The sequence below is a fragment of the Lentibacillus sp. genome (assembly GCF_035301675.1).
Taxonomy (GTDB): Bacteria; Bacillota; Bacilli; order Bacillales; family Amphibacillaceae; genus Lentibacillus.
The window spans coordinates 1-57671 of sequence record NZ_DATGTT010000034.1; the positions used below are offsets into that span (position 1 = coordinate 1).

The window sequence follows — 57671 nt, forward strand, 5'->3', positions numbered from 1 at the left end:
TCTTTATGATAAAATAAATGCGTTAAAATGCCAACCAGGCTGGATACATATTTTGCGGAACCCCTGAGAATAACTAGGAGAATGTTTATGTATTTGAAACGTTTGGAAAGTGTGGGCTTCAAGTCTTTTGCCGAACGGATAAGTGTTGAGTTTGTTCCGGGTGTGACTTCAGTAGTGGGTCCGAACGGCAGCGGAAAAAGCAATATTACCGATGCGATCAGGTGGGTGCTGGGCGAACAGTCAGCACGTTCTTTGCGCGGCTTAAAGATGGAGGACATCATTTTTCAGGGCAGTGATACAAGGCGGGCTCTCAATGTTGCCGAAGTAACGCTCGTACTGGAGAACAGTGACAAGGAACTTCCGATTGATTATGAGGAAGTGAGTGTCACCAGACGTGTTTATCGCTCGGGTGAAAGTGAGTTTTATATTAATAAACAGTCCTGCCGATTAAAAGACATCGTTGACTTATTTATGGACTCGGGACTTGGACGTGAAGCATTCTCGATTATTAGTCAGGGAAAGGTTGAAGAAATACTCAGTTCCAAAGCGGACGAGCGCCGGACCATCTTTGAGGAAGCTGCAGGCGTATTAAAGTATAAGCAGCGCAAGAAAAAATCCGAGTATAAATTAGCTGAAACCCAAGAAAATTTAAATCGTGTGGAAGATATTATCCATGAAATCGAACAGCAAATTGAGCCGCTTGAAGCGCAGGCTGAAACGGCACAGACTTATCTGGATAAAAAAGAAGAATTGAAACAGCACGAGATTTCCCTGCTGATTACGGAAATTGAGCAACTGCATGGCGAGTGGCAGGCATTGCTTGATGAGCTGGAAAAAGAAAAAGCGGATGAATTAAACCAGAAAACAGCCATCCAATCAAAAGAAGCCAGGCTTGAAGAAGAACGGCAGAAACTTCAGGAGCTTGATGACGAAATTGAGCAGCTGCAGACGAATCTGCTTTCAACAACCGAACAGCTTGAGAAATTTGAAGGTAAAAAACAGGTGTTTAATGAACGGACAAAGCATTTTTTCGAAAATAAAGAGAAACTGGAAGCACAGAAAAAAGAAACGACTGAACGCATTGAAATGCTCGAATACGAACTCGGTCAGGAAAATGAAAGGCTCGCTTCACAGCAAAAGAGCCGTGATGAAACGAAAGACCAGGTAATCCAGCTGGAAACCCAACTGACGTCCGAGAGAGAAAACATAACCGGGCAAATTGAGGAACTGAAATCGGATTACATTGAGTATTTGAATGAACAGGCAGCCAAGCGGAATGAAAGACAATCCATTCAGCAGCAGGTGCAACAAATTAACGGCAAGAAAGAAAAACAGGCGAAAAAATTTGAGGATTTGCTGAAGGAGCGGGAGGAACTAAGCACGAAATCGAAAAAACTGAAATCGGATTATGCTGAACAGGAAAGGCTATATCATTCAACATTGCAGACTGTCCAAATAATGAAAGACGACCTGGCGAAAAAGCGTCAAGCCTTTCAGGAAGCACAAACTAAACTGTATCAGGGCTATCAATATATTGAAAAGCTTAAGTCCAAAAAAGAAATGCTTGAAGATATGAAAGAAGATTTCCAAGGCTTTTTCTATGGCGTTAAAGCTGTTCTCAAAGCCCGGGAAAGCAAGAAACTTGATGGTGTTCATGGAGCGGTCATCGAGCTGATTGATGTCCCGAAACCATACATCACCGCGATTGAAACAGTGCTGGGCGGTCAGGCGCAGCATGTTGTTGTAAATGATGACCAGGCAGCACGCCGGGCAATTAGCTGGCTGAAGAAAACCAATAGTGGGCGAGCCTCTTTTTTGCCCCTCAACTCAATTCAGGCGCGATTTGTGCCAAAAAATATGCTGGCAAAAGCGGAAGGTCACCCTGGGTTTGTCGGAGTGGCCGGTGATCTCGTTTCGGCAATATCCGAATTTCAGAAAGCGGTCAACCATTTAATGGGACATGTTTTGTTAGCCAAAACATTGAAAGACGCCAATGAAATCGCAGGACTTCTCAATCGGAAGCATCGGGTCGTTACAATAGAAGGTGATGTGGTCAACCCAGGCGGTTCCATGTCCGGAGGAGCTCAGAAAAAATCGAAGCAGTCATTGTTTACAAGAGAAAAAGATTTGCAGGAAGTGAACGATAAACTTACCAGCTTCCAGCAGAAAGCATACACCTTTGAACAACAAGTGGACCAACAAAAGCGGCAAATCAGCCAGCTTGAGCATAATCTTGCATCAGAGGAGGAGGCAGCCACTAATGAACAGGAGAAACTGCAAGAAAGTCGGGCCTCCTTTAAAGAAGCAGAAATGAAACTTACAACGCTGAATGATAACCTGCAATTATATGATCAGGATAAACAGCAATTTGAGCAGGACACAAGCGAGTTATATACACGTGACGGGCAGCTTGCAAAAGAACTTAACGTTATTTCTGAACAACTCGAATCAACCCAGCATCAAATTGATAAGCTGTCCAAGCAGGAAGAGACATTCCAGGAAAATCAGGAGCAGCTGAAAGAAGATTATCAGAAGGTACAAGTAACTCTGGCTGAACAGGAAGAACGCCTGAAGAACCAGCGTGAAAAAACCAACAGCCTGAAAACGCAGCTGAGTGATTATGAAGAGCAGTATGAGATTATTGTCAATGATCTGAATGAGCTTCTGGATATGCAAAATTCACAGGAAACAGAAGAAGAGATTGAAGCCAATATATCTGCAGCTAAAGCGAACAAAGAAGTAATTACTGAGAAAATCCAAAAAATGCGTGCCAATCGTTCTGAACGCTCACAACTTTTGCAGGACCAGGACCGTGAACTGAAAGAAGAAAACAAAAATCACCAGACATTTAAAGAAATGATTCAGGAAAAAGAAGTTAAAACAAACCGTCTCGATGTCGAACTGGAAAATCGGCTGTCCAAACTTCAGGCTGAATATACAATCACATTTGAAAAAGCTAAACAGGATTACGATAAGACAGATAATATCCGGGAAACCCAGACATTGGTGGCGCAAATCAAGCAGTCCATTGACCAGCTGGGAACGGTCAATTTGGGTGCGATCGATGAATATGATCGCATTTCCGACCGGTATGATTTTTTATCCGATCAACAAAACGACCTGATTGAGGCAAAACAGACGCTGCACTCGATTATCGCGGAAATGGATGAAGTGATGGAAAAGCGCTTTGGTGATACATTCGGTCAGATAAAAGATGAATTTTCCGTTGTCTTCAGGCAATTATTTGGCGGCGGGGAGGCAGAGCTGCAATTGACCGATCCGAAAAATCTGCTTAATACCGGTGTGGAAATCATTGCACAGCCGCCAGGTAAAAAATTGCAGCACCTCGGACTCCTTTCAGGCGGTGAACGGGCTTTGACCGCCATTGCATTGCTATTTGCAATCTTGCGTGTCCGCCCTGTGCCGTTCTGTGTGCTGGACGAGGTTGAAGCTGCCCTGGATGAGGCGAATGTCATTCGGTTCGCCAAGTATTTAAAAACGTTTAGTAAAAATACGCAATTCATTGTTATAACCCACAGGAAGGGTACCATGGAAGAGTCGGACATTCTTTACGGTGTTACGATGGAGGAGTCCGGAGTATCACGTCTCGTCTCGGTCCGGCTGGAAGAAACTGAAGCGCTTATGAACGCATAAGGAGGTATTCGTTTAATGGGATTCATGGATAAGCTGAAAAATAAATTTAAACAGAACGAAGAAGAAACAGAAGACGTTTCCAAAAAATATAAACAAGGCATGGAAAAGACCCGTCATTCGTTTTCCGGGAAGCTGAACGACTTGATTGCCCGCTACCGCAACGTGGATGAAGAATTTTTTGAAGAACTTGAAGAAGTTCTGATTGGAGCAGATGTTGGGGTCAATACGGTGATGGGTCTTGTTGATGAACTGAAAATGGAAGTGAAGCGGCAAAACATTAAAGATACGAATGAAATGAAGAACGTTATTTCCGAAAAGCTGGTGGAGATTTATTACGGTGATGATGACGAGGAAGTTGAGAAACTGAATATACAGGAAGACGGTCTTTCTGTCATACTCGTTGTCGGTGTAAACGGTGTCGGCAAGACAACTTCGATCGGAAAGCTGGCCCATCAATTAAAACAGGAAGGCAAGAACGTTATGCTGGCTGCAGGCGATACCTTCCGTGCCGGTGCGATTGAACAGCTGGATGTTTGGGGGGAGCGAGCTGGTGTCGATGTTATCAAACAGGGTGAAGGCAGTGATCCGGCTGCGGTAATATTCGATGGCATCAATGCAGCAAAATCGCGCAATGCTGATGTGCTGATCTGTGATACTGCCGGTCGTCTGCAAAACAAGGTCAATTTAATGAACGAACTTGCCAAAGTCAAAAGAGTGATCGAAAGAGAAGTACCTGATGCACCGCACGACATATTGCTTGTTCTGGACGCGACGACCGGTCAAAATGCATTGAGCCAGGCAAAAACTTTTTCCGATGCAACTGATGTATCAGGTATTGTACTGACTAAACTGGACGGAACGGCAAAAGGTGGTATTGTACTGGCGATTCGTAATGAACTGCAGATACCGGTTAAATTTGCCGGTCTGGGTGAAAAAATCGAGGATTTGCAGGAGTTTGATGCACATGCATTTGTCTACGGATTATTCGCGGATCTGCTTGAAGATGAGGCTGAATGATGATAAACTTTTGTAAAGGAATTTCACTTAACAACAGAAAGAAGTCATATCTGATCAAGGGGTGGATGAATTGATTGAAAAAACAACACGAATCAATTACTTATTCGATTTTTATCAGCCGCTGCTGACCCCGAAACAACAGAATTATATGGATATGTACTATCGAGAGGATTACTCGCTTGGTGAAATTTCCGATTTGCTGCAGGTTTCACGGCAGGCTGTTTATGATAATATCAGAAGAACCGAAACAATGCTCGAATCGTATGAAGATAAACTTGGGTTATATGATAAATTCCAAAAACGTGCCGAAATTTTGGACAAGATGGGTAGTATAGCAGAAAATAGTGAAATGCAGGCATTTATCCATCAACTACAAGAATTAGAGTAGGGGGACCCTTCTATGGCATTTGAAGGATTGGCCGACCGATTACAGAGTACGATGAAAAAAATCACCGGCAAAGGAAAGGTTTCCGAGCAGGATGTTAAGGAAATGACACGTGAAGTCCGTCTTGCTTTGCTTGAAGCCGATGTTAATTTCAAAGTTGTCAAAGATCTGATCAAACGGATTAAAGAACGTGCTGTCGGGCAGGAAGTAATGGAAAGCTTAACTCCCGGGCAGCAGGTGATTAAAGTTGTTAAAGAGGAATTAACCGAGCTGATGGGCGGCCAAGAGAGCAAGATAGCCGTCAGTGACCGCCCGCCGACCGTGATTATGATGGCGGGTCTGCAGGGTGCCGGTAAAACAACGACAAGCGGCAAGCTGGCCAATCATTTGCGAAAAAAACACAATCGCAAACCGCTCTTAGTAGCCGCCGACGTCTACCGACCGGCAGCGGTCGATCAGCTCGAAACAGTCGGCCAGCAGCTTGGCATGCCTGTGTTCTCCAAAGGAACAGACGCCAGTCCTGTTGATATTGCAAAAGAGGCACTTGAACAGGCAAAAGAAGAGAATAATGATTACGTCATAATTGATACGGCTGGCCGGCTTCATGTTGATGAAGATCTGATGGGCGAATTGGAGCAAATAAAAGCTGCTGTTAACCCGGATGAAATCTTTCTTGTGGTAGATGCCATGACCGGTCAGGATGCTGTGAATGTGGCGGAAAGTTTCAATGAACAGCTGGAACTATCGGGTGTTGTCCTGACAAAACTTGACGGTGACACGCGCGGAGGTGCAGCACTTTCCATCAAAGCGGTTACCGGCAAACCAATTAAGTTCGCCGGTATGGGTGAAAAGCTTGATCAGCTTGAGCCATTTCGCCCGGAAGGCATGGCATCGCGGATCCTGGGTATGGGTGACGTTCTAAGCCTTATTGACAAAGCGGAAACAAACGTCAATGAGAAACAGGCGAAAGAACTTGAAGAAAAAATGCGCACGATGTCATTCACGTTCGATGATTTTCTGGAACAAATGGGTCAGGTTAAGAAAATGGGGCCATTGGAAGATGTTATGAATATGATTCCAGGTGCCAATAAAATGAAAGGCCTGAAAAATGCACAAATTGACGAGAAACAACTGGTCTATGTGGAAGCTATTATCCAATCGATGACGAAGGACGAGAGGCAGGATCCGAGCTTAATGAATGCAAGCCGTAAGAAACGGATTGCCAAAGGTTCCGGAACTTCCGTTTCACAAGTGAACAGGCTCTTGAAACAATTCAACGAAATGAAGAAAATGATGAAACAAATGACCAACATGCAAAAAGGCAAAAAAGGCAAAGGTATGAACTTGCCGTTTATGTAGGCTTTTAGTGGTTTTTTCAAAAAGTCTGGTAACAATGACACATCGGTGTTTCTAGTTGGCTTGTTTCTCCGCGGCTCATGTATCTAAAGGCATACATTCCGCTCCTTGGAAAAGAAAAGCACTTTCCTGCGTGCGATGTGAATTCAGGGGAGCTTTTCTTGTGCTCGAAACTGCGCCGCCTCGAACTTCTCGGTCCTTGTTATCCTCCTTTTTGAACATGCCCTTTTATAAAAAGAATTGTTGATCAAAAATTATACGTTCTGTAATGTAAAAACACTTTACAGACCCTGATCTATCTGTTAGAATCTAAAATTGTGAAACAAAGACATTGGAGGTGACATCATGGCAGTTAAAATTCGTATGAAACGCATGGGAGCTAAGCGTAATCCATTTTACCGTATTGTCGTAGCCGATTCCCGTTCACCAAGGGACGGACGTTTTATTGAACAGATTGGAACGTACAACCCTGTTGTTAATCCGATTGAAGTTAAAATCGATGAGGATAAAGCACTGGATTGGATGACAAACGGTGCCCAGCCCAGTGATACAGTCCGCAATCTTTTCTCAAAACAAGGCATCATGAAAAAATTTCACGAACAGAAAAACTAATTGTAAAGTAGTGTGATAATCATGAAAGCCCTGATTGAAACAATTGTAGCACCACTTGTGGATTACCCTGACGACATCGTTGTGACGGTAACAGAGGAAGATTCAAAAATTGTTTACCACCTGACCGTCAACGAAAACGATGTCGGCAAGGTAATCGGAAAAAACGGACGAATTGCCAAGGCGATCCGTACCGTTGTTTATGCTTCCAAAACGGAAACAAACAAACGGATTTATTTAGATATTATGTAAAGGGAGAGGTCACACCTTTCCCTTTTTACAAATAATCAGTATTTATCTCTATACCGAGAACGTTTAGAGAGCGGGGAACCAGTATGCAAATAATCAAAAAGGTCCTTATTAAGCAAATTGTCACTGAGAAAAGCAAAGAAAAGTTACGGAACAGTTTTAATGATCATAAAATGCGGCTTGAACAAGAGTGTCAACAATTAAGGTTTGAACAGCGGAAACTGGAGAACAAACGAAGCATGTCAAAGCAGGAGCTGTCCCAGCGATTTCAACAGGAAATCAAAAATCGTAAAGAAAAAATTAAACTGGTCGATTTTAAAATCGAACAACTGGACATCCTTGAAAACGGCAGTGAAATTACGGAAAAAGAAGTTGAAGCTCTTGTTGAGGTCAACGAAGGTTCGCATTGGGATAAAATTATGGAAGAGTCGGCAATTGTTATAGAAGACGATGTGGTAGTCCGAATTGATGAATAGCAGGTGATGATGACTTGGCGGATATGTTTAATGTAGGCAAAATCGTGAATACACACGGTATAAAAGGTGAGGTTAAAGTACAGCGTATAACGGACTTTGAAGACCGGTTCGAGAATGGGAACCAGCTGATACTGGAGAAGGAAAAAGGTCAAACGCTGGAATTGGAAGTAGATGGTCATCGGATTCATAAGGGCTTTGATCTTATTCACTTTAAAGGCTATGACAATATTAATGATGTCGAGCATTTTCAAGGACTTTACTTAAAAATCCTTGAAAATCAGCTGACTGATCTTGAAGAGAATGAATTTTACTATCATGAAATTATCGGATGTGCCGTCTACCTGATAAGCGGTGAAAAACTTGGGACTGTCAAAGAAATACTCGCCCCTGGTGCAAATGATGTATGGGTCACTGAACGTGAAGGGGGAAAAGACGTACTTGTCCCATATATTGAAGATGTCGTAAAGGAAGTAGACGTTTCTGCCCGAAAAGTTGTGATCGAACCGATGGAAGGATTGCTTGACTGATGCATATCGATGTTTTGACGCTTTTTCCGGAGATGATTTCAGGTGTTTTTGATGCTTCAATTTTAAAAAAGGCTCAGAAAAAAGGAAAATTCAGTTCCAACCTGGTGAATTTCCGTGATTATTCCAAAAATAAGCACATGAAAGTGGATGATTACCCGTACGGCGGCGGAGCAGGCATGGTCCTGACCCCGCAGCCGGTTTTTGACGCGGTAGAAGCTGTCAAACGAGGGAAACAAACAAAACCTCGGGTGATTTTAATGTGTCCGCAAGGGGAACCGTATAATCAGCAGAAAGCAGAAGAGCTGGTAAAAGAAGATCATCTTGTTTTCATTTGCGGCCATTATGAAGGCTATGACGAACGAATCAGAGAACATCTTGTGACCGATGAAATTTCAATCGGGGATTATGTCCTGACTGGTGGCGAGCTTGCCGCTGCGGTTGTGATTGACAGTGTTGTGCGGCTGCTTCCGGATGTGCTTGGGAATGAAGAATCCGCACCCGAGGACTCATTTTCCACAGGGCTGCTTGAACATCCGCACTATACCCGTCCGGCTGATTTTCGCGGCATGAAAGTTCCGGATGTATTACTGTCAGGCGATCATGCAAAAATTGCTGAATGGCGCAGAAAAGAGTCCCTCAAGCGAACTTATGAGCGACGGCAGGATTTAATAGATGAACAAGATCTTTCCAGATGGTGAAAAATAATGTTGAACTCACTGTTTTAGTATGGTATATTTATCATTGCGCTTAAGTAGCGCGTATAAACGATGTTCCGCTGTCCCGTAGTGAGATAAGAGCATTGGTTTGGAAGGAGTGAAGCAGGATGCAAAATATCATTGAAGAAGTGACAAAAGATCAACTTCGTACGGATCATCCTGATTTCCGCGCGGGTGACACTGTAAAAGTTCACGTTAAAGTTGTTGAAGGAACCCGTGAACGTATTCAGGTATTCGAAGGTGTTGTCATCAAACGTCAAGGCGGCGGAATCAGTGAGACATTTACAGTAAGAAAAATTTCTTATGGTGTTGGTGTTGAGCGTACATTACCGTTGCATTCACCACGAATTGCGAAAATCGAAGTTTCCCGCCGTGGAATTGTTCGCCGTGCGAAACTATACTATCTTCGTAATCTGCGCGGAAAAGCAGCACGTATTAAAGAACGTCGCTAATCCGCCAATTAAAACAGTTATTGGAAAGGGGCTTGTCACATTCATGCAAGCTCCTTTTTACTTTCTAAATTTACAGGAAAGCATGATATAATAATATTATAATGAATAAATAGATAATATACACACATTGATGCAGGCGGTGTCGGACAAATGGAGAAGTTAAAAAGTGAATGGTTTGACTGGGTAAAGGCTTTGCTAATCGCATTTGGATTGTTTTTCGTCATCAGGACATTCTTTTTTGCTCCGATCGTTGTCGATGGACCATCGATGATGCCAACATTGCAGGACGGAGATCAAATGATTGTCAATAAATTCATCTATCAGATACAGGAGCCGGAGCGGTTTGATATAGTCGTGTTTCATGCCTCAGACCGGAAAGATTTCATAAAACGGATTGTTGGTCTGCCTGGTGAACATGTGGCAGTAGAAGATGATGAATTATACGTTGATGGTGAAAAAATTGGTGAGGACTTTTTACAGGAGCGAAAAGAAAAAATGCCGTCCTACCAGCCGTTAACAGGTGACTTCCAACTGGAAGACCTTCCGGGCGGATACGAAGAAATTCCCGAAGATCATGTGCTTGTTCTGGGTGATAACCGGAATAACTCGACCGACAGTCGTATACTTGGGTTGGTTTCGATGGATCAGATCGTCGGAAAAACGAGTCTGATTTACTGGCCGCTTGACCGGATTCAGATTTTGCATGATTAGGATGATGTAACATGACGATACAATGGTTTCCAGGCCATATGGCAAAAGCAAAGCGTGAAGTGGAAGAAAAGTTGAAATTGGTTGATTTTGTTATGGAACTCGTGGATGCACGCACTCCTATGTCGTCACAAAATCCAATGCTTCAGAATGTCTTGCAGCAAAAGCCAAAAATGATTGTCATGATGAAAAAAGATCTTGCAGATAGCAAGATGACAGCAAAATGGCTGACGTATTTTAAAGATCGCGGTATATCAGCTATTGCAATTGACGTCAAGGATAATGCCGATATTAAACGTGTTGTTCAGTCAGCTAAAGAGTTTGGGCAGGCAATGACGGAAAAGCTTAAAGCAAAAGGTATTAATCCGCGACCTCCTCGTGCCATGATAATCGGTATCCCGAATGTCGGCAAATCAACATTAATCAATCGTCTTGCCAATAAAAAAATTGCTCAAATCGGCGACAAACCGGGTGTGACGAATAAACAGCAGTGGATAAAGGTTAAAAATGAGTTTGAACTGCTTGATACTCCGGGGATTCTATGGCCAAAATTTGAAGATGAACGGGTTGGTTACCGTCTGGCAGCAATTGGTACGATAAAAGATCAGTTATTACCAATGGACGATGTTGTTGCATTTGTTATTCAATATTTGCAGGATTATTATCCGGAGCAGCTGGAAGAAAGGTATGGAATTGATCGTGACATGGAGGACATGTGGGAGATTTTCGTTTCAATCGGGAAGCAGCGCGGAGCACTGGAAAGCGGCGGAAATGTCAATTTTGATAAAGTGGCTGATTTGTTTATCCGTGATCTGCGGATAGGAAAACTGGGCAATTTAACACTAGAAACACCCCCGGACATTGAGTAAATGCCCGAGGGTGATTTTTAAAAGCAGAATTCAAAAGGAAGCTTTTTTGTGATGATGACCTGCTTTAGGCAACATGAGTCTGTTAGGCTGTCAGTCAGCTAATTGCCCGAATTTCGTTTTCCATTTTTTTACTGTTCAGTTCCATTCCCTTCAACTTTTCTTTCTCACTCGCGTTTTCAATCGCTGCATATATCATTTAACATTGTTTTATGGAATCATGATTATACGAATGAGCAGGAAAGCAGGTTTAAATCATTTACTTTCACTGCGTATATTGTACAATATTGAATGAATCGATTACTTTACAGAATGCAGGTGATCCATTTGGAACAGCAATCGATAACAGTATTGAAGCAGTTATTTGAAGCCGATAAGCTGGATGAAACATACATAAATGAGCTGAAATCAGACGAGCGAAAAGGTGTACAGAAGCTGATTGAGCGCTATGAACGAAAAAAATTGAATGAAAAAGCACTGGAGAAAAATTTTCTTCGTATGTCACAATATGAACAAAATAGTTATGCCAGGGGCTGTCAGTATGTAGCCGGGATGGATGAAGCCGGCCGCGGGCCACTGGCAGGTCCAGTCGTTGCGGCTGCAGTTATACTGCCCCGGGGTTTTAAGCTGCTGGGGCTGAATGATTCCAAACAGTTGAATGAAGCGACACGCGAGAAATATTTTGCAATCATTAAAAATGAGGCTGTGAGCTATGGCATTTCCATTATAGACAATCACAAAATTGACCAGGTCAATATTTATGAAGCTACGAAACTGGCAATGTATGACGCTTTCAAACAGCTTAATCCGGCACCGGATCATGTATTGATTGACGCTGTGGCACTCAATCGGCTTTCTTGTTCGTCAGAAGCGATTACCAAAGGCGACCAGCAAAGCATATCTGTTGCCGCTGCCAGCGTGTTGGCAAAAGTGACCCGCGATGGTTTCATGAAAGATTTGGATCAGGAATACCCGGGGTACGGTTTTGCATCCAATATGGGCTATGGAACAAAACAGCATGCGGTGATGCTAGCAGAACACGGCGCTACGCCATATCATCGAAAATCATTTGCACCGGTCCGCAGCGCTATTAGATAACTGGCAGCAGCAATCCGTCAAAATCTGCCATAAACCGCTAATTCTTGTGAAATTCATAGTTTTTTTATACAATAGGATTGCAGTGAAATTTGATGGGAGGATGAAAGATGAACATTCATGAGTATCAAGGCAAAGATATTTTGCGCGAATCCGGCGTAAATGTTCCGAACGGACATGTTGCATATACGGTTGATGAAGCAGTTGAAGCCGCCAAAAAGCTGGATAGCGATGTATTCGTTGTAAAAGCACAAATTCATGCCGGCGGAAGAGGAAATGCCGGCGGTGTCAAAATTGCTAAAAACCTCGATGATGTTCGTACATATGCAGACGAACTACTGGGCAAAACCCTTGTAACGCATCAGACTGGGTCCGAAGGCAAGGAAGTGAAACGTTTGCTGATTGAAGAAGGCTGTGATATTCAAAACGAATATTATGTCGGCCTCGTGCTTGATCGTGCCACTTCCCGTGTCGTTATGATGGCGTCAGAAGAAGGCGGTACGGAAATTGAAGAAGTAGCTGCCGAAACACCGGAAAAGATCTTTAAAGAAGTTGTCGATCCAGTAGTCGGACTTTCTGGTTATCAGGCTCGCAGACTGGCATTTAATATTAATATTCCGGATGAATTGATTGGCAGCGCAGCCAAATTCATGATTGGTCTGTATAATGTATTTGTCGAAAAAGATTGTTCTATTGCTGAAATTAATCCGCTTGTTACAACAGGCGACGGACAAGTGATGGCACTTGACTCCAAACTCAATTTTGATGATAATGCAATGTTCCGCCAAAAAGATGTAATGGAACTGCGTGATTTAGAGGAAGAAGATGAAAAAGAAATCGAAGCCTCCAAATATGATTTAAGTTATGTTGCGCTTGACGGCAATATAGGCTGCATGGTTAATGGCGCAGGACTAGCCATGTCAACAATGGATATTATCAAATACTACGGCGGTGAGCCTGCAAACTTCCTTGATGTCGGCGGCGGTGCAACGACAGAAAAGGTAACCGAAGCATTTAAAATCATTTTGTCCGATTCACATGTTAAAGGTATTTTCGTAAACATTTTCGGCGGCATTATGAAGTGTGATGTCATTGCTGAAGGTGTTGTGGAAGCAACAAAACAAGTAGGTCTGGAAATTCCGCTTGTTGTGCGCCTTGAAGGTACGAATGTTGATCTCGGCAAGAAAATTCTTGATGACTCAGGCTTGAACATTACCTCAGCTGAATCAATGGCTGATGGCGCAAACAAAATCGTTTCCGCGGTTAAATAAATTTAGCTGTTTTCCAGAAGATTGTTGTTTTTGAAGAAAAATCCAGCATATGTTTCCGCATAAGCAGTCCGTATAAACAGGGGTCTCTGGGTACTGGAGTATCACCAGCTGTCCCCCGGAATACAAACTGCGGGCAGAAAACATCATTTAATGTGAAAACTGCCATAATTTTTGAAAGCGAACAGATAATCAAAGAAAGGACGGACGAAAATGAGCATATATGTTAATAAAGATACAAAAGTGATTGTCCAGGGAATCACCGGTGGTACAGCCAAGTTCCATACTAAGCAAATGCTTGAATATGGCACTAAAATCGTTGGCGGTGTCACACCGAAAAAAGCCGGTACCGAAGTGGAAGGGGTGCCTGTATTCAACACAGTACAGGATGCCGTTGACGAAACCGGAGCAAATGCATCTGTTGTCTATGTACCTGCACCGGCAGCAGCTGATGCTATTCTGGAAGCGGTAGACGCCGAGTTGGATCTGGTTATCTGCATTACAGAGCATATTCCGGTCATGGATATGGTGAAGGTAAAACGAGCCATGGAAGGCAAGAAAACACGGCTTGTAGGTCCAAACTGCCCTGGGGTTATTACAGCTGATGAAAGCAAGATCGGCATTATGCCGGGGTATATTCATAAAAAAGGGCATATCGGCGTTGTTTCCCGTTCAGGTACATTAACATACGAGGCAGTGCATCAGCTGTCTGAGGCCGGTTATGGTCAGACGACTGCTGTCGGAATTGGCGGTGACCCGGTAAATGGAACAGATTTTATCGATACCTTGAAAGCTTTCAATGAAGACCCGGAAACAGAAGCCGTTGTTATGATCGGTGAAATTGGTGGTACGGCTGAAGAAGAAGCAGCAGAGTGGATTAAAGCCAATATGGATAAACCTGTTGTCGGCTTCATCGGCGGAGCGACAGCACCTCCTGGAAAACGGATGGGACATGCCGGTGCCATCATTTCAGGTGGTAAAGGAACAGCTGAGGAAAAAATCCGCGTCATGAACGAATGCGGCGTTCAAACAGCTGACACACCGGCAGATATTGGTGAAACAATGATTAACGTCTTGAAAGAAAACGGTTTGCAGGAAAAATGCAAAACACACTGATTATAATAATCATGGAACCCAAAGATAACGCATCTTTGGGTTCCAATCTATAATATAAGGGCGTGGTTAATTGGAAAAGGTTCGCAAACGCTTAATCCACATTTATCGATGTCGCGGTGTTTCTCGTCGAACGATCAGGAAATTTGCCCATTATGACCCTACATTGAAAAGCATCTACAAATTATCTGCTTCTGAAATCACTCAGTTTTTTTCTCTCCCTTTGAAAAAAGCCTCTTTATTCCATTCGGACCTCCGGAGTAGAGCATTAGTTTCCCAAATCAAACATGACCTTCATTCGTTCAGGGTAATAACAGCAGTTGACGATTGTTATCCTTTTGTGTTAAAAACTATTAAAGATGCGCCGCTGGTATTATATGCCATTGGCAATACAGAATTAATGAATCAAAATCCGATTCTTAGTGTCATAGGCACACGCCGGCCATCAAGCGATGCTAAAGCCAAAATGCAAAAATATGTGCTGCCTCTGGTTCGGGATAACTGGACGATTGTCAGCGGCATGGCTGCAGGAATTGACAGTTACGCCCATCAGCTGGCCGTTGAGAATGAGGGCAAAACAATAGCTGTGATGGGCAGCGGTTTAAATCATATTTATCCAAAACAAAACACAAAGCTTTTCAAACAGATTGCTGCTAAAGGGTTATTGCTTTCAGAATATCCCCCGGATACCCCGCCCGAACGCTTTCATTTTCCCGAACGCAATCGGATTATCAGCGGTTTAAGTTTTGGTACATTTGTTATTGAAGCAACGAAAAAAAGCGGTACATTAATTACGGTTGATCAGGCTCTGGACCAGGGGAGAGAAGTATATGCGCTTCCGGGATCCCCCTTGACGCCGCATACGGAAGGGTGTCATGCAATGATTCAGGATGGTGCAAAGCTCGTCCAGAGCCCGGATGATATTCGGGAAGATTGGGTAAGAATCGAACCAAATTGGGGTCATATGAACCAATAGAAATTCATAACATATTTGACAAACACAGAGTAACTATTTAATATTAGTGAAGATTTTTCAATTCAACTTATGGATGCAAATCTGGGAGGAAACGAAATGTCTGACTACCTCGTGATCGTGGAATCGCCAGCAAAAGCGAAGACGATCGAACGATATTTAGGTAAAAAATATAAAGTAAAAGCCTCAATGGGTCATGTCCGTGATTTGCCAAAAAGCCAAACGGGTGTTGATCCGGATGACTCATTCAAGCCAAAATATATTACAGTCCGCGGTAAAGGCGATGTTCTGAAAGAATTAAGGTCGGCTGCAAAAAAAGCCAAGAAAGTTTATCTTGCAGCAGACCCTGACAGGGAAGGAGAAGCGATTGCCTGGCATTTGGCCTACGCTTTAAATGTCGACGAAAACTCAAATTGCCGGGTTGTTTTCAATGAAATAACAAAAGATGCTATCAAAGAATCATTCAAACACCCGCGTTCCATTGACGGTGATCTGGTCGATGCGCAACAAGCCAGACGTATCCTCGATCGCCTTGTCGGGTATAAAATCAGTCCGCTATTATGGAAGAAAGTCAAAAAAGGCCTGAGTGCCGGCAGGGTTCAATCAGTGGCCGTAAAGTTGATTATTGACCGCGAAAAAGAAATTAAGAATTTCAAGCCGGAAGAATACTGGTCCATTGATGCCCTTTTTCAAAAAGACAGCGAAATGTTTGAAGGGGCTTTCTATGGAATCGATGGCAAGAAACAGAGCTTGAAATCTGAAGCGGATGTAAAAACAGTTACTGAGAAACTGGAAGGAAAAAAATTCTCGGTTGATAAAGTAAACAAACGTGAGCGTAAACGCAATCCTGCAAAACCATTTACAACGTCATCTCTGCAGCAGGAAGCGGCACGCAAACTTAATTTCCGTGCCAAGAAAACCATGATGGTTGCACAGCAGTTGTACGAAGGAATTGACTTGGGCAAAAAAGCCGGCGGTATTACCGGTTTGATCACGTATATGCGAACCGATTCAACCAGAATTTCAGAAACCGCCAAACAGGAGGCTAAAAGCTATATTGACGAAAATTATGGCAAAAGTTATAAAGCCTATGCTAAAAGTACTGCGAAAAAAGAAGGCGCTCAGGATGCTCACGAAGCAGTTCGTCCAACGTCGGTAATGCGCGATCCGAAAACCCTGAAAAATTCGTTGTCGCGGGATCAGTACCGTCTTTATAAGCTTATCTGGGAAAGGTTTCTCGCAAGCCAGATGGCACCGGCTATCATGGATACGATGACCGTCCATCTGCTGAATAACGGAATTGAGTTTCGTGCCACAGGATCCAAAGTGAAATTTAAAGGGTTCATGAAAGTGTATGTAGAAGGCACAGATGACAAGAAAAAAGATGAAAATAAATATCTGCCTGATTTGTCTGAAGGTATGGAAGTGAATGCCAAAGAGATTACACCGAACCAGCACTTCACCCAGCCACCGCCAAGATATACCGAGGCGAGACTGGTGCGCACGATGGAAGAGCAAGGGATTGGACGGCCTTCCACGTACGCGCCTACCCTCGATACGGTTCAGCGCCGCGGATATGTTCAGCTGGACAACAAACGGTTTGTTCCAACTGAGCTTGGGGAAATTATAAACGATATTTTGAAAGAATTTTTCCCGAAAATCATTGATATTGATTTCACCGCCAAGATGGAAGAAGATCTGGATTCCATTGAAGAGGGGAAAACAGAATGGATCAAGGTGCTGGATGACTTTTACAGCGGTTTTAGAGAGCGCCTGGAAAAAGCGGAACAGGAAATGGAAAAAATCGAAATCCGTGATGAACCGGCGGGTATCACATGTGAGAACTGCGGGCATGAAATGGTCTATAAAATGGGCAGGTACGGCAAATTCCTGGCCTGTTCCAATTTTCCTGAGTGCCGTAACACCAAACCGATTTTAAAGAAAATCGGTGTGACATGTCCTAAATGTAAACAAGGTGACGTGGTGGAGCGAAAATCGAAAAAGAATCGGAAGTTTTACGGATGTGACCGCTATCCTGAATGTGATTTCGTCTCCTGGGATAAACCGATTTCAAGGCCATGTCCGAAATGTGATTCAGTACTGGTGGAAAAGAAAACAAAAAAGGAAACGCGCGTGCAATGCACCAATTGTGACTATAAAGAAACTGCAGAAAATTAACTGCCTGCTGATGTCAGGCAGTTTTCTTTTGGTAAATTTGGGGAATTTGGTAATACGAAGTGAAGTTGGCTTATCACATTTTGTTCATAGAAATGAAAGTTTTTTGATAATTCTATTCTTAATGATTGACTATTTAAAATCAAACATATATAATTACGCATTGGAAAGATGATTTACTTGACAGTATAGCAAATATTTAAAGCAGAGCCTGTTTAATTTAACTAGGGGTTTTAGCAGGAATGTGTCTGTTTCAGAATTTTATTATAATTTTGTCAAGTTTATTGCATTCAGACAATTTGTGTGGTATGATTTATTCGCTGTTAAGCGGGGTGTAAACTTGGATAACTTTACCGAGTTCAGTAGAGCATTTAGGGAGTATTTACAAATTGAAAAGAATGCTTCACCATTTACCATTAAATATTATATGGAAGATTTAAAAAGTTTTTTTGCTTTTTTGGATGAAGAAGCGGTCAGCCGCCTTGAGGATGTTGATCACCAGCTGATTCGCATATACCTTACAAGGCTGCACGACAAAAAATTGGGACGAAGATCTGTGTCCCGAAAAATGTCCAGCCTGAAAAGTCTTTATCGCTATCTCGAGCGTCATAATCATGTGGAAGATAACCCGTTCATTTATGTGAGTATTCCGAAGGCCGAAAAGCCTATTCCGGGATTTTTATATACGGAGGAATTGGAAAAACTGTTTGAAGTGAACGATTTAACTGATCCTCTGGGGCAGCGCAACCAGGCATTGATTGAAACGCTTTATGCAACTGGTATACGCGTCAGTGAATGCCAGGGAATGAAGCTTTCGGATATTGATTTTACCATCGGTACGATGTTCATTAAAGGCAAAGGCAACAAAGAGCGGTATATGCCTTTTGGCCGTTTTGCTGAAATTGCCTTGGAAACTTACCTGAATGATGGGAGAGAAACCTTGCTGAAAAAGGCAGGATCTGCCACGGACGCTGTCTTTCTGAATGCGAGAGGAGGTCCGCTGACTGCCAGAGGAATCAGCACAATTTTGGATAAAATGGTTGAAAAAGCCGCTATGACTGTTCATGTACACCCGCATAAATTACGTCATACATTCGCTACCCATCTGTTGAATGAGGGAGCTGACCTCCGCACGGTACAGGAGTTACTTGGACATGAAAATTTATCATCAACGCAAATTTATACACACGTAACCAAGGATCGTCTGCGCCATGTATACATGAATAGTCATCCGAGAGCAAAAGAATAATCTTCTTAGGAAGAGGTGATGAATGTGGCGGCTGAAATGCATGCGACTACAATTTTTGCTGTTCAGCATAACGGTCAGTGTGCAATGAGTGGTGACGGTCAAGTCACACTGGGCAATGGAGTTGTTATGAAACATAAAGCGCAAAAGGTCCGTTCGCTTTATAAGGGTCAGGTTCTTGCGGGTTTTGCAGGTTCTGTAGCTGATGCATTTACATTATTTGAAAAGTTTGAAGAAAAATTGGAAGCTTTTGATGGCAACCTTGCCAGAGCTGCAGTGGAATTGGCAAAAGAATGGCGGAGTGATAAAGTCCTTCGCAGACTGGAAGCTATGCTTATTGTCATGAACAAGGAAAAAATGTTTCTTGTATCAGGAACCGGTGAGGTCATTGAGCCTGATGATGGTATTCTTGCGATTGGTTCAGGCGGTAACTACGCATTGAGTGCCGGCAGGTCATTAGTCAGACATGCCAACAGTCTGTCAGCAAAGGACATTGCTCAGGCAGCCCTTGAGATAGCCGGTGAAATATGTATCTACACAAATGACTACATTACACTGGAGGTACTTGATTAATAAGGAGGCCTTTGTTGAATGGGTATGGATTATACTCCAAAGCAAATTGTGGAGCAGCTTGATCAGTATATAGTAGGCCAGTCTGAAGCTAAAAAATCAGTTTCCGTGGCATTGAGAAACCGATACCGTCGGATGAAACTTGACGAGAAAATCAAAGATGAGATTGTACCCAAAAATATTTTAATGATTGGTCCTACCGGTGTCGGTAAAACTGAGATTGCACGACGGTTGGCAAATATGGTCAGTGCACCTTTTGTAAAAGTTGAAGCGACCAAATTTACTGAAGTCGGATACGTTGGCCGTGATGTTGAATCAATGGTGCGTGACCTGGTTGAAATGTCTTTGCGCATGGTCAAGGAAGAGAAAATGAGTGAAGTAAAAGACCGTGCTGAAAAAGAGGCCGATAAAAAACTTGTCGAACTGCTTGTGCCACAGGCAAAAAAACAAAACAATATGAAAAATCCATTTGAAATGTTGTTTTCGGCACAGGAAGATGATGACGACTCTGAGGAAGCACCTAAAGACGATGAAATCAGAAACAAGCGGAAACGGGTTGAACATCAGCTGGCATTAGGGGAATTAGAGGACCAAACCGTAACAGTTGAAATCGAGGAATTCCCACCCTCGATGTTTGATATGCTTCAGGGTTCAGGAATGGAACAAATGGGAATGAACATGCAGGATGCTCTTGGCCAGTTCATGCCGAAAAAGAAAAAGAAGCGAAAGCTTCCTGTATCAGAGGCGAGAAAAGTATTAACAACCCAGGAAGCTCAAAAGCTTGTTGATATGGATGAAGCAGCACAGGAAGCGATCACCCGCGCCGAACAGTCCGGAATGTTATTTATCGATGAAATTGATAAAGTCACCGGGGAACAGAGCGGCGCTTCAGCAAATGTATCACGTGAAGGTGTACAGAGGGACATTCTGCCGATAGTTGAGGGATCAACAGTCGTTACAAAGCATGGCCCTGTCAAAACTGACCATATGCTGTTTATTGCAGCAGGTGCATTTCATACGGCAAAGCCATCCGATTTGATACCGGAGCTTCAGGGAAGGTTCCCAATCCGTGTGGAACTGGAAAAGTTGGTTGTTGAAGATTTTAAACGGATTTTAATGGAGCCATCCAATGCCTTGTTGAAACAATATTCAGCATTATTAAAAACAGAAGGTATAAACGTTGCATTTACAGACCAAGCTGTAAATAGATTGGCAGAAATTGCCTTTCAGGTTAATCAGGAAACGGATAATATTGGTGCAAGAAGACTTCATACGATACTTGAAAAGTTACTAGAAGACTTATCGTTTGAAGCTCCTGATATTAATATGGAGACGATTGAGATCACGGAAGACTATGTCGACAAAAAATTAAGCAATATCATTAAAAATAAAGATTTAAGTCAATTTATTCTTTAAATGAATGAAATGGAGGAATTTTAGAATGGAACTTTTAGAACGCGCAAGAAAAATTAATGCAATGCTGCAGAAAACAACCGGCAAATCGGTGAACTTTAACGATATGTCTGCAACTCTCAGAGATGTTATCAAAGGCAATGTTTTTATAGTCAGCAGGCGAGGCAAGTTGTTGGGTTATGCAATTAATCAGGAAATTGAAAATGAGCGGATGAAATCAATGCTTGAGGAAAGACAATTTCCTGAAGAGTATACGCATGGATTGTTCAATATCTATGAAACAACCGCGAACCTGAATATCGACAGTCCGTTCACGGCTTTCCCAGTAGAAAACCGCGAATTATTCAAAAATGGTTTGACAACTATTGTCCCGATAATCGGCGGCGGAGAACGCTTGGGTACACTTGTGCTCAGCAGGCTTTCAGACAGTTTCAATGAAGATGATCTGCTGCTTGGTGAATATGGTGCGACTGTTGTCGGTATGGAGATCCTGCATGAAAAAACTGAAGAAATCGAGGTTGAAGCCAGAAGTAAAGCTGTTGTACAAATGGCAATCAGCTCACTTTCTTACAGTGAACTGGAAGCTATCGACCACATCTTTGAAGAGCTGAATGGTCATGAAGGGTTGCTTGTTGCCAGTAAAATAGCCGACAGAGTCGGAATTACCAGATCAGTTATCGTTAACGCCCTAAGAAAACTGGAAAGCGCCGGCGTTATCGAATCCCGTTCACTTGGCATGAAAGGAACATATATCAAAGTGTTAAATGATAAGTTCCTTGTTGAATTGGAAAAACTTCGTTCCAGATAAGTCGATTTAATCTTTTAAAAAAACGGTTATCATCATGATAACCGTTTTTTAAAGCTGTTTTTAGATAGATTTCTTTTAAAGTGCTGATCGCAAAAACAAATAAGAAACCATACAATAATCCTTGATTGGTCATGATTGTTATGATATATTTACTTTTGGTGTAATACTGTGTTCACAATCGGATGTGGACATAAACACACACGCTCAGTTATTTGCATGCTGGGTGCCATTTTAGGGAATGGTCTTTATGCAAAAATGATCTGAAGCGGAGGAAAAAACCATTAGGAGGAATTTTATATGTCAGTAATTTCAATGAAACAATTGCTGGAAGCTGGTGTGCATTTCGGACATCAGACACGCCGTTGGAATCCAAAGATGAAAAAATATATCTTTACTGAACGTAACGGCATTTATATCATTGACCTGCAGAAAACGGTCAAGAAAGTTGATGAAGCGTACAATTATGTAAAAGACATTGCTGCAAATGGCGGCTCGGTTCTTTTCGTAGGTACAAAAAAACAAGCGCAGGATTCTGTTCGCGATGAAGCAACCCGTTCTGGGATGTTTTATGTAAACCAGCGCTGGCTGGGCGGAACGCTGACAAACTTTCAGACGATCCGTAAGCGTATCAACCGCTTGAAAGATATTGAACAGATGGAAGAGGACGGCACTTTCGATGTGCTTCCTAAAAAAGAAGTTGTCGGACTGATGAAGGAAAAAGACCGCCTCGTTAAGTTCCTGGGCGGAATCAAAGAAATGAATAAACTGCCAGATGCTATGTTTGTTATCGACCCGCGCAAAGAGCGTATTGCCATTGCTGAAGCACATAAATTGAACATTCCGATTATCGCTATGGTTGATACAAATTGCGATCCGGATGAAGTTGATTATGTGATTCCTGCAAATGATGACGCCATTCGTGCTGTGAAACTGCTCACTTCCAAAATGGCAGACGCCATTTTGGAAGTAAAACAAGGCGAGGAAACAGAAGAAGTGCAAACAGAAGAAGCACAGCCTGAAGAAGATGAAGCAGTTGCCGCAGAAACTGAAAAAAATAAAGAATAGTAATGCAAAAAAGGACAGGTGATAAGGGGATAGAGCCTTTTATCACCTTTTTTTCAAGGAGATAAATGATTGGATAACCAAAGGAGGAGTCGTTATGGCGATTACGGCGAAATTAGTTAAAGAACTTCGTGAGACAACCGGTGCCGGAATGATGGATTGTAAAAAAGCCCTTCAGGAATCTGACGGTGATATGGATAAGGCAATCGAGTTCCTGCGTGAAAAAGGAATGGCGAAAGCTGCGAAAAAAGCAGATCGAATTGCTGCTGAAGGTTTAGCGCATATTGAAGTTGACGGAAATACAGCAGTGCTGCTGGAAGTCAATTGTGAAACCGACTTTGTCACTAAAAATGATCAGTTCAAGGAATTACTGTCAGAACTTGGCAAGCACATTGTCAAACAAAAACCTGAAACAGTTGAAGAGGCTCTCAACCAGGAACTTCATGGTGATGGCGATACAGTTGAAAAATATATCAACGCAACTGTGGGTAAAATCGGTGAGAAAATTTCACTCCGCCGTTTCTCTTTAATGGATAAAACTGATAATGATGCATTTGGCGCATATCTTCATATGGGTGGTTCAATCGGAGTCCTGGCACTGCTTGAAGGCACTACAGATGAAGAGCTTGCAAAAGATATTGCTATGCATGCTGCTGCGGTAAGCCCGCGCTATGTTTCAAGAGATGAGGTTCCGGAGCAGGAGGTCAACAGTGAACGCGAATTACTGAAGACTCAGGCATTGAACGAAGGAAAGCCGGAGCATATTGTGGAGAAAATGGTCGAGGGCCGTCTCAGCAAGTTCTTCGAAGAGATTTGCCTCCTGGAGCAAAATTTTGTAAAAGACCCGGATCAGAAAGTGGAAAAATATGTATCTGATAAAGGTGCATCAGTTAAAACATTCACCCGTTATGCAGTAGGTGAAGGTATGGAAAAACGGGAGGAAAATTTTGCTGAAGAAGTTATGAACCAAATGAAAAAATAATGAATCAGAACGAAATGGGGAACGCGGTATGGTGGTTCCCTATTTCGCTAATACATGAGAAATAAAGCGACAGAACCCTTGTTGATACTTAAAACACTATATAATCCCGATGGAGGTAATCATGACAACAGCTCGATACCGTAGAATTGTGTTAAAATTAAGTGGTGAAGCATTAAGCGGCGAACAAGGCTATGGAATTGAACCGCAAGTGATCCAATCGGTTGCATCCCAAATAAAAGGGGTTGCTGAATTGGGCGTGGAAGTGGCTGTAGTCGTTGGCGGCGGAAATATCTGGCGCGGCAAAGTCGGGAGTGAAATGGGGATGGATCGTGCGACAGCTGATTACATGGGCATGCTCGCTACCATTATGAATTCCCTTGCGCTTCAGGACAGTCTTGAGAATAACGGGATTCCAACACGTGTTCAAACATCGATTGAAATGCGCCAGGTGGCAGAACCTTATATAAGAAGAAAAGCAATACGCCATCTTGAAAAGAAACGCGTTGTCATTTTTGCTGCAGGAACCGGAAACCCTTATTTTTCAACTGATACAACAGCGGCATTAAGAGCTGCTGAAATTGAAGCTGAAGTCATTCTGATGGCTAAAAACAATGTAGATGGTGTGTATTCCGATGACCCGAAAGTTAATAAGACCGCGGAAAAATATACAGAGATTTCCTATATGAAAATGCTGAATGAAGGCCTTGGAGTTATGGACTCCACCGCATCATCACTTTGTATGGATAATGATATTCAATTAATCGTCTTCTCCATTACAGAAGAAGGCAATATTAAACGTGTCGTTCAAGGCGACCCAATTGGCACAACAATAAAGGGGGACTGACCATGTCCGATCAAATTATTAAAGAAACACGAAGTAAAATGGAACAGGCTGTGCAGGCTTTTTCTAAAAACCTCGCAACAATTCGTGCGGGACGGGCAAATCCGTCAATTCTGGACACCGTTATTGTCGATTATTATGGTGCTGCAACACCGCTAAACCAGCTGGCAACGATTTCTGCACCTGAAGCAAGGCTTCTCGTCATTACACCATTCGACAAATCGTCAGTGAGTAATATTGAAAAAGCGATTCAAAAAGCTGATTTAGGATTATCCCCGTCCAGTGATGGAAATGTAATTCGAATTAATATACCGGCACTGACGGAAGAACGTCGTAAAGAATTGGTGAAAGTTGTTGGTAAATACGCTGAAGAAGCGCGTATACAGGTGAGAAATGTCCGGCGGGAATCCAATGACCAGCTGAAAAAAGCCGAGAAGAATGGTGATCTGACAGAAGATGACCTGAAAAGAGAGCAGGATAATGTTCAAAAAGAAACAGATAAACACATTAATAAAATCGAAGAGTACGTTAAAAACAAAGAAAAAGAAATATTGGAAGTCTAAGGATGAAGATTTAGTCAAATAAGCTGTTGTGGCCCTCTTGTCTAAGAGGGCTTTTGTTTCCACCGGCATAAAAATCGTCCGGATGTAAAGAACTTAAATCCGGAATTCCTTAAAGTATAGGAAAAGCACAGACTTTTGCTGTTAAGCTGGGTTTTTCTTATATTTTAAGGAATTCATCATAAAATTTGCGAATTAAAGTGATATAATGGTAATTCAACATAATAGGATAATAATATCGCGGATTTATTTTCATGATATACAGGCTTCATCAACGATATCGGAGGACAAATTATGCCAATGAAACTTCCCTTTTTTAAAAATAAAAAAACGAAGGTGACAGAAGAGACGGACCTTGATAATATACCGGAACATGTAGCCATTATTATGGACGGAAATGGACGATGGGCAAAAAAACGGGGCCTTCCCCGGATTGCCGGTCATAAAGAAGGCATGGAAGTTGTTAAAAAGGTAGTTAAGACGGCTGTGAACTGCCATGTTAAAGTTCTGACACTATACGCCTTTTCAACAGAAAATTGGCGACGCCCAAAGTCAGAAGTTGATTATCTTTTAGGTTTACCCAAAGAATTTTTACATATTTACTTGCCCGAGCTGATTGATAACAATGTCAAAATTGATACCATTGGCAATTTCGATGTACTTCCGGGTCATACAAAGGAAGCTGTACGCTATGCCAAAGAACAGACAAAAGATAATGATGGATTATTATTAAATTTTGCTTTAAACTATGGTAGTAGATTTGAAATAATACAAGCTATCAGGCAAATTATAACAGACATTGACAGCACAAAGCTTACACTGGATAAACTTGATGAACATACATTTTCAGAATACCTCTATACGACCGGATTATCGGATCCGGATTTATTAATCCGGACGAGCGGTGAACAGCGGTTAAGCAATTTTTTGCTGTGGCAGCTCGCCTATTCCGAATTTTGGTTTACAGAAGTGCTTTGGCCCGATTTTTCGGATGAGATGTTTAAGGAGGCACTGCATGACTACCAGCAGAGGAAACGGCGCTATGGAGGTGTATAAGGTGTTGAACGAGCTATGAAAGAGCGAACCATAACAGCATTATTGGCATTTCTTATATTTATTCCTGCGGTTGTGATAGGCGGCATTATTTTTCAATTATTAGTTTACTTGCTGGCATCGATAGCATTGTTTGAATTGATCCGTATGCGCCAAATCAGTCATTACTATACTCCTGCCATTTTTGCGCTTCTGTCTTTATGGCTGCTGATGCTTCCTGATTCTTCGCATTTTTTGCTTGGATTCGAAAAAATTGAAGTGTTTATGATTTTTGTTTTATTCCTGTTGTCATATACCGTAATGGCAAAGAATAAGTTTACATTTGATGATGCCGGTTTTGTCTTGTTGGCAATAACGTATGTCGGAATGGGCTTCTTTTACCTGCTCGAAACAAGAGACGGCAGTGCTCCAGCCGGCTTAGCAAACATTTTTTATGTATTGGTTGTGATTTGGGCGACGGATACGGGTGCATATTTTTGCGGGCGTGCGTTTGGCAAGCATAAATTATGGCCGGAAATAAGCCCGAACAAAACAATCGAAGGGGCTCTTGGCGGAATTGTACTGGCTGTCGTTATTGGCATGATTTTTCATATCGCCTTTCCGTTTCCATATGATATGATAATTGTAATAGCAGTTTCAGTTCTGGTGTCAATTGCCGGCCAGATAGGCGATTTGGTTGAATCGGCTTTTAAACGCCATTATGGAGTTAAAGACTCAGGGAACTTGCTGCCGGGCCATGGCGGTATCCTTGATCGGCTGGACAGTCTTTTATTCGCGTTGCCGCTTTTGCATTTCATCAATTTTTTTACGTAATACCGATGTCAAAGAATAGGATGGAATAGCCCGGAAGATAATAGTTTGTATCATAAATAACCTTTATCATATAAAGGACGGTGCTTCGTTTGACCACAGTTATAGCTTTTATATTCATGTTTGGACTGCTTGTGTTTATCCATGAATTCGGTCATTTAATTTTTGCAAAAAGGGCAGGAATGCTGGCGCGTGAGTTTGCAATTGGTTTTGGCCCAAAGGTTTTTGCCTTTACTAAAAATGAAACGGTCTATACAATCCGCCTGCTGCCAATTGGCGGTTATGTGAGGGTAGCAGGTGAGGATCCGGAAATCATTGAATTGAAACCCGGTCAGCATATTGGTCTGGAATTTAATGATGAAGGCAAAGTAAATAAAATCATTGTTAATCATAAATCGAAACATCCCAATGCGCGTATTATTGAGGTTGAACATGCGGATTTGGATCATGAGCTGCTCATTCAAGGGTATGAACCCGATGAGGAAGATGAGAAGTTAAGCTTTCAGGTAGATCGCAAAGCATTCTTTGTGATGGATGAAGAAGAAACACAAATCGCCCCATTTGACCGGCAATTTGCTTCTAAAAGTGTCGGCAAACGTGGAATGCAATTATTCGCAGGTCCATTGATGAACTTTGTGCTGGCGATTGTTATATTCATTATCGTCGGATTGGTTCAGGGGGTGCCGGTTGACGAGGCAAAAATAGCCAGTGTACAGTCTGACAGCCCTGCAGAAGAAGCAGGCATCCAGGTTGGTGATGAAGTTGTGCAAATAAATGGAAACGCCATTTCAACCTGGGAGGGGTTTACCGATATTGTTGAAAATAACCCGGGCGAAGAACTTACCATGACAGTACAGCGTGACGATGGTACAGAGATGTTGACCATAACACCCGCCAAAATTGAGGGGCAAGGTATCACAATCGGACAGGTAGGGGTCCGGCAGGCATCAGAAAAATCATTCATCAGATCGTTTCCGTACGGGTTTGAACGGGCGTATGAAACGACAACTTTGATTCTTACTAACCTGACTATGCTGATAACCGGGCAATTACCCATTGATGTTCTATCCGGTCCTGTAGGAATCTATGATGCAACAGATCAGGTTGTCCAATCCGGTTTTATGACGTTTTTGATGTGGACCGCGATATTGAGTGTTAACTTGGGGATTGTCAACTTAGTGCCGCTTCCGGCACTTGACGGTGGACGACTGCTGTTTGTAGGTATTGAAGCAGTTCGCGGAAAGCCGATTGATCCGCAAAAAGAAGGGATCGTCCATTTCGTCGGTTTCGCGTTGCTGATGCTGCTGATGATTGTTGTCACATGGAATGACATTCAGCGTTTATTCTTGTAAGCTGGAAAGATTGGAAGATTGGCGTCATAAGGTGAAATCGATAATAGGAATCGCTTAAACTTAAGGTAAAACCCTTGTCTATCTTTCTGGCAGGGGTTTTCCATCATTATCCCGCATATAACGGATAGTCATCCGCCAAAGAACACCGGCTGATTATCCGTATATGTCCGATTCTGTTCAACTAATATTCAGCGGGGAAAAACCACCCACTGAATGAAGTTTCACTTTATTGTCGGGGGCTAACAATATCAGGAGGAACTATGATGGATATTTCAAAAAAAGAGAAAATGAATTTGCTGCTGGAACAAATGGGAATTTCCGGGGAGCAGACGGATGCTCACTTTAAAGATAGTCAATTGGTTAAACTGGAAGTACATAAGCAATCAAAAACGTGGCATTTTCATATTCGCCTTAACCAGCTGCTGCCAACAGAAATATATGCACTGCTATCTGCCAAATTACAGGAAACGTTTCAGCAATTTGCGCAGATTGAATGGACATTGTACACAGACAACAAGGAGTGTGCTGAAGAAACCGTAATAGCTTACTGGCAGCATTTCCTTCAGTCAGTATCCATTTTATCACCAGCGTATAAAGATCTTGTTTTTGATCAGGTTCCAGGTGTTAACAATAATAAGATTATGTTAACTGCAAGGAATGAAGCTGAAGGCAATGCGCTTAAAAAACGTCTCGAAAAACCATTTCAGGATTTTTGCCATAAAATCGGAGCATCGCTGTTTTCACTGGAAATAGAAGTTAAAAATGAAGCTGGCGAACTGAAAAAGTTCAGGGAGCAAAAAGCGTTGGAAGATCAGGAACTGGTTTTGAAAACCATGCAGCAAAAAGAAAAACGTGATCATGACCGTCAGCAGGCTGAACAAAACAAGCCGGTCATGCTTGGTTATAAAATTCAGGATGAACCAATGCCGATGGAAGAGATCCAGGATGAGGAACGGCGTGTAACGGTACAAGGCTATGTTTTTTCATCTGAAATTCGCCAGCTGCGTTCCGGACGGAGCTTATTAATTGTAAAAGCAACTGACTACACAGATTCATTGCAAATTAAAATGTTTTCCAAAGGTGACGACGATGCTCACGTTTTTGAACAGTTGAAGGAAGGTATGTGGATTAAGGCAAGAGGCAGTATTCAGACGGACATGTACACAAATGAACTAGCCATGATGGCCAATGATATACACGAGGTCAAGGTAGCGATACGCATGGACGATGCTCCTGATGACGAAAAACGCATCGAATTTCATGCCCACACAACAATGAGCCAGCTGGATGCTGTTGTTTCGCCATCAGCACTCATTGGGCAAGCGGCAAGCTGGGGGCATAAAGCAATCGCAATCACCGACCATGGCGGTGTCCAGGGATTTCCTGAGGCTCATGCTGCCGGTGAGAAGCATGGTCTTAAAGTTATATATGGCGTTGAGGCCAATTTAGTTGATGACGGGGTGCCGATTGCCTATAACGAGAGTGATGTTGGTTTGGCTGAGGGCACATACGTCGTGTTTGACGTCGAAACAACAGGACTTTCTGCCGTTTATGATACAATTATTGAACTTGCTGGCGTAAAAATTCATCAGGGAGAGGTGGTTGATCGATTTGAGTCATTCGCCAACCCACACCAGCCGCTGTCACAAACGACAATAGATCTGACCGGGATTACGGAAGATATGGTCAAAGATGCGCCCGAAATTGATGATGTTTTAAAAGATTTTCATGAGTGGATGGATGATAGCATCCTGGTGGCACATAATGCGAGTTTTGACATCGGTTTTTTAAACCAGGGATTTCAAAGGGTTGACTATGCTAAAGTAGCTAACCCTGTTATCGATACACTGGAACTTTCACGCTTTTTATATCCGGAATTGAAGAATCACCGGCTGAATACGATGTGCAAGCATTTGGATATCGAACTGACCCAGCATCACCGCGCAATCTATGATGCAGAGGCTACTGGTTATTTATTATGGAAACTTGTACAAGGTTTACTTGAAAAAGAAATTGTCAGCCATAATCAATTAAACAATCATATGGGTGAAGGAGATGCTTATAAACGCTCGCGCCCATCACATTGCACATTGATTGCTCGTACACAGGAAGGTATGAAAAACCTTTATAAGCTGGTTTCTTATGCGCATGTTAATTACTTCTACCGGGTGCCCCGGATTCCAAGATCACTTCTGCAAAAACACCGGAATGGGATTCTTGTCGGAACGGCCTGTGACCAGGGCGAAGTTTTTGAGACAATGATGCAGAAATCGACGGATGAAGCTGAAAAAGCAGCCGAATTCTATGATTATATTGAAGTTCAGCCGCCTTCCAACTATGCTCACTTAATTGAGAAGGAACTTGTTCAGAATGAGTCACAGATTCTGGATATCATTTCAAAACTGACCGAGATGGGTGAACGTATGAATAAACCTGTTCTGGCAACAGGAAATGTTCATCATCTCGAAGAACATGATAAAATCTACCGGCAAATTCTGATTGCATCACAGGCTGGTAATCCATTAAACAGGCAAACACTTCCAGATACATCATTTCGGACAACCAGTGAAATGATTGATCGTTTTGGTTTTCTTGGAAAAGATAAAGCAAAGGAAATCGTAGTTAATAACACGAAGGCTTTGGCGGATGAAATTGAAGGGGTATCCCCGGTTAAGGATGGTCTGTTTACACCGACAATCGAAGGTGCCGAACAGGAAATGCGTGACCTTTGTTACAATCGCGCCAGAGAGATTTATGGTGAACCGGTTCCGGAAATCGTAACGGACAGGCTTGAAAAGGAGCTCTCCAGCATTATAGGACATGGTTTTTCGGTTATTTACCTGATTTCTCATAAACTGGTTAAAAAGTCACTTGATGATGGATATCTGGTTGGTTCCCGCGGATCGGTCGGCTCTTCCCTTGTAGCCACCATGTCGGAAATAACCGAAGTCAATCCATTGCCGCCGCATTATGTCTGTACTGATTGTCACTATCACGAGTTTATAACAGATGGATCTATCGGCAGCGGTTTTGATTTAAAAGATAAGGAATGTCCGGACTGCGGCAAGCCGTTAACAAAAGACGGGCATGATATTCCATTTGAGACGTTCCTTGGTTTCAAAGGTGATAAAGTGCCGGATATTGATTTGAATTTCTCGGGAGAATATCAGCCGAGGGCTCATAACTACACAAAGGTCCTGTTTGGCGAAGAGAAAGTGTTTCGTGCCGGAACGATCGGCACCATCGCAGAAAAAACGGCTTATGGATATGTGAAAGGCTATGCCTCAGACAAACAGCTTGTCTATAAAAATGCGGAAATCGATCGCCTTGTGCAAGGCTGTACGGGTGTGAAACGAACAACCGGCCAGCACCCGGGCGGGATCATAGTTGTCCCTGAGGATAAGGAGATTTTTGATTTCACACCGATTCAATATCCGGCTGATGACCGGAAAAGTGAATGGCAGACGACTCATTTTGATTTCCATTCGATTGATGATAATCTGCTGAAGCTGGACATACTCGGACATGATGATCCGACTGTGATCCGGATGCTGCAGGATTTAAGCGGGATCGATCCCAAAACAATCCCGACCGATGATGATGAAGTCATGAAGATATTTTCCGGTCCGGAATCATTGGGTATTACGCCTGAACAAATCAATTGCAAGACAGGCACATTGGGTGTACCGGAGTTTGGCACGAGATTTGTAAGACAAATGCTCGAGGATACGAAACCGGATACCTTTGCTGAACTCGTTATTATATCGGGCTTATCCCATGGCACTGACGTGTGGCTGGGTAATGCGGAAGAGCTGATTAATGAAGGTATTTGTGAATTGCCGGATGTTATTGGCTGTCGTGATGACATTATGGTGTATTTGCTTCACAAAGGGCTGGAGCCGTCACTTGCCTTTACGATTATGGAATATGTGCGTAAAGGCAGAGGACTGAAGGACGAATGGATCGAGGAAATGAAAAAGCATGGTGTACCGGATTGGTATATTGAATCATGCAAAAAGATTAAATACATGTTCCCGAAAGCCCATGCTGCCGCCTATGTTCTAATGGCCGTACGAATCGCCTATTTTAAAGTGCACTACCCAATTTATTTCTATGCAGCTTACTTTTCAGTCCGGGCAGGTGATTTTGAACTGGACACGATGATTCAGGGGTCCAGTGCCATCAGACAGCGGATTGAAGCTATTATGAATAAAGGTATTGATGCTTCGCCAAAAGAAAAAAGTCTGCTCACTGTCCTGGAAGTAGCGCTGGAAATGTGTGAACGGGGCTATTCGTTCCAGAAGGTTGATTTATACCGGTCAAAAGCTTCTGAATTTATCGTGGACGGTGCTTCATTGATCCCGCCTTTTGATGCAGTGGACGGTCTCGGCACGAACGCTGCGATTAATGTCGTTAAAGCACGTGAAGATGGTGAGTTCTTGTCAAAAGAGGATCTTCGACAGCGCAGCAAAATTTCCAAAACAGTTTTGGAATACCTCGATAATCATGGCTGTTTAGAGGGGATGGCTGAAAAAAATCAGTTATCTTTGTTTTGATTGAAATTACCCAACGAGGCAAAAATGTTCGTGATATGATTAAAGGATATGAAATCTGCGTCACTTGAAAACACAGCTCACTCCGCCAATATAACAACTTCTTGCAACATAAGGTGCAATATGATATAGTTCTATTGGTAAGCAATGGTACGAACGATTGAAGGAGTGGGATTTCCCGCTCCTTCTTCATACTTGAATCATTTCACATGTCTTCCCTTGCCACCTCATTCGGCAGGGGTTTTATATTAATAGAAGGACCATACACAAATGAAATGGAGTACGATGGTTCATACTAAGCAGTAATGACAATTGAATAAAGGAGGATATGTGTTGAGCGAAATAGTGAAAACGACAGAGAAATTAGTTGAACCGATATTGGAAGAAAGAGGGTTGGACTTAGTAGACGTTGAATATGTGAAAGAGGGAAAAAATTGGTTTCTGCGGGTTTATATCGATAAGGAAGGCGGTGTCGATATTGATGAATGCGGCATCGTGTCAGAGCAGCTGGGTGAGAAGCTTGACGAGAGAGACCCGATCAATGGCGCCTATTTTTTGGAAGTATCATCACCCGGCGTCGAGCGTCCTCTGAAATCCAAAGCTGATTTTGAGAAAAACGTGGGCAGCAATGTTTATATAAAGCTGTATGAGCCAATAAATGGCGAGAAAGAATATGAAGGAATATTAACGGAATTTACTGATGAAACAGCAATTGTTGTTTATAGAGTAAAGACCCGTGAAAAACAGGCAGAAATACCATACGAAAAAATAGCTAAAGCCAGATTAGCTGTATCATTGTAAAGGGGGAAACGAAAAAGTGAACAATCAGTTGTTTGATGCGATTGATTATTTGGAAAAAGAAAAAGGAATTGACAAGGATGTCCTGATGGAGGCATTGGAAGCGGCCTTGATCTCTGCCTATAAGAAGAACTTCAAATCTGCAGCGAACGTTCGCGTGGATATTGATGAAGAATCTGCAACAATGCGTGTATTTTCCCGAAAAACAGTTGCGGAAGAAGTTGAAAACAACTTGGAAGAGATATCGCTCGAGGAAGCAAGAGAAATCGATCCCAACTATGATGCAGAAGATGTTATTGAAGTCGAAGTGACACCAAGAGATTTCGGACGTATTGCTGCTCAGGCAGCAAAGCAAGTTGTCACCCAACGTGTGAGGGAAGCAGAACGAGGTGTCATCTTCAGTGAATATGTTGACCGTGAAGAGGATATCATGACAGGTATTATTTCCCGGAAAGACTCGCGATTCGTTTACGTAAACCTTGGGAAAATTGAAGCAAAACTTGCTGAATCCGAACAGATGCCTGCCGAGGACTACTATGTGCATGACCGGCTGAAAGTGTTTGTCAATAAAGTGGAAAACACAAGCAAGGGTCCGCAAATTTATATCTCACGCTCTCACCCGGGGTTATTGAAACGTCTGTTTGAAATGGAAGTGCCGGAAATTTATGATGGTACTGTAGAAATCAGATCTGTAGCGCGTGAAGCAGGGGATCGTTCCAAAATATCGGTCCATGCAGATGATCCTGAAATCGATGCTGTCGGTTCCTGTGTCGGACAAAAAGGACAGCGTATTCAAGTAATCGTTGATGAATTGAAAGGTGAAAAAATTGATGTTGTCGAATGGTCAGAGGACCCGGTTGTGTATGTTTCCAATGCATTAAGCCCGTCAAAGGTGGTTGATGTACTGGTCGATGAAGCTGATAAGGCAACAACCGTCATTGTCCCGGATTATCAGTTATCACTGGCAATCGGTAAACGCGGACAAAATGCCCGCCTGGCTGCTAAATTAACAGGGTGGAAAATTGATATAAAAAGTGAGTCACAAGCCCGTGAAGAAGGACTTTTAATTGACGGTAATGAAGAAGAACCGGACGATGATTCTTATTCTGACGATAACGAAGACTTGTTTTGACTTCAGAGACTATAAATCATGGCATGCCTTATCAGAAAAACTTTGTGCTCAATGTGAATCGGTGCGAATACGGGGTTTTTCTAAGAGTAGGAGGGTAGTCCGATGGCTAGGAAGAAGCGGAAAATACCGCAACGGAAGTGTGTTGTAACAAATGAGATGAAGCCCAAAAAAGAGTTGATCCGCATCGTCCGTAATAAGGAAGGCGAGGTTTTTGTGGATCCCACCGGCAAAAAAAACGGGCGCGGTGCCTATGTTTCAAATGATCTGGCGGTTATTGAAAAGGCTGAAACAACCGGCATTTTAAACCGGCAGCTGAATACGGAAATCGAATCATCGATTTATGAAGAATTAAAAGAGTTCGTTAAAGGGAATGCAGATGAAGGATAATTATTTAAATCTGATAGGTCTGGCCTACCGAGCCAGGAAGTGTTCGCTGGGGGAGGAAACGATTGTAAAAGATATTCAGCAAAGAAAAGCGAAACTTGTATTGCTGGCAAATGATGCCGGACCCCGTACACGAAAAAAAATCATTAACAAATGTAAAACCTATGAAGTGCCATTTGAAATAGTTGATGATAGAGAAACTCTATCGAATGCTATCGGAAAACCCCAAAGAGTAGCTGTAGCTATTTTGGATTCAGGATTTGCTGCCAAAATCAACTCGCTGCTGGGGTAATCAATCTTGGGGGTGGACATATGAGCAAAATGCGTATATATCAATATGCGAAGCAAAATAATACAACAAGCAAAGAAGTCATTCAGCATTTAAAAGATTTAAATATTGATGTAAAAAATCACATGTCGACGGTTTCAATCGAAACAATTGTGAAATTGGATGAAAAGTTTGCACCAAAACAGCCTGTTAAAAATGAAAAGTCCAACGATAATCAGCAAAACCAAAATAAACCCAATCAATCGAAGACAAATTCCAATAATCAGGGAACGAAAGATAGGCCAAGCGGAAAACGGCATGATCAGAATCAACGCAAAAAAGGGCAACAGCAAAACAAAAGTAAGAAGCATAAAAATAACACGAATAAACGTAATTACAAGAAATCTGCATCCAAACCACAGCAACAAAAACCGGTCAAAGAAACACCGGCCAAAATTATTTATAGTGATACATTGACTGTATCTGATTTAGCAGGAAAATTAAACAAAGGTACGTCAGAAATTATTAAAAAACTAATGTTCCTGGGTGTCATGGCTAACAAAAATCAGGATTTGGATGACGATACTGTCGAACTATTGTGCGAAGAGTTCGGTGTTGAAGTTGAAAAAGAGATTATTTTGGAAGATACTGATTTTGATAAGTATCTTCAGGAAGATGATCCGTCTGATTTGGAGGAACGCCCGGCCGTTGTCACAATCATGGGTCACGTTGACCACGGTAAAACAACATTGCTGGATGCCATTCGCCATACAAAAGTGACTGAAGGTGAAGCAGGCGGCATTACGCAGCATATTGGTGCCTACCAGGTTGAAAATGACGGCAAGAAAATAACATTTCTTGATACCCCCGGCCACGCTGCCTTCACGAGTATGCGTTCCCGCGGTGCTCAAGTGACAGATATTGCTGTATTAGTGGTTGCTGCAGACGATGGTGTTATGCCGCAGACTGTGGAAGCCATTAATCACGCAAAAGCAGCTGAAGTACCGATTATCGTAGCTGTTAACAAAATGGATAAAGAAGGATCTAATCCTGACCGTGTCATGCAGGAACTGACGAATTATGAACTGATCCCTGAAGACTGGGGAGGCAAGACGATCTTCGTTAACTTGTCTGCTTTTAAACGGGAAGGTATCGATGATCTTCTGGAGATGCTTGTTCTTGTATCAGAAATGGAAGAACTAAAAGCCAATCCGAAGGCCGATGCGTTTGGTACGGTTATCGAAGCCCAGCTTGATAAGGGCAAAGGCCCTGTTGCGACCCTGCTTATTCAGAACGGTAAATTGCACGTCAGTGATTCAGTCGTTGTCGGTAATACATTTGGCCGTGTACGTGCAATGGTTAACGATGAAGGAAGACGTGTTAAAGAAGCAGACCCATCGACCCCTGTTGAAATAACCGGGTTAAACGGCGTACCACAAGCCGGAGACCAATTCCTTGTATTTAAAGATGAGAAAAAAGCGCGTCAGGTCGGTGAAGCGCGCCAGGAAAAACACATTAGGGAGAATCGGTCAGAATCAACGAAAGTAAGCCTTGATGATTTATTTGAGCAAATTAAGCAGGGTGAAATGAAAGAAATCAATGTTGTCATTAAAGCCGATGTCCAGGGGTCTGCCGAAGCGATGGCATCATCGCTTGAGAAAATAGACGTTGAAGGTGTCAATATCAGGATAATTCACACCGGTGTCGGCGCGATTAAGGAATCAGATATCATTTTAGCATCAGCATCTAATGCCATTGTGATAGGGTTTAATGTGCGGCCGGATGCCAATGCGAAAAAAGCCGCTGAATCCGAAAAAGTCGATGTGCGGCTGCACCGTGTCATTTACAAAGCGATTGAAGAAATCGAGTCAGCCATGAAAGGTATGCTCGACCCCGAATATGCAGAGAAAGTGATTGGTCAGGCAGAAGTCCGTGAAACGTTCAAAGTATCCAAAATCGGAACAATTGCCGGCAGTTATGTAACCGACGGCAAAATCACCCGTGATTCCGGTGTGCGTCTGATCCGTGACGGTGTCGTTCAATTAGAAGGTGAGATTGACACATTAAAGCGTTACAAAGATGATGTCAAAGAAGTTGCACAAAACTACGAATGCGGGATAACGATCAAAAACTTTAATGATATTAAAGAAGGCGATATTCTTGAAGCATTCGTTATGGAAGAAATTGAACGGACATGATTATTTACGCCGAAGTGGAATGCATGCTGTATGAAGGTCGTTCTCTCAAACAAAAACGTTCCATCATAAAACGTGTCACTGCTAAATTGCGGAACGAATTAAATGTCGCTGTCACAGAATTGGATTACCATGATTTGTGGCAGCGGACAAAGCTCGGCATTGTCACATTGTCCAATGAAAAAATTCACGCTGAGCAGGTAATTCAGGCGGCATTAAAAATCATTGACATCTATACAGAGTTTGAACGTACAACCACGGATGTGGAATTTCTTTAGCCTGGAGAAGACGGTCGATATAATGAGGTGATGCAAAATGAGTAACATTCGTGCAAATCGGGTTGCAGAACAGATAAAAAAAGAATTGGGCGAGCTTATCGGGCAAAAAATCAAAGACCCGCGTGTCGGATTTGTCACCGTTACAGATGTCGAAGTGACCGGTGACCTGCAGCAGGCCAAAATATTTATTTCAGTTCTTGGCAGTGAAGACGAAAAACATGAAACGCTTGTCGGTCTTGCTAAAGCAAAAGGCTTTATCCGCTCGGAAATTGGCAAGCGGATTAGGCTGAGGAAAACTCCGGAAATAACATTTGAATTTGATGAGTCCTTAGAACACGGCAATCGTATTGAGGAAATACTGCGTGATTTAAATAAATGAAATCTTATGAAACACCGGTTGATCTGACTTGTTAAAGGGTCAGATCTTTCCTTGGCAGTTAAGAAAGTATTGGATAAAGGATTAAATACGAAGGCTTTCACGGGAAAATCCGATGAAAGCCGTGTTTTTCCACATGTTTTCAGAAAGAGGCTGGAGCTGATAGTATGAATGGTATTTTACCCTTATGGAAACCAAAAGGAATGACTTCACATGATTGTGTCCTGAAAATACGCAAATTATTTCGCCTAAAAAAAGTTGGTCATACAGGGACACTTGATCCTGAAGTTGAGGGTGTTTTGCCTGTATGTATTGGCCAGGCCACTAAAATTGTCCCTTTCCTGGCTCATACCAAAAAAAACTACATAACTGCGGTAAAACTCGGAATATCGACCGAAACTGAAGACAGCCATGGTCAAGTGGTCGAAACCAAAGAGATTATATATCCTCCATCTCAACAGGAAATCGAAAACGTGTTACAATCATTTAGGGGGAAAATAACGCAAATCCCCCCTATGTACTCGGCTGTGAAAGTTGATGGAAAAAAATTGTACGAGTATGCTAGGGAAAATGAGTACGTTGAACGTCCTGAACGCAACGTTTTCATCTACAAGCTTGAGCAGTTGAAGTATGACGGTAACGACCGTTTTTGGCTGAAAGTGGAATGCTCAAGAGGCACCTATATCCGAACACTTTGTGTCGATATCGGTAGCCGTCTTGGCTACCCTGCACATATGTCTGAATTGCACAGAACAGGGACTGGTGCAATCAATAAAGAGGATACTTTTACGTTCAACGACATTGAGCAAGCAGTCAAGGCAGAAAGACACGAAGATTTACTGCTGTCAATCGGAAGCTGTCTGACACATATGCAGCATATTGATGTGGACAAGGATACACGAAAACGGGTTCTGTATGGACAAAAATTGCCTAAGCCTGAGCAGGCTCCTGAAACTGATCCCTTTCTCGTTATGTTCGATAAACAAGTTTTAGCAGTTTATCAGACGCATCCGGATAATAATAATGTTATGAAGCCGGTGCGTGTATTTAATCATGAATAATAAAAAGTGCAGGTGACGTAATTTGCGGACAATCAGATTAGCCTACCCTCATACATTAATATTGGATGAATTACCTGAAACAGCTGCTGCTATCGGATTTTTTGATGGGATTCACAAGGGTCATCAAGAGGTGATAAAGACTGCGGTAAATGAAGCAAAGTCTAAAGGCATGGAAAGTGCTGTTATCACATTCCATCCGCATCCGTCCGTGGTACTGAAAAAAGATGTCGAGCATATACAATACATTACACCATTAAGGGAAAAACAGGAGATACTGCAGCAATTGGACGTGGACCGGCTCTATATCATCACTTTTAATAAAGAATTATCATCACTTGAGCCGCAAGCATTCATCGACCATTTTATTATTAATCTAAACATTAAATCCCTTGTGGCCGGTTTTGACTTTTCCTATGGGCACAAAGGTAAAGGGAACATGCAGACAATCCAAGAACATTCGCGGGGCTTATTTGACTATACGATGATTGATCAGGTTCAATCCGGAAATCAAAAAATAAGTTCTACAAGGATCAGGGAACTGCTGAACTCCGGTCAGGTTGAAAAAGCCAATAAATTATTGAATAGACCGCTGGTTGTCCGGGGGACCGTAAAAGAAGGCGATAAACGCGGCAGAGAAATCGGATTTCCGACAGCCAATTTAGAAGTGGATCCTGAAGCACTGCTGCCAAAAATCGGGGTCTATGCTGTCAAAGTCTGTTTTAAGAATGAAGTGTATGAGGGAATGGCGAGCCTTGGCTATAACCCGACGTTTACAACAGATCGGGACGAGCCCATTATTGAGGTTAATATATTTGACTATAATAATGAGTTATATGGTGAGGAGCTTGTCCTGGAATGGCATCGCTATATCCGGGAGGAGCTCAAATTTGACAGTGCTGAAGAATTAATCAGACAAATTGAGGAAGACGAGAAACGTATCAGAGATTATTTCTATTCGGGATTGTAAAATTACTTGCTTCCTCTTGCATTTTTGTTGAAAAAGATGTACCCTTAAATACATAAACCATCGCTTGGCAAATCGTAACTCCGGCGATTGCTAGGGGATTGGGGATATGAATAACTAATGGAGGTGAGCCGATTGGCTATCACAAAAGAACGTAAGAATGAAATTATCAGTGAATATAAGGTGCATGATAATGATACTGGATCTCCGGAAGTACAGATTGCTGTAATGACTGAAGAGATCACTAAATTAAACGAGCATTTACGCGTTCACACGAAAGACCATCATTCAAGGCGGGGGCTTTTGAAAATGGTAGGAAGGCGCCGTCACTTGCTGAACTACCTGCGAAACAAAGACGTTACACGCTATCGTGAACTTATTAAAAAACTTGGTATACGCCGATAAGGAAAAGCAGGAGAAATCCTGCTTTTTTCTTCGTGTACACATAAAATTTACATTTACGCTCATTAACTATAAAATGAAACCAGTAAGTGTTTTAGAAGGGAGTTTTATTACGAATGACACAAGAGAAAAAAGAGTTCTCCACGGAAATAGCCGGCAGGACATTTACAGTTGAAACAGGAGAACTTGCAAAACAGGCAAACGGGGCATGTATGATCCGTTATGGCGATACCTCTGTATTGTCAGTGGCAACCGCTTCCAGCGAACCGAAAGACCTCCCGTTTTTTCCGCTGACTGTTAACTATGAGGAGCGGTTGTATGCGGTAGGAAAAATTCCGGGCGGCTTTATTAAACGGGAAGGCCGACCAAGTGAAAAAGCCACATTAACCTCTCGTCTGATTGACCGCCCGATTCGTCCGCTGTTCCCTGATGGGTACCGAAATGAAGTACAGGTGATCAGTACGGTGATGAGTGTCGATCAGGACTGCTCCACTGAAATTGCAGCAATGGTTGGTTCGTCAATTGCACTTTCCATATCGAATATTCCGTTTTCGGAACCGATTGCAGGTGTTCATGTCGGACGCGTCGATGGCGAATTCGTTATCAATCCGACTGTCGCGCAAGAGGAGAAAAGTGATATTGATCTGACTGTTGCCGGAACAAAAAGTGCGGTCAACATGGTCGAGGCAGGCGCTGATGAAGTTCCTGAAGATATTATGCTTGAGGCAATTATGTTCGGGCACCAGGAAATTATCCGTCTGATTGAATTTCAGGAAACAATTATTGAAGCAGTTGGAGTCCAGAAACGGGAATTCAATGCTGAGACTGCTGATGATGAACTGATTGTCAAACTTGAGGAACAGGCCAGAGGCAAATTGCTTGAAGCAATCCAGACCAAGGACAAAAAAGAACGGGAAGAAGCGATCAGCCAAACAAAAGATGACATTCTTGCATCCTTCGAAGAGGAAGGAGAAGATGTCATCAATCAGGTTAAGTCCATTATGGATGACATGGTCAAAGAAGAAGTCCGCCGGCTGATCACAAAAGAAAAGATCCGTCCTGACGGGCGCAAAAACGATGAGCTTCGTCCATTATCATCAAGAGTCGGTATTTTGCCGAGAACACACGGATCAGGTCTGTTCACGCGTGGCCAAACCCAGGCATTGAGCGTCTGTACACTGGGAGCATTAGGAGACGTTCAAATATTGGACGGGCTTGACCTGGAGGAATCCAAGCGGTTTATGCACCATTACAACTTCCCTCAATACAGTGTCGGTGAAACAGGTCCCATCAGAGGACCGGGACGCAGGGAAATCGGTCACGGGGCATTGGGCGAACGTGCCCTTGAAAAAGTCATTCCGTCTGAAAAAGACTTTCCATATACGATCAGGCTTGTATCCGAGGTATTGGAATCAAATGGTTCAACTTCACAGGCAAGTATCTGCGGCAGTACACTGGCAATGATGGATGCGGGTGTTCCGATAAAAGCACCGGTTGCCGGTATCGCAATGGGCCTAGTCAAATCGGGTGATGACTACACGATCTTAACCGATATACAGGGTATGGAAGATGCACTTGGAGACATGGACTTTAAAGTGGCCGGAACCGAGCAAGGCGTAACCGCACTGCAAATGGACATTAAGATTGAAGGCTTGTCCAAAGACATTCTGAAAGAAGCATTGTCACAGGCTAAGAATGGCCGGATGCAGATTCTTGAATCAATGCTCGCAACGATTAAGGAACCAAGGTCCGAACTGTCACAATATGCTCCTAAAATTTTAACGATGCATATCAGCCCGGATAAAATTCGTGATGTCATCGGACCAAGCGGAAAGCAGATTAACCAAATCATTGATGATACAGGCGTTAAAATTGATATCGAACAGGATGGCAGTGTCTTTATTTCCTCTTCTGATGCGGAAATGAACCAGAAGGCAAAACAGATCATTGAAGACCTTATCCGAGAAGTGGAAGCAGGCCAAATCTACCTGGGAACCGTTAAACGGATTGAAAAATTCGGAGCATTTGTTGAACTGTTTAAAGGAAAGGATGGCTTGGTCCATATATCTGAATTACAGGAAGAACGAACGAAAAAAGTGGAAGATGCAGTGTCCATCGGTGATCAAATCATGGTTAAAGTCAAAGAAATTGATAACCAGGGACGCGTGAATCTTTCACGAAAAGCGGTATTAAAAGAAGAACGGGAAAAGCGTGAAAAGCAACAATCATAGTTACTGAAATAAGAAGCTGGAGAACCAGTTTCTTTTTTATGCCGGAAAGAAGAAGTGACGATGTGAAAATTGCCGTCCGATTCCGGAGTTAATGCTGCGGTGCTCTCGAGCACTGCCGCTTTTGAATTTTCATAACCTGTCCATCCATTTCATAGTGATTAGTGAGGGGGGTTATGAATGTACTGGTATCGGTCGTTTGTACATATTAGTGTGTTTATTCTGATTGTTGTTATTTCATTTGATTATACGTATAACCCTTTTGAGCCAAACGAAACCGGGACATTTTCCACTGTCGTCGATGAATCTGTCATGGCTAGCGATCCGCTCTATAATGAAATACAAAAAAAGAGCGAAGAGTATGAGGAAGCACCCAAAAATGCTGTGATCGACAAAGTGTGGAAAAAAATACCCGGACTAAATGGTGTGAAAGTGGATATCGAAAAATCCTATGAGCAAATGAGAAAGAATGGGACATTTGATGAAACTTTGCTCGTCTATGAGCAGAATGCCCCCGAAATAACGATGGATGATTTGCCAGCCGCTCCGATATACCGCGGAAATCCCGGTAAAGATATGGTTGGTTTTTTGATCAACGTGTCATGGGGAACAGAATATATTCCCGCCATCCTGAATATTTTAAAGGAGCACCATGTTAAGGCCACTTTTTTTATTGAAGGAAAATGGGCGATGGAAAATACAGATACCGTTAAGATGATTCATGAGCAGGGACATGTCATCGGAAATCATGCCTACAATCACCCCGTTATGTCACGTCTGTCCAAACAGGATATGCTGGAGCAGATCAGCCGGACCAATGAAATAATTGAAGCCATTACGGGTGAAACTCCCCGATGGTTTGCCCCGCCTAGCGGTGATTTTAACGATCAGGTAGTGGAAACGGCGGCTGAACAGGATATGGAAACGGTTCTTTGGAGTGTCGACACGATTGATTGGAAGAATCCATCTGTATCTGTTATGATGAATCGAGTAAACGGCAAGATCCACCCTGGTGCAACGTTGTTAATGCACCCGACTCCTTCAATAGTCGAGGGGCTGGATTCAATGATCAGAAGCATAAAGGAAAAAGGTTATAAAATTGGAACGCTTAACACTTTGTTAAGTTCAAAACGGTAAGGCAAAAGCGGATACTTAGGAGGAAATACATTGGTAGAAAAATATACAAGCGGGAACGGACTGCGGATCGTTCTGGAAAATATACCTTCAGTCAGGTCTGTCACAATCGGAATATGGGTGAAGACCGGATCACGCAATGAAACAGAAGCAATAAACGGTATTTCCCATTTTTTGGAACACATGTTTTTCAAAGGGACCAGTACGAGGACTGCTCAGGATATTGCCGAAGCTTTTGACGCAATCGGCGGACAGGTTAATGCGTTTACCTCAAAAGAGTATACGTGTTTTTATGCAAAAGTGATGGACACCCATAAGGAAAAAGCTCTGGAGATATTGGCGGATATGTTTTTCAATTCATCTTTTGATGAAGAAGAGATGGAGCGTGAGAAAAAAGTTGTTTTAGAGGAAATCAAAATGTATGAAGACACCCCGGATGATATCGTCCACGATATATTGGCACGTGCTTCGTTCGGTGATCATCCATTGGGCTATCCGATTCTGGGAACGGAAAAACAATTACACTCATTTACGCCGGACACATTACGAGGCTATATAAACGAGCGGTATACACCCGGGAATGTTGTTATATCAGTTGCCGGCAATGTGGATAATTCATTTATGAAGACGGTAGATGACTATTTTGGCGATTTTGAATCGAATGCCAAACAAACGGATATGGAGGAACGTCCGGCATTTTTGGGCAATCAGATTGAACGTCATAAGGATACGGAACAGGCGCATTTATGTCTGGGATATAATGGCCTGCCGATAGACGATGAAAATATGTACGGTCTGATTATTTTAAACAATGTTCTTGGCGGCAGTATGAGTTCACGTCTTTTTCAGGAGGTTCGGGAAAAGCAGGGGCTGGCATATGCTGTTTTTTCGTACCATGCATCATTTTTGGATAATGGCTTATTGACGATCTATGCTGGTACTGGGAAGGAACAGCTGCCGCAATTAAAGGATACAATCAATAGAACGGTGGATAACCTGATTCAAAATGGTTTGACGGATAAAGAGCTGACAAATACCAAGGAACAATTGAAGGGCAATCTGATGCTGAGTCTGGAAAGCACCAGCAGCCGGATGAGCCGCAATGGAAGAAATGAATTGCTGTTGAATAAACACCGTTCTTTGGATGACATGATCACAGAAATAGATAAGGTTGATCATGACAAAATGCAGCATGTCATTGATTCTGCGTTACGGCAATCACCGTCTACCGCACTTATTGCACCTGAGACGGCGTCATCACGGGTATAATTTTCAGTCATAGCCCATATATATGTAATGGGGGCGATATTATGCGGTATAAAGATATCAGTGCCAAAGAGATTGTTGATGTTAATCAGGGAGCGAGATTGGGAGTGCTTGGTCAGACAGACCTTGAAATCGATGAGAAGACAGGACAGATTGAATCTTTCATCATTCCGAATTATAAATGGTTCGGTCTGAAGAAAGAAGGCGCCGAAACGAAGATCAGATGGCGGTCAATCCGAAAAATCGGTGAGGATATGATTATGATCGAGCCGGATGATCACGTACAGTAAAATGAAACTTTATTCAGTGGGACGCATTTCCCCACTGAATGTTAGTTGAGCAGAACGGGCATTTAAGGTCAGTTATCTGCCGTTTCTTGGCGTATTATTGACCATTAAAGCGGAGTAGAATAGCTTTTTAACCAAGGCTGGTGTCATGGATTTATGACGCCAGCTTTTTTATTTGATAAGAAATTATAAATTTTTGGCTCTACGATTTGTTTATTAAAAATTGCCACGTCCGGCTTCAGCGCTAAAGCTGCAGCGTGACTTCCTTCATCTCCGTCAGATAAGTCAACAGCGATTCACTCATCGTGTTTCCTTTATCTACTGCGGCTAGCGGGCGCCCCCAGCCTATGTTATATCATGTAATTGACCACTAACAACAGGCACACAATTCAAGACAAGTCTGATTCCGAATTTTCTGGCTCCGGCAATCACTAACTTACGATAAACACATAAACTATTTTGAATACCTATTTAGAAGCAGTACGGAGGGATTTTTAGTCATGATGCAACAAATTGCTGTAATAGGCGGTGATGCACGCTATCTGGAGCTGATACGTCAGCTGCAGGCATTACCTGATACGACGATTTCGCTGGTTGGCTTTGACAAACTTGAACAAGGTTTTACCGGATTAAACCAAACCGATTTTGCTGATTTGGACCAAGGGAGGATGGATGCGGTCATTTTACCGATTACAGGCACTGACCGCCAAGGCTATGTAGAAACCGTTTTTTCCGACCAGACAGTTCAGCTGACAGATGAGTGGTTTGAAGGCCTGGGAGACAATACAGTTATATTCACAGGCATTTCCAACGATTATTTGGATGCTGTAAGTAAAGCTTCGAATGTAGGACTTATTCCATTACTTAACCGGGATGATGTAGCCATTTATAATTCGATTCCGACAGCTGAAGGTATGATCATGATGGCGATTGAACATACCGATTATACCATTCATTCATCCCGGATAATTGTTGTCGGGTTTGGGCGGGTTGGAAACACAGTTGCTAATAAATTTGCGGCACTCGGGGCAAAGGTTTCGGTATGTGCCAAAAGCATTATGGATCTGGCCAGGATAACAGAATTGGGACATACCGCTATCCCATTTGATGAATTGCATAATTTTACCAATGAATGCGATTTACTAATTAATACGGTTCCTGCCAAGGTTGTTACGAAAGACGCGATTCAATATCTTCCGCCGCACGGTATTATATTTGATCTCGCGTCGAATCCCGGTGGCACCGATTTTGATTATGCAAGAAAGCGGGGAATTAAAGCGATTTTATCAAAAAGTCTGCCAGGAATCGTCGCTCCGAAAACTGCCGGAAAAATTTTGGCAGATGTAATCAAACAATTTCTGCTTAAACGAGAGGAGAATATATGATGGGGTTGAAAGGAAGACGGATTGGATTTGGTGTGACCGGATCACACTGCACGTATGGTCAGGTATTTCCACAGCTGGAGAAACTGATAGATGCCGGGGCAGAGGTAATACCGGTTGTATCCTATACAGTGCAGAATACGGACACTAAATTCGGAAAAGCAGATGACCATGTTGCAAAAATAGAATCCATTACCGGAGAACGTGCGATTAAAACCATCCCGGAAGCAGAGCCGCTGGGGCCTGAACTCCCGCTTGACTGCATGGTCGTTGCACCATTAACGGGTAATTCCATGAGCAAGCTGGCAAATGCGCTGACCGACACACCGGTATTGATGGCAGTAAAGGCAACAATGCGCAACGAGAATCCAATCGTTCTTGGGATATCCACGAATGATGCCCTGGGCTTAAATGGTGTTAATTTGATGCGGCTCATGGCAAGTAAATTATTTTATTTTATTCCATATGGCCAGGATAATCCGTATAAGAAACCCAATTCACTTGTAGCCGATATGGACTTATTGTCTGATACCATTGAATCGGCATTAAGCTATCAGCAACTTCAACCCGTGATTATTCCTCATATTGATGATAATATGGTAGAATAAGATGAAATCAAACTTTTAAAGAGGTGTCTAACAGAATGACAGAAAATAATCCAGTAAACGTTGCAGTAGTTGGAGCTACTGGAGCGGTCGGAGAAAAGATCGTCGAAATACTCGAAAATAAGGACTTACCAATTAATGAACTGAAACTATTATCTTCCAAAAGATCAGCAGGCAAGAAACTGGCATTTAACAATCGGGAGCTGACAGTGGAAGAAGCTGAACCGGAAAGTTTCAGTAATATAGATATTGCCTTGTTCTCAGCCGGGGGATCGATTTCTAAAAAATTAGCTCCTGAAGCGGTGAAACGGGGTGCGGTTGTTGTTGATAACACGAGTGCATACAGAATGGCTGAGGATGTACCGTTAGTAGTGCCTGAAGTAAATGAGTCAGATATTAAGTCACATAATGGTATTATTGCTAATCCAAACTGTTCCACGATTCAAATGGTTGCGGCCCTGAAACCAATTCAGGAAGCGTTCGGTCTGAGCCGTGTTATTGTCTCAACCTATCAGGCGGTGTCCGGGGCAGGAAAAGAGGCAAACGAAGAATTGAAGAACCAGACGGAACAATTTTTGAATAACGAGGAAATGACAGCTGAACTGCTGCCTGTCAAAGGTGATGAAAAACATTATCCGATCGCCTTTAATGCGCTTCCGCAAATTGATTCGTTTCAGGAAAACGGCTATACATTTGAAGAGATGAAAATGATTAATGAATCGAAAAAAATTCTTCATGCACAGGATTTACCCGTTGCAGCAACTTGTGTCAGACTCCCGTTTTTCACATCACATGCAGAGAGTGTCTATGTCGATGTTGAAAAAGATGGTTTAAATGTTGAAGATATATGGAATGTACTAAGGAAAGCCGATGGTGTCACGCTTCAGGACGATCCGGCTGCACAGACGTATCCGACACCGCTGAGTGCGACCAACAAAGAAGATGTGTTTGTCGGGCGTGTCCGCAAAGACCTGGACAGTGATAAAGGCTTCCATTTATGGGTTGTGTCTGATAATCTGATCAAGGGTGCTGCATGGAATACAATTCAAATTGCAGAACGTTTAATTGCTAATAAGTGGCTTTAAGATAGAGGTGGAACAATGCAGATATTAGTCCAAAAATTCGGTGGTACTTCTGTTCAGACAGAAGATAACCGCGCTCATGCTATTCAGCACATTAAAAATGCACTCATGAACGATTACAAAATAGTTGTTGTCGTATCTGCATTAGGACGGAAACCGGCACCATATGCAACAGACTCGCTGCTGGACCTGATTGATTTTCCGAAAAATTATAATTCTAACCGGGAATTGGATATTCTGATGTCGTGTGGTGAAACAATTGCCTCGGTTGTATTGTCAAATGAGTTGCAAAAGAACCATATAAGTGCCACTGCATTGACCGGGGCACAGGCAGGCTTCGTCACAAACAACGATTTTAACCAGGCAAAGATTAAAGAGGTAAAACCGGATCGTGTGCTTAATGAATTTAAAGAACATGATGTTGTCGTTGTGGCCGGTTTTCAGGGTCAGTCCTCTGACGGCGAAATAACAACTATTGGCAGAGGCGGAAGTGATACAACCGCCGCTGCGATGGGAGCGGCGGTTGATGCCGAGCGGATCGAAATTTTCACAGATGTTAACGGCATTATGACTGCCGATCCGAATATGGTATCATCAGCAAGACCGCTGGATATTGTAACCTACACGGAAATTTGCAACCTTGCATATCAGGGTGCCAAGGTCATTCACCCAAGGGCTGTGGAAATTGCAATGCAGGCAAAAATCCCTATGCGTGTGCGATCAGCGTATGTTGAAGATGAGGGCACGCTTATTACAGCATCCAGAATTCAGGAAATGGGCACGGATATTCCGGATCGCCTGATAACCGGAATTGCCCATATGTCCTCCATAACACAAATAAGCGTCCAAACAAAAGAAGAGATTCACCGGCTGCAGTCGGACGTTTTTAAAGCAATGGCTGAAGCAGGCATTTCCGTTGACTTTATCAACATTTCACCAAACGGGGTTATTTATACCGTACCTGATACACACACTAAAAAAGCCATCCACATTTTAGAAACATTGGGCTTTTACCCGGAAATTACCGAGAATTGTGCCAAGGTTTCTGCGGTTGGAGCAGGCATGACCGGTGTTCCGGGCGTTGCATCAAAGATTGTTCAATCATTGACAGATGCCGGAGTTCAAATATTACAATCAGCTGACAGCCACACAACCATCTGGGTGCTTATCCATGAAAAGGATTTACAACCGGCAGTAAATGCATTACATGATGTTTTTGCCTTAAACGCTGCTGATAAAAACCTTGTATAAGTGCATATGCAAAAAGAATGCTTTTTGCATGTGACCTCAAGCTGATCCAACAATCAATGGGGGCTTTCTTACCCTCCATTGATTGTTGGATGAACGATTCGGATATTTACTGGCGGTTAACTCACTGCCTAATCTTCATCGTATACTGGGGACATTTAAGGTGGAGTCTTACTGCCAGTTACATGCGGGATAAAATTTGATGAAGAAGGTGTTTTTCGTGGGCTTTGGTAATTTATTGACAGCGATGGTGACGCCATTTGATGCGAATAACCAGGTTGATTTTGCCAAAACAACAAAACTGATTGAATATTTACTGGCCAATGGAAGTGAAGGATTGGTTGTCGGCGGCACGACCGGTGAATCACCAACACTGACGACTGACGAGAAAATCGCACTTTTCAAACATACAGTCAAAGTCGTCAATAATCGGGTGCCGGTTATAGCCGGTTCAGGAAGCAACAGTACACAGGCATCGATTACGTTGACTAAAGCAGCTGAAAAATCCGGTGCAGATGGAATTATGCTTGTGGCTCCTTACTATAACAAACCCAATCAGGAAGGGCTCTACCGTCATTTTGCTGCAATTGCCGGTGAAACGGCACTTCCGGTGATGCTGTATAATATCCCCGGCCGCTCTGCTGTAAAAATAAGTGCAGAGATCATTATCCGGTTGAGTCAAATCGATAATATTGTTTCTGTAAAAGAGGCCAGCGGTGATCTTGATCTTGCAGCCGATGTTATTGAACATACAGCTGATAATTTTAGTGTTTACAGCGGGGAAGACAGCATTACATTACCGCTGCTGTCACTCGGAGCAGATGGTGTTGTCTCTGTAGTATCCCATATTGCCGGCAATGATATGTCAGAAATGTTGAAGGCATATCAATCAGGCGATGTGGCACGCGCAGCATCCATCCACCGAAAATTGCTCCCGGTTATGAAGGGAATGTTTGCACAGCCTTCTCCCGTACCGGTTAAGACAGCACTGAATATGAACGGCATTGATGTTGGTGATGTCCGGCTGCCGTTGTTGGCGATGACGGATTCAGAGAAAGAGATATTGAAGAATTTAATACAGCGTTAAAAATATCGGCGGAAAACGCCGATATTTTTATGGTTAGTTTGCATGGTTCTTTCCTATAAGGCTCATACTAACTGATAGTTATCACTGCAACCAGTAAAGTCTGAAAAGGAGTGTCTATAAATGGATAAGGAACCATCAAAGAAAGACGATCAGAATCAAGGGGACCAGGCCAATAATTCATCCCTGGTTCAAAAAATTCAGCAACTAGGCCAATCAAACGTCCCGCAGGCTCCGGATTCCAATATTCATGTGCTGTCAATCATCGGGCAAGTTGAAGGGCATGTCCAGCTGCCGGCACAAAATAAAACAACTAAATATGAACACTTATTGCCACAGCTCATTGCTGTTGAACAAAATCCTAAAATAGAAGGGCTGATTATATTATTGAATACCGTCGGCGGTGATGTGGAAGCCGGGCTGGCTTTATCCGAAATGATTGCCTCCATTTCCAAACCGACTGTTTCGATTGTATTAGGTGGCGGACATTCGATTGGGGTGCCAATTGCTGTTTCTGCAGATCATTCTTTTATAGCACCGACAGCAACCATGACTATTCATCCGATCAGGCTGAACGGATTAGTCATTGGTGTACCGCAAACATTCGAATACATGGATAAGATGCAGGATCGGGTAATTGACTTTGTGGTCAATCATTCAACCATCGAAGAAGAGAAGTTTAAAGAATTGATGTTTGCAAAAGGGAATCTGACAAGGGATATTGGTACGAATGTGATTGGTACAGATGCAGTTGAATACGGGTTGATTGATGGGGTCGGTGGTGTCAGTCACGCAATGATTAAACTAAATGAAATGATCGGCGATAACCAGGGACCGGAAGATCAGGTGATTCAGTGATGCTGTACACACCTTTATCAACAACAGATATTTTTCCGTCATCTGACAAGGAATTTCAAAAACGGCAATGTGTTTCGCATAACGGGAAACAATTATATGTAGAAGAAAGGGAGGACGGACATTATCAAGTGCTGCAATTGCTTTCCACTGATCCCAATGATTTTATGAATCCTGATTATCTGCCGGGTACGATTTTACGCTAACCAGCGCTAAACATTGAAAACTGTGCTATAATGGAACTAATTGTCAAGACCCCTTGCCGGCTGACTGGCAGGGGTTTATCTCCCTTAATGGCGGAGCAGTATCCCCCATTTAAATTTTTTAGGGAAATCAGTAAAGGTAAGTGAGGATCGACTACCCATTAAGGTTGGATTCTGTTGATTCTGTTCAACCAGCACTCAGCGGAAAAAAGCAGCCCGCTGAATTAAGTTTCACTTTACTGATAATGTTTTAAAAACACGTCTAAGCAAGCGAGGTGATAAATATGGCAAAGAAAAAAAGAAGAAAAAAGAAAAATCAATTAAATAAAAAGGTGAAGTATGAACTGCTGGGATTGCTGTTTATTTTTCTTGCTATCTTTGGCAGTGGCGCCAGTGCTATCAGTGACGGTGCGGTCCCTGGAGGTCTTGAGTATATTTTTCGGTTTTTTCTGGGAATCTGGTATTTTATCGCTTCAGTATTTTTACTTGTAACAGGGGTCGTTTTAATGATTAAGCGGCGATATCCTCACTTTTCCAATAAGAAATTAATAGGTTTTTATATTATCTTTGCCGGTTTATTATTGCTTACGCATATTCAAACGTATGAAAGATTGCTTGTTTCTTCGGAAGAAACATCGATTCTGAAGGCAACGTGGAATCAATTCTTTGCATATGTAGAAGGCAATGGAGGGGCAATGCAGACCGGCGGCGGAATGTTAGGAGCTATAATGTTTACATTTTGTTACTTTTTATTTTCTGCCGTCGGTGCCAAAATCGTGGCCGTTTTTTCGATTTTAATAGGAATTATATTTATGACAGAGTTTTCACTGGGTGAATTTTTTTCCAAGTGGAGCAAGCGCATAATTGGAATGGTGAAGTTGATTAAAGAACGCGCATCAACAGCCCGGGGAGACCGCCCGCCATCAGATCATGAAGAGGTTTACGACACCGTCCCTGAACCTGACGATAGTCCGGGCGCGGACGAGCCCGTTATTCAGGATTTTACGGATGTGGCTTATTCCTTCGACACGCAGGAATCAGACAATCAAGCTGAAAATGAATCAGAGGCTGGGGAGGCAATCCAAACAGCTGAAGCCGAAAATAAAACAAATGATGATAACCCGCTGCCAATGACTGAAGCGGAAAATCATGAATATGAACTGCCATCACCCAACCTGCTCGCCGAACCGACTCAAAGCTCACAGCAGCAGGAAAAATCACAGATTCAGGCGACAGTCAGGAAATTGGAACGGACGTTTAACAGCTTCGGGGTTAAAGCCAGAGTGACCAAGGTGCATGTCGGTCCTGCCGTTACAAAGTATGAGGTATATCCCGAAGCCGGTGTAAAAGTCAGCAAGATTGTTAATTTACATGATGATCTGGCGCTTGCCCTGGCAGCAAAAGACATTCGCATCGAGGCCCCGATACCCGGAAAATCGGCCGTCGGCATTGAAGTCCCTAATCAGGAAATTGCCCAGGTCTCACTGAGAGAAGTATTGGATAATTCATTTACAAAGCAATCTTCCAAACTATTATTCGCACTCGGCCGTGATATTTCAGGAGATTCCATCGTGTCGGAATTGAGTAAAATGCCGCACATGCTCATAGCAGGCGCTACCGGCAGCGGTAAGAGTGTTTGTGTAAATGGGATTATTACAACGATCCTGATGCGTGCTAAACCGCATGAAGTTAAAATGATGATGATTGATCCGAAAAAAGTTGAATTGAACGTGTATAACGGCATACCGCACTTATTGACGCCGGTTGTGACAGATCCGAAAAAAGCTTCCAGGGCACTGAAAAAAGTGGTAGCCGAAATGGAAAGAAGATATGATTTGTTTTCCGAAACAGGAACCCGCAACATCGAGGGTTATAATGAGTACATTCACAGGTATAATCAGACAGTATCAGAAGAGGAAAAGCAGCCAAACCTGCCATACATCGTTGTACTTGTAGACGAGCTGGCCGACCTGATGATGGTTGCTTCCAACGATGTTGAAGATGCCATTACGAGACTTGCACAAATGGCACGGGCAGCAGGTATCCATCTAATCCTTGCAACACAGCGTCCATCAGTGGATGTCATTACAGGTGTCATTAAGGCAAACATACCTTCCAGGATCGCATTCAGTGTGTCTTCTGCCACTGACTCGCGAACAATTTTAGATTCCGGCGGGGCTGAAAAACTACTGGGCCGCGGAGATATGCTGTTTATGCCGGTGGGATCCTCAAAACCTACCAGAGTGCAAGGAGCATTTTTATCCGACGAAGAAGTAGAGCGCGTTGTCGATCATTGCATTGATCAGCAAAAGGCTTCATATCAGGAAGAAATGATTCCTGAAGAAACAAGTGAGGTAACATCAGATGTGGATGATGAGTTATATGATGATGCCGTGCAAATGATAACAGAAATGCAAAGCGCCAGCGTTTCGATGCTGCAGCGCCGCTTTCGGATCGGCTATACAAGGGCTGCGCGTTTAATCGATGCGATGGAGGACCGTGGTATTGTCGGCCCGTATGAGGGCAGTAAACCGCGAGCAGTCCTTGCATCGCAGAGCAATGAAGAAAAGACCTCATAACCGCACCATAAAACGGACAGACCTGTTATAAGGCTGTCCGTTTTAAATGAATAATAAGGTTGGATCTTCAAATTATCTGTAAGTAAATTTACCTATATCTATTTATTTATCTTGTTGAACGTGTTATATTTATGACGACCTATAGATTAGTCATACGTCAGATGTCAGATCTCTGATTTGCTGGTACATACATGATAAAACGTGAAAATTAAAGGATGGGACGTCATGTCGCTGAAAATGGATTCGCGCCACTTATACTTACAGGTTATTGATCAAATAAAACGTGATATTGAAAACGGTAAATATAAAACAAAACAAAAATTGCCATCGGAATTTCAGCTTTCAAAAGAGTTAGGTGTCTCCCGCGCGACACTGCGTGAAGCATTAAGAATACTGGAAGAAGAAAACATCGTCACACGGAGGCATGGTGTAGGCACATTCGTCAACCCGAAGCCTATTTTTTCTTCAGGAATTGAACAGCTGAACAGTGTGACATATATGATTGAGCAATCTGGGAAAGTACCGGGTTCACAGTTTCTTACTACCGAAATATTGGAGCCGACAGAAGACGAACAGGTCAAGTTTGAACCGAAACAAATCAGTTCGCTGGCCAAAATTGAACGTGTCAGAACCGCAGACAATGAGCCTGTTGTGTTTTGTATTGATAAACTGCCGGAAGCTTTCATCCCGCTGGATCGGGTACACAGGACCGACTCATTATTTAAATTAATGGAAGAATTCTCCGGTAAACAAGTTGCTTATGCTGTAACTTATATTGAACCAGTCGGTTACCATGATCGAATCTATGAAATTTTAAAATGTGACCCTGATCAGTCTTTATTGCTGCTGAAACAAATGCACTATACGGGCGAAGATGAACCGGTGCTGTATTCAGCAAACTTTTTTCGATCAGATGTTTTCAGTTTTCATGTTTTAAGGAAGCGTATGTAAGGGGTTTCACATATTTCATTCGGGGAGGTGATCGTGCAAATATATCATCTGGATTCGGCAATTCTATTTTCATCAAACATCATTTTTATCTAGGGGGTATTAAACGTGAAAAACCGGAAATTTATTTTATTATTTGCTTTACTGTTAAGTCTTGGAATGCTGTTGGCAGCATGTGGCGGCGGCAGTGATTCTGAAGGAAATGAAGGCTCTGATAAGGGTTCAGACAGTGAAGAATCCAGTGAGGGTCCATCAGACTTTTCAGCCGGAATGGTGACAGATGTCGGCGGTGTAGATGATAAATCATTTAACCAGTCAGCATGGGAAGGTTTGCAGGCATGGGGCGAAGAGCATGGCCTGGAACAAGGTCAAGGTTTTGATTACGCACAGTCAAACAGTGATTCTGACTATGCGCCAAACCTAAACCGTCTGGTGCGTGAAGGATATAATGTCGTTTTTGGTATTGGCTATAAACTGGAAGATGCGATTAAGGATGTTGCCGGTCAATATCCGGACACAAACTTTGCAATCGTGGACTCTGTCGTTGAAGGTGATAATATCGCAAGTATCACGTTTGCCGATCATGAAGGTTCATTCCTGGCGGGTGTTGCAGCAGCCAATAAAACGAATACAGACAAACTTGGCTTCGTCGGCGGAACTGACTCCGATCTGATTAATAAATTCGAATCCGGATTTGTGGCAGGTGCAAAAACAGTTAATCCGGATATTGAAGTCGAAGTTCAGTATGCAGGTGCTTTCGACGCCCCTGACGATGGCAAACTGATTGCCAGCAATATGTTTAATGACGACATCGATGTCATCTATCATGCATCTGGCGCTACCGGTAACGGGGTGTTTGCACAGGCGAAAGACATCAAAAATAATGATCCTGAACGTGAAATTTGGGTAATCGGTGTAGATCGTGACCAATATGAAGAGGGACAAATCGGCGATCAAAACGTGACGCTGACATCCATGGTCAAGCGGGTTGGAAATTCTGTTCAGCAGGTAAGCAATATGGCAATGGAAGGCGAATTCCCTGGCGGGGAAGTGCTTGAGTTCGGTGTTGAAGATGAAGGTGTAGGGCTTGCAGACACAAATGAAAAGGCCTATACTGATGAAATTGCTCAAGCTGTTGACGAGTGGAAACAAAAGATCATAGACGGTGAAGTCGAAGTACCACAAACACATGATGAACTGGATGAGTATTTGAATTCGTTGTAAAATCTATCCCGTCTCAAAAGGCAGCCCCCCACTTAATCAGGAGAGCTAAGTGGGGATTAGCTTCCCGTAAAGGTCTGATTCTGTTTATAGAAAAGGCTGGTAAAAGCCAGTCTTTTTCTTCTGACTTGAACTGAGGCTGGTTTGCAAATTCTCGAATGAAGAGTGCTGTTCCCTGCCCCTTTTCATTTGGCGATTTATAGACCAACTGCCTCGTAAAGTAACCAGCCGTCAAGATTAAAGGAGTGTTAAAACGTGGATTATGTTGTTGAAATGATAAACATTCGGAAGGAATTCCCCGGGGTTGTAGCTAATGATAATGTTACACTTCAGTTAAAAAAAGGTGAAATTCATGCATTGTTAGGTGAAAACGGCGCCGGGAAATCGACCCTGATGAATGTTTTATTCGGATTGTATCAGCCCGAAAAAGGAGAAATTCGTGTAAACGGCAAGTCCGTTAAGATAACTGATCCGAATGTCGCGAATGATCTTGGTATCGGGATGGTGCACCAGCACTTTATGTTAGTGGAACCATTTACGGTGACACAAAATATTATCCTTGGAAGTGAACCGACGAAATTCGGTAAAATTAACTTAAAAGAGGCTGAGCTGGAGGTTCAGGAACTGTCTGACCGGTATGGTCTGCAGGTGGATGCCACCGCTAAAATAAGAGATATATCAGTCGGCATGCAGCAGCGTGTTGAAATACTCAAAACATTATACCGCGGTGCAGAAGTTTTAATTTTTGACGAACCGACCGCTGTATTAACCCCGCAGGAAATCACCGAACTGATGGAAATTA

54 protein-coding genes (1 of these 54 running past the window's edge) are annotated in these 57671 nt (G+C 42.8%); all 54 read left to right on the plus strand.

The features are described 5' to 3' along the window. The first annotated feature begins 87 nt into the window (after positions 1–87). Positions 88–3654, plus strand: coding sequence for a chromosome segregation protein SMC (smc, locus tag VK097_RS05160; protein ID WP_324210739.1), 3567 nt, complete (start codon positions 88–90; stop codon positions 3652–3654). A gap of 15 nt (positions 3655–3669) precedes the next feature. Then, positions 3670–4671: a signal recognition particle-docking protein FtsY gene (gene ftsY, locus VK097_RS05165; protein WP_324210740.1), complete on the plus strand. Its 1002-nt coding sequence runs from the start codon at positions 3670–3672 to the stop codon at positions 4669–4671. A 70-nt stretch (positions 4672–4741) separates the two neighbouring features. Next, positions 4742–5059, plus strand: coding sequence for a putative DNA-binding protein (locus tag VK097_RS05170; RefSeq protein WP_324210741.1), 318 nt, complete (start codon positions 4742–4744; stop codon positions 5057–5059). Between the two features lie 12 nt (positions 5060–5071). After that, a complete protein-coding gene (ffh, locus tag VK097_RS05175) occupies positions 5072–6415 on the plus strand; it encodes a signal recognition particle protein (protein ID WP_324210742.1) in 1344 nt (447 codons plus the stop codon). A 342-nt stretch (positions 6416–6757) separates the two neighbouring features. Beyond that, the gene (rpsP, locus tag VK097_RS05180) at positions 6758–7024 is read left to right on the plus strand and encodes a 30S ribosomal protein S16 (protein WP_324210743.1); all 267 of its coding nucleotides are present in this window, start codon (positions 6758–6760) and stop codon (positions 7022–7024) included. A gap of 21 nt (positions 7025–7045) precedes the next feature. Continuing rightward, positions 7046–7273, plus strand: coding sequence for a KH domain-containing protein (locus tag VK097_RS05185; protein ID WP_324210744.1), 228 nt, complete (start codon positions 7046–7048; stop codon positions 7271–7273). An 83-nt stretch (positions 7274–7356) separates the two neighbouring features. Next, entirely contained in the window at positions 7357–7746 is a 390-nt protein-coding gene (locus tag VK097_RS05190; RefSeq protein ID WP_324210745.1) for a YlqD family protein, read from the plus strand. A gap of 23 nt (positions 7747–7769) precedes the next feature. Further along, on the plus strand, positions 7770–8273 hold the full coding sequence (gene rimM, locus VK097_RS05195; RefSeq protein ID WP_414672158.1) for a ribosome maturation factor RimM: 504 nt from the start codon (positions 7770–7772) through the stop codon (positions 8271–8273). Continuing rightward, positions 8273–8971, plus strand: coding sequence for a tRNA (guanosine(37)-N1)-methyltransferase TrmD (trmD, locus tag VK097_RS05200; protein WP_324210747.1), 699 nt, complete (start codon positions 8273–8275; stop codon positions 8969–8971). Before rimM ends, trmD begins: the two co-directional genes overlap by 1 nt. A 125-nt stretch (positions 8972–9096) precedes the next feature. Then, positions 9097–9441 (plus strand): 50S ribosomal protein L19, encoded by a 345-nt coding sequence (rplS, locus tag VK097_RS05205; protein WP_324210748.1) that lies wholly within the window; start codon positions 9097–9099, stop codon positions 9439–9441. A gap of 150 nt (positions 9442–9591) precedes the next feature. Continuing rightward, positions 9592–10152: a signal peptidase I gene (gene lepB, locus VK097_RS05210; RefSeq protein WP_324210749.1), complete on the plus strand. Its 561-nt coding sequence runs from the start codon at positions 9592–9594 to the stop codon at positions 10150–10152. A gap of 11 nt (positions 10153–10163) precedes the next feature. Next, the gene (ylqF, locus tag VK097_RS05215) at positions 10164–11018 is read left to right on the plus strand and encodes a ribosome biogenesis GTPase YlqF (RefSeq protein WP_324210750.1); all 855 of its coding nucleotides are present in this window, start codon (positions 10164–10166) and stop codon (positions 11016–11018) included. Positions 11019–11327: 309 nt separating this feature from the next. After that, positions 11328–12113, plus strand: coding sequence for a ribonuclease HII (rnhB, locus tag VK097_RS05220; RefSeq protein ID WP_414672159.1), 786 nt, complete (start codon positions 11328–11330; stop codon positions 12111–12113). A gap of 107 nt (positions 12114–12220) precedes the next feature. Beyond that, positions 12221–13381, plus strand: a complete 1161-nt coding sequence (sucC, locus tag VK097_RS05225; RefSeq protein ID WP_324210751.1) for an ADP-forming succinate--CoA ligase subunit beta — start codon at positions 12221–12223, stop codon at positions 13379–13381. Between the two features lie 210 nt (positions 13382–13591). Continuing rightward, complete coding sequence (gene sucD / locus VK097_RS05230) at positions 13592–14494, plus strand: succinate--CoA ligase subunit alpha (RefSeq protein WP_324210752.1); 903 nt, start codon at positions 13592–13594, stop codon at positions 14492–14494. A gap of 220 nt (positions 14495–14714) precedes the next feature. After that, a complete protein-coding gene (gene dprA, locus VK097_RS05235; protein WP_324210753.1) occupies positions 14715–15467 on the plus strand; it encodes a DNA-processing protein DprA in 753 nt (250 codons plus the stop codon). A gap of 96 nt (positions 15468–15563) precedes the next feature. Beyond that, positions 15564–17642, plus strand: coding sequence for a type I DNA topoisomerase (topA, locus tag VK097_RS05240; RefSeq protein ID WP_324210754.1), 2079 nt, complete (start codon positions 15564–15566; stop codon positions 17640–17642). 337 nt (positions 17643–17979) lie between these two features. Next, complete coding sequence (gene xerC, locus VK097_RS05245) at positions 17980–18888, plus strand: tyrosine recombinase XerC (RefSeq protein ID WP_324210755.1); 909 nt, start codon at positions 17980–17982, stop codon at positions 18886–18888. A 24-nt stretch (positions 18889–18912) separates the two neighbouring features. Next, positions 18913–19458 carry an ATP-dependent protease subunit HslV gene (hslV, locus tag VK097_RS05250; protein WP_324210756.1) on the plus strand — a complete coding sequence of 182 codons (546 nt, stop codon included), beginning with the start codon at positions 18913–18915 and terminating at the stop codon, positions 19456–19458. Positions 19459–19476: 18 nt separating this feature from the next. Continuing rightward, entirely contained in the window at positions 19477–20871 is a 1395-nt protein-coding gene (gene hslU / locus VK097_RS05255; RefSeq protein ID WP_324210757.1) for an ATP-dependent protease ATPase subunit HslU, read from the plus strand. 25 nt (positions 20872–20896) lie between these two features. After that, complete coding sequence (gene codY, locus VK097_RS05260; protein ID WP_324210758.1) at positions 20897–21676, plus strand: GTP-sensing pleiotropic transcriptional regulator CodY; 780 nt, start codon at positions 20897–20899, stop codon at positions 21674–21676. 297 nt (positions 21677–21973) lie between these two features. Beyond that, positions 21974–22741 carry a 30S ribosomal protein S2 gene (gene rpsB / locus VK097_RS05265; protein ID WP_324210759.1) on the plus strand — a complete coding sequence of 256 codons (768 nt, stop codon included), beginning with the start codon at positions 21974–21976 and terminating at the stop codon, positions 22739–22741. 94 nt (positions 22742–22835) lie between these two features. Then, positions 22836–23720 carry a translation elongation factor Ts gene (gene tsf / locus VK097_RS05270; RefSeq protein WP_324210760.1) on the plus strand — a complete coding sequence of 295 codons (885 nt, stop codon included), beginning with the start codon at positions 22836–22838 and terminating at the stop codon, positions 23718–23720. Between the two features lie 121 nt (positions 23721–23841). Then, positions 23842–24564 carry a UMP kinase gene (gene pyrH / locus VK097_RS05275; RefSeq protein ID WP_324210761.1) on the plus strand — a complete coding sequence of 241 codons (723 nt, stop codon included), beginning with the start codon at positions 23842–23844 and terminating at the stop codon, positions 24562–24564. A 2-nt stretch (positions 24565–24566) separates the two neighbouring features. After that, entirely contained in the window at positions 24567–25124 is a 558-nt protein-coding gene (frr, locus tag VK097_RS05280; protein ID WP_324210762.1) for a ribosome recycling factor, read from the plus strand. Between the two features lie 291 nt (positions 25125–25415). Further along, positions 25416–26177 (plus strand): undecaprenyl pyrophosphate synthase, encoded by a 762-nt coding sequence (uppS, locus tag VK097_RS05285; protein ID WP_324210763.1) that lies wholly within the window; start codon positions 25416–25418, stop codon positions 26175–26177. Between the two features lie 15 nt (positions 26178–26192). Next, entirely contained in the window at positions 26193–26987 is a 795-nt protein-coding gene (locus VK097_RS05290; RefSeq protein ID WP_324210764.1) for a phosphatidate cytidylyltransferase, read from the plus strand. An 89-nt stretch (positions 26988–27076) separates the two neighbouring features. Continuing rightward, positions 27077–28336, plus strand: a complete 1260-nt coding sequence (rseP, locus tag VK097_RS05295) for an RIP metalloprotease RseP (RefSeq protein ID WP_324210765.1) — start codon at positions 27077–27079, stop codon at positions 28334–28336. A gap of 263 nt (positions 28337–28599) precedes the next feature. Further along, entirely contained in the window at positions 28600–32892 is a 4293-nt protein-coding gene (locus VK097_RS05300) for a PolC-type DNA polymerase III (protein WP_324210766.1), read from the plus strand. A gap of 330 nt (positions 32893–33222) precedes the next feature. Then, entirely contained in the window at positions 33223–33690 is a 468-nt protein-coding gene (gene rimP / locus VK097_RS05305) for a ribosome maturation factor RimP (RefSeq protein ID WP_414672157.1), read from the plus strand. Positions 33691–33706: 16 nt separating this feature from the next. After that, entirely contained in the window at positions 33707–34819 is a 1113-nt protein-coding gene (nusA, locus tag VK097_RS05310) for a transcription termination factor NusA (protein ID WP_324210767.1), read from the plus strand. Between the two features lie 102 nt (positions 34820–34921). After that, entirely contained in the window at positions 34922–35206 is a 285-nt protein-coding gene (rnpM, locus tag VK097_RS05315) for an RNase P modulator RnpM (protein ID WP_324210768.1), read from the plus strand. Then, positions 35196–35495: a L7Ae/L30e/S12e/Gadd45 family ribosomal protein gene (locus VK097_RS05320; protein ID WP_324210769.1), complete on the plus strand. Its 300-nt coding sequence runs from the start codon at positions 35196–35198 to the stop codon at positions 35493–35495. Before rnpM ends, VK097_RS05320 begins: the two co-directional genes overlap by 11 nt. Before the next feature lie 20 nt (positions 35496–35515). After that, positions 35516–37669 (plus strand): translation initiation factor IF-2, encoded by a 2154-nt coding sequence (gene infB / locus VK097_RS05325; RefSeq protein ID WP_324210770.1) that lies wholly within the window; start codon positions 35516–35518, stop codon positions 37667–37669. Next, positions 37666–37944, plus strand: a complete 279-nt coding sequence (locus tag VK097_RS05330) for a DUF503 domain-containing protein (protein ID WP_324210771.1) — start codon at positions 37666–37668, stop codon at positions 37942–37944. The genes infB and VK097_RS05330 overlap by 4 nt, the downstream gene beginning before the upstream one ends. A gap of 37 nt (positions 37945–37981) precedes the next feature. Continuing rightward, positions 37982–38323 carry a 30S ribosome-binding factor RbfA gene (gene rbfA, locus VK097_RS05335; protein WP_324210772.1) on the plus strand — a complete coding sequence of 114 codons (342 nt, stop codon included), beginning with the start codon at positions 37982–37984 and terminating at the stop codon, positions 38321–38323. A gap of 164 nt (positions 38324–38487) precedes the next feature. Then, the gene (gene truB / locus VK097_RS05340; protein ID WP_324210773.1) at positions 38488–39381 is read left to right on the plus strand and encodes a tRNA pseudouridine(55) synthase TruB; all 894 of its coding nucleotides are present in this window, start codon (positions 38488–38490) and stop codon (positions 39379–39381) included. A gap of 22 nt (positions 39382–39403) precedes the next feature. After that, positions 39404–40348: a riboflavin biosynthesis protein RibF gene (ribF, locus tag VK097_RS05345; protein ID WP_324210774.1), complete on the plus strand. Its 945-nt coding sequence runs from the start codon at positions 39404–39406 to the stop codon at positions 40346–40348. Between the two features lie 132 nt (positions 40349–40480). After that, positions 40481–40750, plus strand: a complete 270-nt coding sequence (gene rpsO, locus VK097_RS05350; RefSeq protein ID WP_324210775.1) for a 30S ribosomal protein S15 — start codon at positions 40481–40483, stop codon at positions 40748–40750. A 113-nt stretch (positions 40751–40863) separates the two neighbouring features. After that, on the plus strand, positions 40864–42978 hold the full coding sequence (locus VK097_RS05355) for a polyribonucleotide nucleotidyltransferase (protein WP_324210776.1): 2115 nt from the start codon (positions 40864–40866) through the stop codon (positions 42976–42978). A 177-nt stretch (positions 42979–43155) separates the two neighbouring features. Beyond that, positions 43156–44112: a polysaccharide deacetylase family protein gene (locus VK097_RS05360; protein ID WP_324210777.1), complete on the plus strand. Its 957-nt coding sequence runs from the start codon at positions 43156–43158 to the stop codon at positions 44110–44112. Positions 44113–44142: 30 nt separating this feature from the next. Continuing rightward, complete coding sequence (locus tag VK097_RS05365; protein WP_324210778.1) at positions 44143–45378, plus strand: M16 family metallopeptidase; 1236 nt, start codon at positions 44143–44145, stop codon at positions 45376–45378. Positions 45379–45419: 41 nt separating this feature from the next. Further along, complete coding sequence (locus tag VK097_RS05370; protein WP_324210779.1) at positions 45420–45665, plus strand: YlmC/YmxH family sporulation protein; 246 nt, start codon at positions 45420–45422, stop codon at positions 45663–45665. 497 nt (positions 45666–46162) lie between these two features. Beyond that, complete coding sequence (gene dpaA, locus VK097_RS05375) at positions 46163–47047, plus strand: dipicolinic acid synthetase subunit A (protein ID WP_324210780.1); 885 nt, start codon at positions 46163–46165, stop codon at positions 47045–47047. After that, complete coding sequence (dpaB, locus tag VK097_RS05380) at positions 47047–47652, plus strand: dipicolinate synthase subunit B (RefSeq protein ID WP_324210781.1); 606 nt, start codon at positions 47047–47049, stop codon at positions 47650–47652. Before dpaA ends, dpaB begins: the two co-directional genes overlap by 1 nt. Before the next feature lie 35 nt (positions 47653–47687). Continuing rightward, positions 47688–48734, plus strand: coding sequence for an aspartate-semialdehyde dehydrogenase (gene asd / locus VK097_RS05385; protein ID WP_324210782.1), 1047 nt, complete (start codon positions 47688–47690; stop codon positions 48732–48734). A 15-nt stretch (positions 48735–48749) separates the two neighbouring features. Further along, on the plus strand, positions 48750–49982 hold the full coding sequence (gene dapG, locus VK097_RS05390) for an aspartate kinase (RefSeq protein ID WP_324210783.1): 1233 nt from the start codon (positions 48750–48752) through the stop codon (positions 49980–49982). Between the two features lie 199 nt (positions 49983–50181). Then, complete coding sequence (gene dapA, locus VK097_RS05395) at positions 50182–51066, plus strand: 4-hydroxy-tetrahydrodipicolinate synthase (protein ID WP_324210784.1); 885 nt, start codon at positions 50182–50184, stop codon at positions 51064–51066. A gap of 120 nt (positions 51067–51186) precedes the next feature. Next, entirely contained in the window at positions 51187–51921 is a 735-nt protein-coding gene (locus VK097_RS05400) for a ClpP family protease (RefSeq protein WP_324210785.1), read from the plus strand. Continuing rightward, positions 51921–52124 carry a YlzJ-like family protein gene (locus VK097_RS05405; RefSeq protein WP_324210786.1) on the plus strand — a complete coding sequence of 68 codons (204 nt, stop codon included), beginning with the start codon at positions 51921–51923 and terminating at the stop codon, positions 52122–52124. The genes VK097_RS05400 and VK097_RS05405 overlap by 1 nt, the downstream gene beginning before the upstream one ends. A 281-nt stretch (positions 52125–52405) precedes the next feature. Continuing rightward, positions 52406–54700 carry an FtsK/SpoIIIE family DNA translocase gene (locus tag VK097_RS05410; RefSeq protein WP_324210787.1) on the plus strand — a complete coding sequence of 765 codons (2295 nt, stop codon included), beginning with the start codon at positions 52406–52408 and terminating at the stop codon, positions 54698–54700. A 225-nt stretch (positions 54701–54925) separates the two neighbouring features. After that, a complete protein-coding gene (locus tag VK097_RS05415) occupies positions 54926–55651 on the plus strand; it encodes a GntR family transcriptional regulator (RefSeq protein ID WP_324210788.1) in 726 nt (241 codons plus the stop codon). Positions 55652–55756: 105 nt separating this feature from the next. Further along, the gene (locus VK097_RS05420) at positions 55757–56872 is read left to right on the plus strand and encodes a BMP family lipoprotein (RefSeq protein WP_324210789.1); all 1116 of its coding nucleotides are present in this window, start codon (positions 55757–55759) and stop codon (positions 56870–56872) included. Positions 56873–57124: 252 nt separating this feature from the next. Continuing rightward, on the plus strand, positions 57125–57671 hold the start of the coding sequence (locus VK097_RS05425; RefSeq protein WP_324210790.1) for an ABC transporter ATP-binding protein. Its footprint extends 980 nt past the window's final position; the window shows 547 of its 1527 coding nt (coding positions 1–547); the start codon lies at positions 57125–57127; its stop codon lies beyond the right edge, outside the window.

Excerpts from the sequence above, each read along its gene's own strand:
- ylqF (WP_324210750.1), top strand. The coding sequence starts at position 10,164 with ATGACGATACAATGGTTTCCAGGCCATATGGCAAAAGCAAAGCGTGAA.
- pyrH (WP_324210761.1), top strand. The coding sequence starts at position 23,842 with ATGACAACAGCTCGATACCGTAGAATTGTGTTAAAATTAAGTGGTGAA.
- VK097_RS05415 (WP_324210788.1), top strand. The coding sequence starts at position 54,926 with ATGTCGCTGAAAATGGATTCGCGCCACTTATACTTACAGGTTATTGAT.
- VK097_RS05290 (WP_324210764.1), top strand. The coding sequence starts at position 26,193 with ATGAAAGAGCGAACCATAACAGCATTATTGGCATTTCTTATATTTATT.
- rbfA (WP_324210772.1), top strand. The coding sequence starts at position 37,982 with ATGAGTAACATTCGTGCAAATCGGGTTGCAGAACAGATAAAAAAAGAA.
- asd (WP_324210782.1), top strand. The coding sequence starts at position 47,688 with ATGACAGAAAATAATCCAGTAAACGTTGCAGTAGTTGGAGCTACTGGA.
- VK097_RS05400 (WP_324210785.1), top strand. The coding sequence starts at position 51,187 with ATGGATAAGGAACCATCAAAGAAAGACGATCAGAATCAAGGGGACCAG.
- dpaB (WP_324210781.1), top strand. The coding sequence starts at position 47,047 with ATGGGGTTGAAAGGAAGACGGATTGGATTTGGTGTGACCGGATCACAC.
- hslU (WP_324210757.1), top strand. The coding sequence starts at position 19,477 with ATGGGTATGGATTATACTCCAAAGCAAATTGTGGAGCAGCTTGATCAG.
- VK097_RS05330 (WP_324210771.1), top strand. The coding sequence starts at position 37,666 with ATGATTATTTACGCCGAAGTGGAATGCATGCTGTATGAAGGTCGTTCT.
- sucC (WP_324210751.1), top strand. The coding sequence starts at position 12,221 with ATGAACATTCATGAGTATCAAGGCAAAGATATTTTGCGCGAATCCGGC.
- VK097_RS05410 (WP_324210787.1), top strand. The coding sequence starts at position 52,406 with ATGGCAAAGAAAAAAAGAAGAAAAAAGAAAAATCAATTAAATAAAAAG.
- rplS (WP_324210748.1), top strand. The coding sequence starts at position 9,097 with ATGCAAAATATCATTGAAGAAGTGACAAAAGATCAACTTCGTACGGAT.
- uppS (WP_324210763.1), top strand. The coding sequence starts at position 25,416 with ATGCCAATGAAACTTCCCTTTTTTAAAAATAAAAAAACGAAGGTGACA.
- rpsP (WP_324210743.1), top strand. The coding sequence starts at position 6,758 with ATGGCAGTTAAAATTCGTATGAAACGCATGGGAGCTAAGCGTAATCCA.
- codY (WP_324210758.1), top strand. The coding sequence starts at position 20,897 with ATGGAACTTTTAGAACGCGCAAGAAAAATTAATGCAATGCTGCAGAAA.
- ftsY (WP_324210740.1), top strand. The coding sequence starts at position 3,670 with ATGGGATTCATGGATAAGCTGAAAAATAAATTTAAACAGAACGAAGAA.
- frr (WP_324210762.1), top strand. The coding sequence starts at position 24,567 with ATGTCCGATCAAATTATTAAAGAAACACGAAGTAAAATGGAACAGGCT.
- VK097_RS05190 (WP_324210745.1), top strand. The coding sequence starts at position 7,357 with ATGCAAATAATCAAAAAGGTCCTTATTAAGCAAATTGTCACTGAGAAA.
- VK097_RS05185 (WP_324210744.1), top strand. The coding sequence starts at position 7,046 with ATGAAAGCCCTGATTGAAACAATTGTAGCACCACTTGTGGATTACCCT.
- rnhB (WP_414672159.1), top strand. The coding sequence starts at position 11,328 with ATGCAGGTGATCCATTTGGAACAGCAATCGATAACAGTATTGAAGCAG.
- tsf (WP_324210760.1), top strand. The coding sequence starts at position 22,836 with ATGGCGATTACGGCGAAATTAGTTAAAGAACTTCGTGAGACAACCGGT.
- rpsB (WP_324210759.1), top strand. The coding sequence starts at position 21,974 with ATGTCAGTAATTTCAATGAAACAATTGCTGGAAGCTGGTGTGCATTTC.
- trmD (WP_324210747.1), top strand. The coding sequence starts at position 8,273 with ATGCATATCGATGTTTTGACGCTTTTTCCGGAGATGATTTCAGGTGTT.
- infB (WP_324210770.1), top strand. The coding sequence starts at position 35,516 with ATGAGCAAAATGCGTATATATCAATATGCGAAGCAAAATAATACAACA.
- truB (WP_324210773.1), top strand. The coding sequence starts at position 38,488 with ATGAATGGTATTTTACCCTTATGGAAACCAAAAGGAATGACTTCACAT.
- VK097_RS05300 (WP_324210766.1), top strand. The coding sequence starts at position 28,600 with ATGGATATTTCAAAAAAAGAGAAAATGAATTTGCTGCTGGAACAAATG.
- ffh (WP_324210742.1), top strand. The coding sequence starts at position 5,072 with ATGGCATTTGAAGGATTGGCCGACCGATTACAGAGTACGATGAAAAAA.
- rnpM (WP_324210768.1), top strand. The coding sequence starts at position 34,922 with ATGGCTAGGAAGAAGCGGAAAATACCGCAACGGAAGTGTGTTGTAACA.
- VK097_RS05355 (WP_324210776.1), top strand. The coding sequence starts at position 40,864 with ATGACACAAGAGAAAAAAGAGTTCTCCACGGAAATAGCCGGCAGGACA.
- VK097_RS05360 (WP_324210777.1), top strand. The coding sequence starts at position 43,156 with ATGTACTGGTATCGGTCGTTTGTACATATTAGTGTGTTTATTCTGATT.
- lepB (WP_324210749.1), top strand. The coding sequence starts at position 9,592 with ATGGAGAAGTTAAAAAGTGAATGGTTTGACTGGGTAAAGGCTTTGCTA.
- smc (WP_324210739.1), top strand. The coding sequence starts at position 88 with ATGTATTTGAAACGTTTGGAAAGTGTGGGCTTCAAGTCTTTTGCCGAA.
- dapG (WP_324210783.1), top strand. The coding sequence starts at position 48,750 with ATGCAGATATTAGTCCAAAAATTCGGTGGTACTTCTGTTCAGACAGAA.
- topA (WP_324210754.1), top strand. The coding sequence starts at position 15,564 with ATGTCTGACTACCTCGTGATCGTGGAATCGCCAGCAAAAGCGAAGACG.
- dpaA (WP_324210780.1), top strand. The coding sequence starts at position 46,163 with ATGATGCAACAAATTGCTGTAATAGGCGGTGATGCACGCTATCTGGAG.
- VK097_RS05320 (WP_324210769.1), top strand. The coding sequence starts at position 35,196 with ATGAAGGATAATTATTTAAATCTGATAGGTCTGGCCTACCGAGCCAGG.
- VK097_RS05370 (WP_324210779.1), top strand. The coding sequence starts at position 45,420 with ATGCGGTATAAAGATATCAGTGCCAAAGAGATTGTTGATGTTAATCAG.
- rimM (WP_414672158.1), top strand. The coding sequence starts at position 7,770 with ATGTTTAATGTAGGCAAAATCGTGAATACACACGGTATAAAAGGTGAG.
- dapA (WP_324210784.1), top strand. The coding sequence starts at position 50,182 with ATGAAGAAGGTGTTTTTCGTGGGCTTTGGTAATTTATTGACAGCGATG.
- sucD (WP_324210752.1), top strand. The coding sequence starts at position 13,592 with ATGAGCATATATGTTAATAAAGATACAAAAGTGATTGTCCAGGGAATC.
- VK097_RS05405 (WP_324210786.1), top strand. The coding sequence starts at position 51,921 with ATGCTGTACACACCTTTATCAACAACAGATATTTTTCCGTCATCTGAC.